The organism is Lentzea cavernae (assembly GCF_014653695.1).
Taxonomy (GTDB): Bacteria; Actinomycetota; Actinomycetes; order Mycobacteriales; family Pseudonocardiaceae; genus Lentzea; species Lentzea cavernae.
On record NZ_BNAR01000001.1, the window covers coordinates 1083476 to 1140630 of the forward strand.

The 57155-nt window shown below is 69.9% G+C and carries 54 protein-coding genes (2 of these 54 running past the window's edge); 29 read left to right on the forward strand and 25 right to left on the reverse strand.

Features of this window, described 5'->3' with window-relative positions:
* A protein-coding gene (locus tag IE307_RS04975; RefSeq protein ID WP_191296213.1) for a LysR family transcriptional regulator crosses the window boundary here: on the reverse strand, positions 1-607 show its 5' portion. It extends 308 nt beyond the left edge of the window; the window shows 607 of its 915 coding nt (coding positions 1-607); the start codon lies at positions 605-607; the stop codon falls past the left edge of the window.
* A gap of 71 nt (positions 608-678) precedes the next feature.
* Between IE307_RS04975 and IE307_RS04980 the strand changes: the two genes are divergently transcribed.
* Together IE307_RS04980 and IE307_RS04985 are read left to right on the forward strand one after the other, a co-directional pair.
* On the forward strand, positions 679-1347 hold the full coding sequence (locus tag IE307_RS04980; protein ID WP_229904389.1) for a nitroreductase family protein: 669 nt from the start codon (positions 679-681) through the stop codon (positions 1345-1347).
* A 29-nt stretch (positions 1348-1376) separates the two neighbouring features.
* A complete protein-coding gene (locus tag IE307_RS04985; protein WP_229904390.1) occupies positions 1377-2240 on the forward strand; it encodes an AraC family transcriptional regulator in 864 nt (287 codons plus the stop codon).
* Here the strand turns inward: IE307_RS04985 and IE307_RS04990 are convergent.
* From IE307_RS04990 to IE307_RS05000, 3 genes are read right to left on the reverse strand one after another with little or no spacing between them, the layout of a single operon-like run.
* Complete coding sequence (locus tag IE307_RS04990; protein ID WP_191296215.1) at positions 2218-3387, reverse strand: hypothetical protein; 1170 nt, start codon at positions 3385-3387, stop codon at positions 2218-2220. The genes IE307_RS04985 and IE307_RS04990 overlap by 23 nt on opposite strands.
* Positions 3388-3402: 15 nt before the next feature.
* On the reverse strand, positions 3403-4218 hold the full coding sequence (locus IE307_RS04995; protein ID WP_191296216.1) for an SDR family NAD(P)-dependent oxidoreductase: 816 nt from the start codon (positions 4216-4218) through the stop codon (positions 3403-3405).
* Positions 4219-4255: 37 nt separating this feature from the next.
* The gene (locus IE307_RS05000; protein WP_191296217.1) at positions 4256-5911 is read right to left on the reverse strand and encodes an AMP-binding protein; all 1656 of its coding nucleotides are present in this window, start codon (positions 5909-5911) and stop codon (positions 4256-4258) included.
* Between the two features lie 93 nt (positions 5912-6004).
* Between IE307_RS05000 and IE307_RS05005 the strand changes: the two genes are divergently transcribed.
* Both IE307_RS05005 and IE307_RS05010 read left to right on the forward strand, forming a co-directional pair.
* The gene (locus IE307_RS05005) at positions 6005-6766 is read left to right on the forward strand and encodes a LuxR C-terminal-related transcriptional regulator (RefSeq protein WP_191296218.1); all 762 of its coding nucleotides are present in this window, start codon (positions 6005-6007) and stop codon (positions 6764-6766) included.
* A 10-nt stretch (positions 6767-6776) separates the two neighbouring features.
* Complete coding sequence (locus IE307_RS05010) at positions 6777-7190, forward strand: nitroreductase family deazaflavin-dependent oxidoreductase (protein ID WP_229904391.1); 414 nt, start codon at positions 6777-6779, stop codon at positions 7188-7190.
* Here the strand turns inward: IE307_RS05010 and IE307_RS05015 are convergent.
* Positions 7146-7709 (reverse strand): hypothetical protein, encoded by a 564-nt coding sequence (locus IE307_RS05015; RefSeq protein ID WP_191296220.1) that lies wholly within the window; start codon positions 7707-7709, stop codon positions 7146-7148. The genes IE307_RS05010 and IE307_RS05015 overlap by 45 nt on opposite strands.
* Complete coding sequence (locus IE307_RS05020) at positions 7706-8269, reverse strand: TetR/AcrR family transcriptional regulator (protein WP_191296221.1); 564 nt, start codon at positions 8267-8269, stop codon at positions 7706-7708. The genes IE307_RS05015 and IE307_RS05020 overlap by 4 nt, the downstream gene beginning before the upstream one ends.
* A 132-nt stretch (positions 8270-8401) precedes the next feature.
* Between IE307_RS05020 and IE307_RS05025 the strand changes: the two genes are divergently transcribed.
* Positions 8402-9844, forward strand: a complete 1443-nt coding sequence (locus IE307_RS05025; RefSeq protein WP_229904392.1) for a trypsin-like serine protease — start codon at positions 8402-8404, stop codon at positions 9842-9844.
* A gap of 210 nt (positions 9845-10054) precedes the next feature.
* A complete protein-coding gene (locus IE307_RS05030; RefSeq protein WP_191296222.1) occupies positions 10055-11281 on the forward strand; it encodes a glycoside hydrolase family 16 protein in 1227 nt (408 codons plus the stop codon).
* A 94-nt stretch (positions 11282-11375) separates the two neighbouring features.
* Here IE307_RS05030 and IE307_RS05035 read toward each other — a convergent pair whose 3' ends face one another.
* Together IE307_RS05035 and IE307_RS05040 are read right to left on the reverse strand one after the other, a co-directional pair.
* A complete protein-coding gene (locus IE307_RS05035) occupies positions 11376-12233 on the reverse strand; it encodes an ornithine cyclodeaminase family protein (RefSeq protein WP_191296223.1) in 858 nt (285 codons plus the stop codon).
* A 66-nt stretch (positions 12234-12299) separates the two neighbouring features.
* Positions 12300-13130, reverse strand: coding sequence for a DUF5753 domain-containing protein (locus IE307_RS05040; RefSeq protein WP_191296224.1), 831 nt, complete (start codon positions 13128-13130; stop codon positions 12300-12302).
* A gap of 118 nt (positions 13131-13248) precedes the next feature.
* Here IE307_RS05040 and IE307_RS47580 point away from each other — a divergent pair, with 118 nt between their 5' ends.
* Together IE307_RS47580 and IE307_RS05050 are read left to right on the forward strand one after the other, a co-directional pair.
* A complete protein-coding gene (locus IE307_RS47580; protein ID WP_373305954.1) occupies positions 13249-13446 on the forward strand; it encodes an HC3 family zinc finger protein in 198 nt (65 codons plus the stop codon).
* Entirely contained in the window at positions 13428-13676 is a 249-nt protein-coding gene (locus IE307_RS05050; RefSeq protein ID WP_191296226.1) for a hypothetical protein, read from the forward strand. The genes IE307_RS47580 and IE307_RS05050 overlap by 19 nt, the downstream gene beginning before the upstream one ends.
* A gap of 48 nt (positions 13677-13724) precedes the next feature.
* Here the strand turns inward: IE307_RS05050 and IE307_RS05055 are convergent, their stop codons facing one another.
* On the reverse strand, positions 13725-14576 hold the full coding sequence (locus tag IE307_RS05055) for a DODA-type extradiol aromatic ring-opening family dioxygenase (protein ID WP_191296227.1): 852 nt from the start codon (positions 14574-14576) through the stop codon (positions 13725-13727).
* A 23-nt stretch (positions 14577-14599) separates the two neighbouring features.
* Between IE307_RS05055 and IE307_RS05060 the strand changes: the two genes are divergently transcribed.
* The gene (locus IE307_RS05060; protein WP_191296228.1) at positions 14600-17713 is read left to right on the forward strand and encodes a phosphodiester glycosidase family protein; all 3114 of its coding nucleotides are present in this window, start codon (positions 14600-14602) and stop codon (positions 17711-17713) included.
* A 48-nt stretch (positions 17714-17761) separates the two neighbouring features.
* Positions 17762-19438 carry a DEAD/DEAH box helicase gene (locus IE307_RS05065; RefSeq protein WP_191296229.1) on the forward strand — a complete coding sequence of 559 codons (1677 nt, stop codon included), beginning with the start codon at positions 17762-17764 and terminating at the stop codon, positions 19436-19438.
* A gap of 40 nt (positions 19439-19478) precedes the next feature.
* Here the strand turns inward: IE307_RS05065 and IE307_RS05070 are convergent, their stop codons facing one another.
* The 5 genes from IE307_RS05070 to IE307_RS05090 form a co-directional block, all read right to left on the reverse strand.
* Entirely contained in the window at positions 19479-20216 is a 738-nt protein-coding gene (locus tag IE307_RS05070; protein WP_191296230.1) for a methyltransferase domain-containing protein, read from the reverse strand.
* Between the two features lie 146 nt (positions 20217-20362).
* On the reverse strand, positions 20363-23737 hold the full coding sequence (locus IE307_RS05075) for a S8 family serine peptidase (protein WP_191296231.1): 3375 nt from the start codon (positions 23735-23737) through the stop codon (positions 20363-20365).
* Positions 23738-23822: 85 nt separating this feature from the next.
* Positions 23823-24221, reverse strand: a complete 399-nt coding sequence (locus tag IE307_RS05080) for a VOC family protein (RefSeq protein WP_191296232.1) — start codon at positions 24219-24221, stop codon at positions 23823-23825.
* Complete coding sequence (locus IE307_RS05085) at positions 24218-25018, reverse strand: helix-turn-helix domain-containing protein (RefSeq protein WP_229904393.1); 801 nt, start codon at positions 25016-25018, stop codon at positions 24218-24220. The genes IE307_RS05080 and IE307_RS05085 overlap by 4 nt, the downstream gene beginning before the upstream one ends.
* 10 nt (positions 25019-25028) lie before the next feature.
* A complete protein-coding gene (locus IE307_RS05090) occupies positions 25029-26003 on the reverse strand; it encodes an ROK family transcriptional regulator (protein WP_191296233.1) in 975 nt (324 codons plus the stop codon).
* Positions 26004-26041: 38 nt separating this feature from the next.
* Here IE307_RS05090 and IE307_RS05095 point away from each other — a divergent pair, with 38 nt between their 5' ends.
* From IE307_RS05095 to IE307_RS05130, 9 genes are all read left to right on the forward strand, one after another.
* Positions 26042-27049: a Gfo/Idh/MocA family oxidoreductase gene (locus IE307_RS05095; RefSeq protein ID WP_191296234.1), complete on the forward strand. Its 1008-nt coding sequence runs from the start codon at positions 26042-26044 to the stop codon at positions 27047-27049.
* A complete protein-coding gene (locus IE307_RS05100; RefSeq protein WP_191296235.1) occupies positions 27046-27519 on the forward strand; it encodes a heme-degrading domain-containing protein in 474 nt (157 codons plus the stop codon). Before IE307_RS05095 ends, IE307_RS05100 begins: the two co-directional genes overlap by 4 nt.
* 401 nt (positions 27520-27920) lie before the next feature.
* Entirely contained in the window at positions 27921-29327 is a 1407-nt protein-coding gene (locus IE307_RS05105; RefSeq protein ID WP_229904394.1) for a family 2B encapsulin nanocompartment shell protein, read from the forward strand.
* 3 nt (positions 29328-29330) lie between these two features.
* A complete protein-coding gene (locus IE307_RS46575) occupies positions 29331-30413 on the forward strand; it encodes a terpene synthase family protein (RefSeq protein WP_229904395.1) in 1083 nt (360 codons plus the stop codon).
* Complete coding sequence (locus IE307_RS46580) at positions 30406-31416, forward strand: terpene synthase family protein (protein WP_229904396.1); 1011 nt, start codon at positions 30406-30408, stop codon at positions 31414-31416. The genes IE307_RS46575 and IE307_RS46580 overlap by 8 nt, the downstream gene beginning before the upstream one ends.
* Positions 31417-31437: 21 nt before the next feature.
* Positions 31438-32838 carry a family 2B encapsulin nanocompartment shell protein gene (locus IE307_RS05115; RefSeq protein WP_229904397.1) on the forward strand — a complete coding sequence of 467 codons (1401 nt, stop codon included), beginning with the start codon at positions 31438-31440 and terminating at the stop codon, positions 32836-32838.
* Positions 32839-32853: 15 nt separating this feature from the next.
* On the forward strand, positions 32854-33888 hold the full coding sequence (locus IE307_RS05120; protein WP_191296237.1) for a family 2 encapsulin nanocompartment cargo protein polyprenyl transferase: 1035 nt from the start codon (positions 32854-32856) through the stop codon (positions 33886-33888).
* 10 nt (positions 33889-33898) lie between these two features.
* The gene (ispH, locus tag IE307_RS05125; protein WP_191296238.1) at positions 33899-34840 is read left to right on the forward strand and encodes a 4-hydroxy-3-methylbut-2-enyl diphosphate reductase; all 942 of its coding nucleotides are present in this window, start codon (positions 33899-33901) and stop codon (positions 34838-34840) included.
* Positions 34830-36536 carry a 1-deoxy-D-xylulose-5-phosphate synthase gene (locus IE307_RS05130; protein ID WP_191296239.1) on the forward strand — a complete coding sequence of 569 codons (1707 nt, stop codon included), beginning with the start codon at positions 34830-34832 and terminating at the stop codon, positions 36534-36536. Before ispH ends, IE307_RS05130 begins: the two co-directional genes overlap by 11 nt.
* On the opposite strand, the gene IE307_RS05135 is transcribed toward IE307_RS05130, so the two are convergent.
* Positions 36499-37596, reverse strand: coding sequence for an acyltransferase family protein (locus tag IE307_RS05135; protein WP_191296240.1), 1098 nt, complete (start codon positions 37594-37596; stop codon positions 36499-36501). The genes IE307_RS05130 and IE307_RS05135 overlap by 38 nt on opposite strands.
* Before the next feature lie 359 nt (positions 37597-37955).
* Entirely contained in the window at positions 37956-39077 is a 1122-nt protein-coding gene (locus IE307_RS05140) for a citrate synthase (RefSeq protein WP_191296241.1), read from the reverse strand.
* 42 nt (positions 39078-39119) lie between these two features.
* On the opposite strand from IE307_RS05140, the gene IE307_RS05145 reads away from it, so the two are divergent.
* Positions 39120-40244 carry a citrate/2-methylcitrate synthase gene (locus IE307_RS05145; RefSeq protein ID WP_191296242.1) on the forward strand — a complete coding sequence of 375 codons (1125 nt, stop codon included), beginning with the start codon at positions 39120-39122 and terminating at the stop codon, positions 40242-40244.
* On the opposite strand, the gene IE307_RS05150 is transcribed toward IE307_RS05145, so the two are convergent.
* Positions 40237-40386, reverse strand: a complete 150-nt coding sequence (locus IE307_RS05150) for a hypothetical protein (protein ID WP_191296243.1) — start codon at positions 40384-40386, stop codon at positions 40237-40239. The two genes, IE307_RS05145 and IE307_RS05150, sit on opposite strands and share 8 nt — an antisense overlap.
* A gap of 71 nt (positions 40387-40457) precedes the next feature.
* Here IE307_RS05150 and IE307_RS05155 point away from each other — a divergent pair, with 71 nt between their 5' ends.
* The gene (locus tag IE307_RS05155; RefSeq protein WP_191296244.1) at positions 40458-41402 is read left to right on the forward strand and encodes a helix-turn-helix domain-containing protein; all 945 of its coding nucleotides are present in this window, start codon (positions 40458-40460) and stop codon (positions 41400-41402) included.
* On the opposite strand, the gene IE307_RS05160 is transcribed toward IE307_RS05155, so the two are convergent.
* On the reverse strand, positions 41307-41840 hold the full coding sequence (locus tag IE307_RS05160) for a MarR family winged helix-turn-helix transcriptional regulator (protein WP_191296245.1): 534 nt from the start codon (positions 41838-41840) through the stop codon (positions 41307-41309). The genes IE307_RS05155 and IE307_RS05160 overlap by 96 nt on opposite strands.
* Positions 41841-41934: 94 nt before the next feature.
* On the opposite strand from IE307_RS05160, the gene IE307_RS05165 reads away from it, so the two are divergent.
* Positions 41935-42492 (forward strand): YceI family protein, encoded by a 558-nt coding sequence (locus IE307_RS05165; protein ID WP_191296246.1) that lies wholly within the window; start codon positions 41935-41937, stop codon positions 42490-42492.
* On the opposite strand, the gene IE307_RS05170 is transcribed toward IE307_RS05165, so the two are convergent.
* Positions 42479-43273, reverse strand: coding sequence for a universal stress protein (locus IE307_RS05170; protein ID WP_191296247.1), 795 nt, complete (start codon positions 43271-43273; stop codon positions 42479-42481). The genes IE307_RS05165 and IE307_RS05170 overlap by 14 nt on opposite strands.
* An 84-nt stretch (positions 43274-43357) precedes the next feature.
* Here IE307_RS05170 and IE307_RS05175 point away from each other — a divergent pair, with 84 nt between their 5' ends.
* Positions 43358-44008, forward strand: coding sequence for a response regulator (locus tag IE307_RS05175; RefSeq protein WP_089916511.1), 651 nt, complete (start codon positions 43358-43360; stop codon positions 44006-44008).
* A 7-nt stretch (positions 44009-44015) separates the two neighbouring features.
* Here IE307_RS05175 and IE307_RS05180 read toward each other — a convergent pair whose 3' ends face one another.
* Positions 44016-45578, reverse strand: a complete 1563-nt coding sequence (locus IE307_RS05180; protein ID WP_229904447.1) for a sensor histidine kinase — start codon at positions 45576-45578, stop codon at positions 44016-44018.
* Between the two features lie 157 nt (positions 45579-45735).
* On the opposite strand from IE307_RS05180, the gene IE307_RS05185 reads away from it, so the two are divergent.
* Positions 45736-46401, forward strand: a complete 666-nt coding sequence (locus tag IE307_RS05185; RefSeq protein ID WP_191296249.1) for a hypothetical protein — start codon at positions 45736-45738, stop codon at positions 46399-46401.
* Here IE307_RS05185 and IE307_RS05190 read toward each other — a convergent pair.
* Together IE307_RS05190 and IE307_RS05195 are read right to left on the reverse strand one after the other, a co-directional pair.
* Positions 46398-47555 carry a hypothetical protein gene (locus IE307_RS05190; RefSeq protein WP_191296250.1) on the reverse strand — a complete coding sequence of 386 codons (1158 nt, stop codon included), beginning with the start codon at positions 47553-47555 and terminating at the stop codon, positions 46398-46400. The genes IE307_RS05185 and IE307_RS05190 overlap by 4 nt on opposite strands.
* An 83-nt stretch (positions 47556-47638) precedes the next feature.
* Entirely contained in the window at positions 47639-48202 is a 564-nt protein-coding gene (locus IE307_RS05195) for a CGNR zinc finger domain-containing protein (protein WP_191296251.1), read from the reverse strand.
* 81 nt (positions 48203-48283) lie between these two features.
* On the opposite strand from IE307_RS05195, the gene IE307_RS05200 reads away from it, so the two are divergent.
* Both IE307_RS05200 and IE307_RS05205 read left to right on the forward strand, forming a co-directional pair.
* Complete coding sequence (locus IE307_RS05200) at positions 48284-48718, forward strand: nuclear transport factor 2 family protein (protein WP_229904398.1); 435 nt, start codon at positions 48284-48286, stop codon at positions 48716-48718.
* Positions 48715-49404 (forward strand): MOSC domain-containing protein, encoded by a 690-nt coding sequence (locus IE307_RS05205; protein WP_229904399.1) that lies wholly within the window; start codon positions 48715-48717, stop codon positions 49402-49404. Before IE307_RS05200 ends, IE307_RS05205 begins: the two co-directional genes overlap by 4 nt.
* Here IE307_RS05205 and icmF read toward each other — a convergent pair whose 3' ends face one another.
* Positions 49405-52623: a fused isobutyryl-CoA mutase/GTPase IcmF gene (icmF, locus tag IE307_RS05210; protein WP_191296252.1), complete on the reverse strand. Its 3219-nt coding sequence runs from the start codon at positions 52621-52623 to the stop codon at positions 49405-49407.
* A 136-nt stretch (positions 52624-52759) separates the two neighbouring features.
* On the opposite strand from icmF, the gene IE307_RS05215 reads away from it, so the two are divergent.
* The gene (locus IE307_RS05215; RefSeq protein ID WP_191296253.1) at positions 52760-53101 is read left to right on the forward strand and encodes an iron chaperone; all 342 of its coding nucleotides are present in this window, start codon (positions 52760-52762) and stop codon (positions 53099-53101) included.
* Here the strand turns inward: IE307_RS05215 and IE307_RS47410 are convergent.
* The gene (locus IE307_RS47410; protein WP_191296254.1) at positions 53098-54342 is read right to left on the reverse strand and encodes a helix-turn-helix transcriptional regulator; all 1245 of its coding nucleotides are present in this window, start codon (positions 54340-54342) and stop codon (positions 53098-53100) included. The two genes, IE307_RS05215 and IE307_RS47410, sit on opposite strands and share 4 nt — an antisense overlap.
* A 140-nt stretch (positions 54343-54482) precedes the next feature.
* On the opposite strand from IE307_RS47410, the gene IE307_RS05225 reads away from it, so the two are divergent.
* The gene (locus IE307_RS05225) at positions 54483-55391 is read left to right on the forward strand and encodes an NADP-dependent oxidoreductase (protein ID WP_191296255.1); all 909 of its coding nucleotides are present in this window, start codon (positions 54483-54485) and stop codon (positions 55389-55391) included.
* Here the strand turns inward: IE307_RS05225 and IE307_RS05230 are convergent.
* On the reverse strand, positions 55352-56221 hold the full coding sequence (locus IE307_RS05230; protein WP_191296256.1) for a polyprenyl synthetase family protein: 870 nt from the start codon (positions 56219-56221) through the stop codon (positions 55352-55354). The genes IE307_RS05225 and IE307_RS05230 overlap by 40 nt on opposite strands.
* Positions 56222-56399: 178 nt before the next feature.
* Between IE307_RS05230 and IE307_RS05235 the strand changes: the two genes are divergently transcribed.
* A protein-coding gene (locus IE307_RS05235; RefSeq protein WP_308436332.1) for an aldo/keto reductase crosses the window boundary here: on the forward strand, positions 56400-57155 show its 5' portion. Its footprint extends 210 nt past the window's final position; 756 of the gene's 966 nt are visible here — the first part of the coding sequence; its start codon is at positions 56400-56402; its stop codon lies off the right edge, out of view.

A 57155-nucleotide genomic window follows, 5' to 3' on the forward strand; every position in this document is an offset into this window, starting at 1 on the left:
GGACGTCCAGCAGCACGAACGGATCGCCGGTGAGCTCGCGCAGAGCCACCGCACGCCGGCGGCGCAACCGGTGGCCGGCGGGCAGCAGCACCTTCGGCCGTTGGTCGTACAACGTCCTGGTCGCGATGCCGGGCACCAGGTCCTGGTCGTAGAGGAACGCGATCTCGCACCGCCCGGCGACCAGGACCTCCCCGATCTCCGGCAGGCTCCCCTCCACGAACCGCACAGACACCTCCGGATGCGCGCTCTCGAACGTCGCGATCGCCGCGGGCAGGTGGAACGGGGCGATCGGCGCGTAGCACCCGACCGTGAGGACACCGCTGACCTGCCGGCTCAGCCCCCGCGCCTCGACGCCGAGATCGGCCATCGCCCCGACCACCCGGCGGGCGTCCGCGAGCACCCGCGTGCCCGCCGCCGTCACCGCGGCGCCCCTGCGCGGCGACCGGACGACCAGGTGCAGGTCCAGCACGCGTTCCAGTTCGCTCAACGCCAGTGAGATCGCGCCCTGCGAGACGTGGCAGCGCGCGGCGGCGGCCGTCAGCGAGCCGGTCTCCGCCACCGCGATCAGGTATTCGAGCTGCCGCAGCGTCACATTGGGCAGATTCATGAGCTGAGCTTATGACTGAACGGAGAAACGTGAACTGGCCAAAAGATTCGTTCAACGGCATCGTCCGGAAGGTGACACGACCGCACACCCACCCGTTCCTGCCGTACACGCCGCCCCGCCTGCCGATCGAGGAGGGACTCGACCGCGGCAGGGCGTTGCACCGGCTGCTCGACGCACGCCGGTCCGTGCGCTGGTTCTCGCCCGACCCCGTTCCGGCGGAGGCGATCGAACTGGCCGTGCGCGCCGCGAACACCGCGCCGAGCGGTGCGCACCAGCAGCCGTGGCGGTTCGCCGCCACCGGGGACGAGGTGCTCAAGCGCCGCATCCGGGCAGCGGCCGAGGAAGAGGAACGCCGCTTCTACCACGAACGCGAGCTGCCGGACTGGCACGCGGCCCTCGCACACCTGGAGACCAACGCCGACAAGGAGTTCCTGGAAGTCGCGCCCTGGCTCGTGGTCGCGTTCGCGCAGAAGCAGCAGAACGGCAAGAAGACCTACTACACCAACGAAAGCGTCGGCATCGCGTGCGGGTTCTTCATCGCCGCACTGCATTCGATGGGCCTGGCGACCCTGACGCACACGCCGAACCCGATGACGTTCCTGACCGAGCTGCTGGGACGGGACGGCGAACGGCCGTACATCCTCTTCCCGATCGGGTACCCGGCCGACGACTGCGAGGTGCCGGACCTGCGCCGCAAGCCCCTGGACGAGGCCCTCACCTTCACCGGCGGGCTTGCCTGATCGTCCCACCGCCGGGGACGATCGAGGACGTGGACGAACTACGCGCGCTGATCACCAAGCACGCCCGCCCGGACCTGACCACCACCATCGACGACGTCCTGGTCTCCAGGACCGCGGTGGGAGGCCCGCCGGCCCCGTCCATGACCGGCACGATCCTCGCTTTCATCGCCCAGGGCCGCAAACGCATCGCGCTGGGCGACCGCGTCTACGACTACCGCGCGGGCCAGTACCTGGTGACGTCGATCGACATGCCGATCACCGGCAACTACGTCGGCATCAGCCCGTCCGAGCCCGCGCTCGGCCTCGGCCTGGTCCTGCGGCCGGACAAGGTCGCGGAACTGCTCCTCGCCCACGACCTGCCGAAAGCCGCGGGCACGCCGGAGGGCCTGGCCGTCAGCGACGCCTCCCCCGAGCTCGTCGACGCCGTGACGAGGCTCGCGCGCCTCCTCGACCAGCCGAAGGACGCGCGGGCGCTGGCCCCGTTGATCAAGCAGGAGATCCTCTGGCGGGTCATGACCGGCGAGCAGGGCGCCGCCGTGCGGCAACTCGGCGCCCAGGACAGCGGTCTCAGCCACATCGCGAGGGCGGTGAGGTGGATCAGGGAGAACTACGCGGAGTCGTTCAAGGTCGAGAACGTCGCGCGCGTCGCGGGCATGAGCGAATCGGCGTTCTACCGCAACTTCCAGGCCGTCACGGCGATGAGCCCGATCCAGTTCCAGAAGCAGATCCGGTTGCAGGAGGCCAGGTTGCTGCTCGCGACGAGCTCCGACGTGACAAGCGTCAGCCACCGCGTCGGCTACGACAGCCCGTCGCAGTTCAGCCGCGAGTACCGCCGCCAGTTCGGCGCGCCGCCCAGCAGGGACGCGAAGCTCAGGCTCCAGCCCGTTCTCTGACGTCGAGGTACACCGCGCGGACCTCCAGCGTCCGCTCGACCTTCTCGATGACGGGCGCGAAGAACTGGCGCCGGTGCTCGGCGTCGCTCATCGAGATCACCGAGAAGTACATGCTGCCGAACGCCGCGAACAGCGTGGCGTTGCGCAGCATCGCCGACGGCACACCGGGGATCATCGACGGCGTCGCGGGCGCCCCGATCCACTGCTCGGCGATCTCGGGCGTGACCACGATCAGGCCCAGCACCACGAAGAACGCGAACAGCGACAGCCCGATCACCGCCGCCTGCACCAGCTGCCGGATCGCAAGCATCACCAGCAGGTTGCGCGACTGCCGGCCGTTCAACTTCTTGGGCGGCAACGGCTCCGCGATGTTCACTCCGGACAGCGGGGTGCCCTTGCAGGCGACCTTCAGGATCTCCGGCCGCAAGTCCTGTTCCACCCGGCCGATCTCGTCGCGCAGCCGGGCCGCCGCCGCGAGCACGGTGATCGCGGCGAACAGCAGCACGACGAGGCTGACCCGCGGCCACAGCAGCCGGTTCATCGCCTGCCACAGCTCACCGGTGAAGAACAGGAACAGCGTCACGAACAGCATCGGCGGCAACGCCCTGCCGATCAGGTGCACGCTGTTGCGCAGGTCCGCGATCACGTGCCGGATGGCCGCCTTGAGCAGCGCGCCCAGCCCGTAGGTCGTGGCCAGCATCGTCGCCACGAACGCGAACCCGAAGACCATCACGAACCACACCAGGGCGCCCCAGACCGACTCGGACTCCGCGTCCCCGTCCGGTGCGGTGAACTTGACGTCGATCGCGGACTGCACCAGCGGTGTGATCACCGGTATCGCCGCGTACACGACCAGCACCAGCACGGTCATCCGCGGGGAGAAGCTCGGCATCCGCCGCACGAACAGCGAGAGCAGGACCCACGCGGAGATCATCACCGCGACGATCAGCCCGAGCAGCAGCCACCGCGACAGGCCGGCGGACTGCTGCAGCACCAGCCACGCGAGGCTGCCGACGGCCACGAACGTGAGCGCCGGCAACATCCGCGGCAGCACGTGCGACCGGAAGCCGTAGCCCTCGATCATCGTCGGGGCGCCCTGCCGGACGAACCACTGCTCGGTCCGCCGCACGACCGTCTCCGAAGCCACGGCGAGGATCATGCCTCACCGCTCGAACAGCCGCGCCATGATGGAGTAGTAGTGGGACGGCGTGATGCGGGCGAGCGCGTCGAACACGTAGGCGTCCGGGCCGACGAGCACGCGCGACTTCCCGCGTTCGACGCCGCGGTGGATGATCTCGGCTGCCTTGTCCGGGGTGGTCAGCGCGATCCTGTCGAAGTCCGCCGCCATCTGCTCCACCGACCGGCCCTGCTCGTCGAGCTCGGTGTGGATGCGGCCGTTGCGGATGATGTTGGTCTTGATGCCGCCGGGGTGCACGGCGACCGCCGAGACACCGGTGCCGCGCAGCTCCTGGCGCAGCGAGTCCGTGAAGCCGCGGACGGCGAACTTCGCGGCGCAGTACGCGCTCTGCTTCGGCATCCCGCACAGCCCGAACACGCTGGAGGTGTTCACGACGACGCCGTAGTTCTGCTTGACCAGCTGCGGCAGGAACGCCCGCGTGCCGTTCACGACACCCCAGTAGTTGATGTCGAACAGCCAGGAGTCGTCCTCCACCACGGAGTTCAGCACGGTCGTGGAGGTGGCGACGCCCGCGTTGTTGAACACCGCCGCGAGCGGCAGGTCGAGCCACGCCCGCACCTCGCCCGCGAACTGCTGAACGTCCTCGGCGTCGCGCACGTCGAGGACCCTGGTGAGCACCGGGCCCTGCAGCGACGCGGCGGTCTTCTCCAGCTCGATCTCGTTGACGTCGGCGATGGCCACCGGGCACCCGTGCCGGGACAACCGCTGCGCGAGGCTGCGGCCGATCCCCGAGGCGGCCCCGGTGATCACCGCCGGGCGTCCTGAGAGCTTGCGGACCATGTCTGCTCCTGTCGTCGAGGACGGCGGAGCACTCACGTTAGCGGCGCAGTTCGGGGAACTGGTCGTCGCGCCACTCCCCCTTCTCCCCGGCGCCCTGCTCCTCCCGCGCGCGGAGGTCGACCCGGCGGATCTTGCCGGACACGGTCTTGGGCAGCTCGAAGAACTCCAGCCTCCGGATCCGCTGGAACGGCGCCAGGTTCTCGCGGGCGTGCCTGAGGATCTCCAGCGCCGTCTCGCGGTTGGGCTCCCAGCCCGCGCTCAGGGCCACGTACGCCTTGGGCACGGCGAGCCGCAGCGGATCGGGCGCCGGCACGACAGCGGCCTCGGTGACCGCCGGGTGCTCGATCAGCACGCTCTCCAGTTCGAACGGCGAGATCTTGTAGTCCGACGCCTTGAACACGTCGTCGGTGCGCCCGATGTAGAACAGGTAGCCGTCCTCGTCGCGGCTCGCGATGTCACCCGTGTGGTAGTAACCGCCGGCCATCGCCTCGGCGTTGCGCTCGTCGTCGCCGTGGTAGCCGACCATCAGCGACATCGGCCGCTCGCCCAGGTCGACGCAGATCTCGCCCTCGTCGGCCTGCTCGCCGGTGATCGGGTCGACGAGCACGATCGGGACGCCCCGCAGAGGCCGTCCCATCGAGCCGGGCTTCACCGGCGCGCCCGGCACGTTGCCGACCGACAGCGTGGTCTCCGTCTGGCCGAAGCCGTCGCGGATCGTGAGGCCCCACTGGTTCTGGACCTGCTCGACCACCTCGGGGTTGAGCGGCTCGCCGGCGGCCACGACCTCGCGCAGCCCGCCGGGCCCGCCGCTGAGGTCGGCCTTGATCAGCATCCGCCAGACGGTCGGCGGCGCGCAGAACGTGCTGACGCCCTTCTCGCGGATCTGGCCGAGCAACGCGGCCGCGTCGAACCGGGTGTAGTTGTAGACGAAGATCGTCGCCTCGGCGATCCACGGCGCGAAGAAGCAGCTCCACGCGTGCTTGGCCCAGCCGGGCGAGCTGATGTTGAGGTGCACGTCGCCGGGCCTGAGGCCGATCCAGTGCATGGTCGTGAGGTGGCCCACCGGGTAGGAGACCTGGGTGTGCTCGACGAGCTTGGGGCGGCTGGTCGTGCCGGAGGTGAAGTACAGCAGCAGCCGGTCGTCGGGCTTGGTCCGCGGATGTGGCAACGGGGTGTCCGGCGCCTGCGCGGTGTCCGCGTAGTCCACCCAGCCGGCCGCGGTGCCACCGACGCTGATCAGGACGGGCCCTTCCGCGAACTTGCCGGCGTCCTCGACGCGCGCGATGACGTGCCGCACCGAACCCCGCCGAAGGCGGTCCTCGAGATCGGCCGGTCCGAGCGCGGTGGTGGTCGGCATGATCACCGCGCCGAGCTTCATCACCGCGAGCATCGACTCCCACAGCTCGGCCTGGTTGCCCAGCATGATCATCACGCTGTCGCCCTTGCCGACGCCGTGCCCCGCGAGCCAGTGGGCGACGCTGTTGGACCGGCGGCGCACCTCGTCGAACGAGTACGCGCGCTCGGAACCGTCCTCCTCGACGATGTGCAACGCCGTCGCGGAGTTGCCCTCGGCGATGACGTCGAACCAGTCGTGCGCCCAGTTGAAGTCGTCGCCGAAGCTGGGCCAGCTGAACGCGCCGGGGTCGCTGAGCACGAGGTCGCGAGCCGCGCGGTAGGTGTCGTGACTGGACATGTCGGAGAGGGTGGTGAGCGCCGGGCCACCGGTATACCCCCGATCGGGGGTGCACCCCTTTTCGAGGGTGCGGTCGTCGGCGAAACTGCTGGCGTGCTGCCAGACCGTTTCCAGGCACTGCTGCCGCAACGCCTGGACATGCTCCGCCGTGCCACCGGGCTGCCCGTCGTGTTCGGCGGTGCGGTCACGCCCGCCCACGAGCTGTTGTTGAGCAGCTTCCTGGGCGTGCACGGCACGTCGCTGCACGGTCTGCGCGTCGGCACGGGCCGCGGCCTGGGCGGCACGGCGATCGCGTTGGGCAGCGCCGTGCGCGTCAACGACTACGCCTCGACCAGGGCGATCACCCACGAGTTCGACCAGATGGTGGTGGTGAACGAACGGCTGACCTCGGTGTTCGCCTACCCGGTGACGGTGCGCGGCACCGTGCACGGCGTGCTCTACGGGGCCGTGCGCGGGCAGACGCCCGTGGGAGACCGGGCGATCAGGATGGCCGGCGCCATCGCGCAGCACTTCGCACAGGACCTGGACATGCCTTCCCTCCACACGCAGGCCGCACTCCGCGAACTGGCCGAGGTCGCCAAGCTCGTCGGCGACCCGGTGCTGCGCGACCGACTCCGCAAGGTGCACCAGAGCCTCGGCGGGGAACCTCCCGTGAGCGTCCCCTCCGGCCTGACCCCGCGTGAACTCGATACGCTCCGGCTGGCCGCGGTCGGTGCGTCGAACCGGGAGATTGCCGCCGAGCTCGGGTTGAGCACCGAGACCGTCAAGGCCTACCTCCGGGGCGCGATGCGCAAGCTGGGGGTGCACAACAGAACCGCCGCGGTCCACGCGGCGAGGTCGACGGGAGCGCTGTGAGATGTCGTTGATGGAGAAGGCCGTGATCGGGACCGATCGCCTGCTCTACAAGCTGACCGGCGGCAAGTTCACACTCGTGTCGTTGTCCAAGCAGACCGGCCTGACGCTGATCACCGTCGGCGCCAAGTCCGGTGAGCGGCGCGAGAACCAGGTGCAGTACGTGGCCGACGGCGAGTCGATGCTGGTCGTCGGTTCCAACTGGGGCAAGCCCCACCACCCGGCGTGGACCGCGAACCTGGTGAAGAACCCGGACATCCAGGTGAACGTGCGCGGCGACGTCCGCGACGTGCGGGGCACGTTGCTGGAGGGGGCCGAGCGGGAGGCCGCCTGGACCCGGATGGTGGCGGCCTGGCCCGCGTTCCAGGACTACGTGGAGCGTTCAGGCGGCCGCGAACTGCGGGTCTTCCGCCTGACTGCGCGCTGAGTCCCACGCCAGCCACACGCAGCCCACGACCATCAGCACGCCGTGGGCGATCCGTACCGCCGGCGGCGTGAAGAACTGCGGCAGGAACAACGCGAACCCGGCCGCGAACACGATCGCCGCGGTGGTGCGGAGCTTCAGTGCGACCAGGACCGCCGCGACGCCCACGGTGACCAGCCCGAGGCCGAAAGTCGTGACGGCGAACGGGTTGTAGCGCACGGCCTCGGCCAGTTCGAGGACGTTCGGCTGCTGTGCGACGGCGTGCAGGCCGAAGTCCTCGGCGCCGTAGTACGGCAACGTGAGGCCTGCGCCGACCCAGAACGTGATCGCGGCCGTGCGGTGGACCTCCAGCAACGCGATCGGCACGAGGATGAAGCCGATCATCGCGAACAGGTGCGAGAGGACCCAGGCGGTCGAGCCCATCGAGGCCGCCGCGCCCGCGGCCGTCGTCTCGTCGTGCCACGGTCTCAGCGCCGGGTAGAGCAGGAACAGCAGGCCTGCCGCGGAAAGCGTCCACTTCACGATTGCCCCCTGAGGTCGTCGAGGTACATCCGGACGAGCTGGTCGTAGGTGTCGTCGAGGCCCTCTGGCAGGCCGAACCCGCCGCTGGACTCGATCGACGCGAACCCGTGCGCGATGACCCGCAGCCGCCGGGTGGCGTGGACGGCGTCCGAGCCCTCCAGGCCGTAGCTCCTCAGCGTCGCGAGCAGGACGTCCATGAGCTTCGCCCCGGCCGCCCGCTGAAGTTCGTCGTGCAGCGGGTCCATCGGCGCGGCCGCGTAGCGGTTCGGGTGCTCCGCCGCATACGCGCGGTGCGCGTGCATGAGCGCCTCGACGGCCTCGTCGCCCGACCGGCCCAGGACCGCCTCGGTGAACCGGGCGGTCATGTCCTCGATCACGCGCACGCCGATGTGGCCCCGGAGCTCGGCGAGGCTCGCGACGTGCTTGTACAGCGAGGGTGTGGCCACTCCGGTCCGTGCGGCGACGGCGGCGAGCGTCAGCGCGCCGGCCCCCTGCTCGTCGACCAGTTCCAGTGCGGCGTCCACGACCTTGGCGGTGGTGAGACGTGGGCGAACAGCCATAGCTTAAAAGCTAATATTGTTAGCCTTGCGTGTCAAGCGGGGAGGTTTGGTGAAGATCTCGTGGATCCCCGCGAACGCGGGCCCGCTCGCCGATAGGAAGAACAGGTCATTCGCATCGGCAAGGAGAAACCATTGCGATTAGCCAAGATCCTGGGGGCGGTCACCGCGGGCCTGCTGCTCGCGTCGACCGTCACGGCAGCACCGGCCACGGCCGGTCCGACGTTGCAGAACACGATCGACCCGAGCACCGTGCAGGAGTCGATCGACTACCTGGTGCAGACCTACCGCGTCAGCGAGCGGGAAGCGTTGCGGCGGCTGGAACTGCAGAACGACGCGGCGAAGCTCGAGGAGAGACTCCAGAAGGAGGCCGCCGGCGAGTACGGCGGCATGTGGCTCGACCAGCAGGCCGGTGAGCTCGTCGTGGCGATGACGAAGCCCGCCGCCGCCCAGCGCCAGATCGGTTCGATGGCGGACCGCGCGCACGTCAAGGTCCGCACGGTCAAGAACTCCCTGGCCTCACTGCGCGCCGCCCACGACCGCATCAGCGAGCAGGTCGGCGCGGGAGCGGACTCGGTGTACCTGCCGGCCGTCAGCACGACCGAGAACCGCGTCGTCGTGTGGGAACGCGCGTGGCTGCGGAAGAACGAGGTCGGAGCGGCCGCGCAGGCGGAGATCCGCACGTTCGACGCCGACCCGGGCATGGTCTCGGCCCGCGTCCTGCAGGAGCCGACGCCGTACTCGGCCGACCCGGTCGACTGGGGCTTCTGCCACCCGTTGTACTGCACGAACTACGGCCCCATGCGCGGCGGCCTGCGCCTGGACATGAGGCGTGACAACGGCACCACCGGCGGCTGCACCTCGGCCTTCAACCTGCGGACGACCGGAGGGGCGTTCCCCGGTGTGCCGTGGGTGCTGACCGCGGGCCACTGCATGGCCACCAAGACGAACAACGTGCCGACCGAGCACAACCGCCAGGTCGTCCTCAACCAGCACGGCATCGAGAAGAACTCCTACCCGTACGACTACGCCGCACTGCGGTACGTCGACGCGGCCACCGCGAACACGTGGCTGGAGAGCCAGACGAACCGCAACACCGTGCTGAAGTACTGCCGCAACGGCGGTCTCGACAGCAACGGCGACACCCCGTGCGGCCCGCAGGTGACCTCGCAGAACCAGGAGATCACCTCGGTCACCCCGCTGTCCGGGATCCTGGCCGGCGCGATCGTGTGCGCGTCCGGCTCGGGCTCCAGCGCGGTGAACTACCCGGACTCCTACGACAGCGGCGCTGGTGAGGGCTACCTCGTCGGCACCCGCTGCGGCCGTGTCCTCTCGACCGACGTCGGCATCAACACCGACATCTGCGCGCGGAACGGTGACAGCGGCAGCCCGTTGTTCAGCCAGGTCACCCAGGCCGGGCTCGGCATCCTCAACGGCAGCCAGCAGGCCCGCAGCGGTGCCTGCCAGCTCGGCGAGCTGAACAACTACTCGCCGCTCTCGACGATCCTCGAGGACCTGAGCGCCCGCCAGGCGAGCGGCGGGTCGGTCTTCACCGTCATCACCACCCCGCAAGGCTGAGCCGGCCGTCTCCGCAGGGTCCGTTTAGGCCCTGCGGAGACGCAGTTTTGAGTTAAGCAGCCTTAAATCCGCTGGTAGTGGTTCAGCCCGCCTGAGAGCGCTCTCATCTGACAAATTCGTGAAAACCTTTACACGTTGACCGAGGGTCACGGCGCGACAACACTTCCGAACCACTGGGCGCACAACTCAACACCCGGAAAGGTCGGTTCGATGCAGCGACGCATCGGGACGGCCCTTGCCGCTGCCTTGATGGTGGCCGCAGGGATCACCGTCGCCACCACCAGCCAAGCTCCCCCTGCCAACGCGGCGGTGACCTGGGCCGACGAGTTCAACGCTCCCGCCGGCTCAGGCGTCGACGGTGGCAAGTGGAACATGGAAGTGGGCAACAACAACGGCAACAACAGGGAAAACCAGTGGTACCAGTCGGGTACCTCCAACGCGGCGCACGACGGCCAGGGCAACCTGGTCATCACGGCCAAGAAGGAGAACCCCGGCAACTACAACTGCTGGTACGGACGGTGTGAGTACACGTCCGCGCGCATCAACACCGCGAACAAGTTCACCCAGACCTACGGCCGGTTCGAAGCGCGCATGAAGATGCCGCGCGGCAAGGGAATCTGGCCCGCGTTCTGGATGCTCGGCGCCGACATCAACACCGGCAACCCGTGGCCCGGTTCCGGCGAGATCGACATCATGGAGTTCCTGGGACACCAGACGAACACCGTGTACGGCACGATCCACGGCCCCGGTTACTCCGGTGCCGGCGGCAAGTCCCACGCCTACAACGGCCCGAACTTCTCCGACGGTTTCCACAACTTCGCGGTTGACTGGAAGCCCGGCGAGATCACGTGGTCGGTGGACGGCAACGTCTACGCCCGCAACACGCCGACCGACGTCAACGGCAACCCGTGGGTGTTCAACAAGCCCTTCTTCATCATCATCAACCTCGCGGTCGGTGGTGAGTGGCCGGGCTACCCCGACGCCAGCACGACGTTCCCGCAGCAGCTCGTGATCGACTGGGTCCGCGCCTCCTCCAGCGACACCACCCCGCCTCCCAGCGGTGGTTCGGAGATCCGCGGCATCGGCGGCAAGTGCCTCGACGTCCCGTGGGCCAACTCGGCCAACGGCACGCCCATCCAGATCGTCGGCTGCAACGGCAACGCCGCCCAGAAGTGGAGCCGTCCCGGTGACGGCACGATCCGCGCGCTGGGCAAGTGCCTCGACGTCAACGGTGGCGGAACCGGGAACGGCACAGTGGTCCAGCTCTGGGACTGCAACGGGTCCGGTGCCCAGCAATGGGCCGTCAGCGGGGCGCAGGACATCGTGAACCCGCAGGCCAACAAGTGCCTGGACGCCGTGGGAGGTTCCTCGGCCGACGGCACGAGAACCCACATCTGGGACTGCCTCGGCGTCGCCAGCCAGAAGTGGGCTGTCTGAGGTCTCTCCTCGTCAGGTCATCCGTGACCTGACAGGGAGAATCAAGCGCTGGACGTGAACCCCCGCGGCGGATGGGTTCACGTCCAGCGCTTTCTCACGCCTTGAGCCGCGCGACGGCCCAGTCCTGCACCGCGACGCCCACCGACTTGAACACCGTCCTGCCCTCGCGCAGCGGCGGATTCCCCAGCGCCGCACCGAGTTCGACCAGCGACTCCAGCCGGAGCACACCCGACTGCACCGCCCGGATGATCTCGCCGGCCTCGCTCAGCGCCGCCTCGACCTGGTCCACCACCACGACCCCGGCGGTCGCCAGCAGCTCCTGCGGCAACTCGCGCATGACGGGCCGGTACGACCCGATCGCGTTGACGTGCACCCGTTCCTTGAGGGACTCGCACCGGAACAACGGCATCGTCGACGCCGTCGCACAGCACACGACGTCCGCGTCCTCCACGGCCTCGTCCGCGTTCGCCGCCGTGTCCATCACCGTGCCGGGCAGCTCGTCCCGCAGGCTCTCCAGCAACGCCTCGGCCTTCTTGGCGTTGCGGTTGAACACGACCAGCTTCTTCAACGGCCGCACCGCGTGCACCGCGCGGACCTGGTCCGCCGCCTGCGCCCCCGCCCCCAGCAACGCCAGGTGCGACGCGTGCTCGTCGGCCAGCAGATCCGTCGCCACACCGACGACGGCACCGGTCCGCAGCGTCGTGAGCGGCACCGCGTCCGCGACGAACTGACCGTCCGGGTGCGAGTACACGACCGTGCCCGTGATCACCGGATCCCGCTCGACCTCGACGCTGATCACCTTGACGGCGGTGGACTTCGTCGGCCGGTGGTGCACCGCCATGACGAGCGACCGACTGTCGCTGAACGCCTGCCGCGGCGGGAGGTCGAACTCCTCCGCCGCCAGCCCGACGAACGCTTGACGCACGGCATCGATCGCTTCGGGCATGGTCATGCCCGAAGCGTAACGACTCGGCCCGAACGCCCGAGCGCGCCCGGGAACGAGGCCGTCGAGGTCTCCTCACACCAGCGACTTCCTGATCAGCTCCCTCGACCGTTCCGCGTCCAGGGCGACGGCATCGAGGCCCTCGACGACCCGCCGGTACGACCTGAGCGCCTCCGGCGCCTCGATGATCAGACTGGAGTTCTCGCTCTCCAGGAACACGACGTCGTCGTACCTGTCGAACGACAGCAGGTCGAACGACCCGGCCATGCCCGCGTGCGCACCGGCCCCCACCGGCACGACCCGGACGTCGATCCTCGGCTTCGCGGCCAGGTCGTCCAGGTGGAGCAACTGCTCCCGCATCACCTCGCCCCCGCCGACCCGGCCCAGCAGCACCGCCTCGGGCATGAAGAAGCAGGCCCTCACCCCACCGCGGAGCGTCTCCTGCCGCAGACCCCGCGCCTCGACCCGTTCCTCCCGCTCGCCCTGCGGCACGTTCGCGCAGGCGTCGAGCACGGCACGCGTGTAGTCCGGCGTCTGCACCATGCCGTGCAGCAGCATCGTCTGCCAGCTCACCAGGCCCTTCGCCAGCCGCTCGTGCTCGACCAGCGTGCGGGGACTGATCGGGGCACAGCTGCCGTGCTCCTGCCACCACCCCTTGACGCCGGTGCCCGTGAAGAGCGAGAGCAGGTGGTCCCGTTCCCGGGGCGGCGTCCGGCAGGCGCCCAGCAGCAGCGCCAGCTCGAGCTCGGTGGCGCCGCCCTTCCCGTTGACGAGGTCGGAGAGCTTGGCCTCCTGCCAGCCGACGAGCTCGGCGACCTTGCGCGACGTCATGCCCGTGGCGGCGACGGCCGCACGGAGGCCGTCCCCGAACTCACGGCCCCTCGCAGTGGAGAATCTTTTCGGCATGGCGAGGACCGTAGACCCATTCATCACCACGCCAGAACATTTGACACCAACACAACCCAAAAGGGCGTTAGCTTGGAGCATCTCCAAGTTGGAGAATAATTCCGTGAAGTTCCGATGGATGCCCCACGACGGGCTGCGACACGCCATTCACGACGAGCCGGTCAGGGGGCAGCTCCTCGAGACCCTCTGCGGCGATCCCTTCGTACCGCAGGAGCTTGACCTCTGGACCAACAAGAACGTGTGGCCGACGTGCTGGGACTGCGACGGCGTCTGGCGAGAGAACGAGGGGATCCTGCCATGGCCGCGGAAATCCTGACCGAAGACCTTCTGCGCGTATCTCTTCAACGCCTCTCGCGTGAGGTGGTGAAGACTTATCCACAGTTCGGCGAGTTGCTCGCGCAGAACATGTTGCGCACGTGCGGGCTCATTCCTGACGTTGAGCGTGCGGAGCACTACCGCGAACTCGGCACGCTTCTCATCGATCTCGGGAGGTTGTATTTGGCGGAGGCCGAAGTGCTTTCCACCGTCGACGTCCCGCAGGACTGAACGGGCGGCCCGGCTCCGCCGCGTCCGGCACCCGGATCCTGATCATCCTCACGCCGACTGCGTGATCGCAACGGCGCGCCCACTCGTGTCGAACTCGTGGGCCAGCGTCGTCAGTCCCCTTCCACCGGCGGCCCACGCGGCCGTCCAGGTCAGGCACTCGGCAGCCCCGTTGCCGCCGCGCTCCACCAGGTCGGTGCCGATCGAGTCGAGCCACTCCCACGACGTGCCGCCGATCCCCGCAAGGAAGGACTCGTCCCACGCGCGCACCAGCTCGCGGACGGTCCCCTCACGTCGTGCGCGCTCGTTGACGTCCTTGATCCACGCCTGGCGTTCCGGTTCGGAGAGCACCACACCGGTCTCGGGCTCGCGGAACCCGGGCAGGTCGTGCGCCAGCCCGCCGGACCCGACGTACAGCACGCGCCGGTCGGCGAAGAACTCCCCGACGCGGCGGCCGAGGGATGCGGCGCGGCGGAAGGTGGCGTGCGGTGGTGAGGCGCAGTTGATGAAGATCGGCAGCACCGGCTTCGCGGAGATCGAGCCCAGCAGGTCGCGGGCCGTGTGGCCGAAGGCGTGGTCCAGGGCGGCCTCGTAGGCGGTGGCGATGTCGAACTCGTGAGCCACGAGGTCCGCGACCAGGGAACGGCCCAGTGCGGCGGGCACGTCGTAGGAGCCGACCGGGCCCGCGACGTCGCCCTGGGCCGTGGCGGACAGCACCACGGCGAAGGTCGGGACGACCGTGCGGAAGGCGCGGCGGTGGTCGGTGCCGAAGAAGACGACGAGCTCCGGATCGAACTCGCGCACGGTCTCCCGCGCGTCCGCGATCGCCTCGCGGACGGGGCCGAAGGGCGCGCTGGGCAGCGTGATCAGGTGCGAGGCGCAGACCGTTAGGCGGTTCTTCACCGGGCCAGTCTAGGTTTCGGGGCGTGACGAGTCGTGCACTTGCGGTGATCATCACCGCCGTCCTCCTCGTGCCCGTTCCGCCGGCTCACGCCGACACCGCCCGGCGCATCGAGACCGACCGCAGCGAGAGACCCGTCGCTCCCGGCGTCACGCTCAGTTCGTTCGACTGGTACGAGCCCGGCGGGTGGGTTCGCGGGGACGCGCTGGCCGTGGACCTCACGAAGGTGCGGGCCGGGTACGTCGACCCCGGCACCGTGACGCAGGCGGCGCCGCTGTCGCACCAAGCCGGGCGGGCGGTCGCGGCGGTCAACGGCGACTTCTTCGACATCGACAACTCCAACGCGCCGGAAGGCGTCGGGGTCAAGGACGGCGAGCTCGTCAAATCCGGCGGCAGGAGGGCGATCGGCATCGACGCGGCCGGCATCGGCAGCGTGATGGAGACCTTCTTCGAGGGCACGCTCAACGGGACGCACGCGCTGACGCAGCTCAACAGCGCCAAGATCGACGTGGACGGCATCGGCGTCTTCAACCCGTTGTGGGGCAGCTACAGCAGAGCGCGCGCGACACAGGGTGCGGCCAACACGGCCGAGGTGATCGTCAAGGACGGCGTCGTCCACAAAGTACGAAGTCCGAGCGACGAGCCCGTCCAGGGGTACGCGCTGGTCGGCCGGGACAAGGGTGCGGACGTGCTCCGGACCCTCAAGCCCGGCGACAGGGCCGAGGTCAGCTACCGGAGCCGCACCAGCGACGGCAGCGAGCCGAGGACGGCCATCGGCGGGCGGCAGTTGCTGGTCGAGAACGGGAGGAACGTCGCTCCGGACGACGCCCTGCACCCGCGCACCGCGGTCGGGTTCTCGCGGGACGGCAAGCAGATGCACGTGCTGACCGTCGACGGACGGCAGAGCGCCTACCTGCAGGGCCTGAACCTGAGGGACCTCGCGGACGCCATGATCGGACTCGGCGCGCACAACGCCCTCAACCTCGACGGCGGCGGGTCGTCGACCATGCTCGCCCGTGAACCCGGCACCACCGCGTTGAAGGTCGTCAACACCCCCTCCGACGGCGCCGAACGACCGGTCCCCAACGGTCTCGCGCTCTACGCGCCCACCGGCTCCGGCCGTCTCACCGGCTTCGACGTCCAGACCTCGAGCACCCGCGTCTTCCCCGGCCTGACCCGCAGGATGACCGTGCGCGGCCACGACGAGACGTTCGGGCCGGCCACCGGCGCCGGACACGTCACGCGCGCGACGGGAGGCTGGGCGATCGGCGACACCTTCCACGCGGCGTCCCGCCCCGGACCGGCGTCGTTCACCGCCTCCCGAGGCCTCACGACGAAGTCCATGCGGCTCACCGTGCTGGGCGAGCTCGCCAGGCTCGCGCCGGAGAACCCGAGGACGAGCCTGGACGAGGGCGAACGCAAGCCTTTGCGCATCAACGGTTTCGACGCCGAGGGGTACGGCGCGCCGATCGAACGGGCGGACCTCGACCTCAGCTACGACCGGAAGGTCGTCGAGATCACCCCGGACCTGCAGATCAAGGCCTTGAAGACCGGCGCCACCACGATCAGGGCGCGCGCTCAGGGCAAGGAGACCCGGCTGGCCGTCACGGTCGGTGCGGACGACCAGCTGCTCGCCGGGTTCGACGACGCTCCACAGTGGACCTTCGGGTCCGCCCGCGCGACCGGCGGGGTGGCACCGGAACCCCACGGCCACACGGGTCAGGGCCTCGAGCTGAGCTACGACTTCACCCAGTCGACCGGCACGCGCACCGCCCACGCCGTCCCGCCGGAACCGCTCCAGGTGCACGGACAGCCCCTGTCGCTCACCGCCCAGGTGCTCGGCAGCGGCAGAGGTGAGTGGACCGCCTTCACCGTCACCGACTCGACAGGACGGTCGCGGGCGCTCTACGGCCCCCACATCACCTGGACCGGCTGGCAGCGGATCGAGGTCGCGGTGCCCCCGGAACTCGAGTTCCCCCTCCAGGTCACGAGGTTCACCACGATCGAGACCAGGGCGGACCGGTCCTACACCGGCGAGGTGGTCGTCGACGACATCGTCGCGAGGGTGCCGCCGCGCATCGCCCTGCCGCCGGCACCGGACCTGCGTGAGAGCGTGATCGGCCAGGCGACCGGCTGGACGTTCGCGGTCATGTCCGACGCGCAGTTCGTGGCGCGGAACCCGGACAGCGACCTGGTCAGGTCGGCCCGCCGCACGCTCGGGGAGATCAGGGCGTCCGGCGCCGAGTTCGTCGTGGTCAACGGCGACTTCGTGGACGAGGCCTCGCCCGCGGACCTCGCGTTCGCCCGCCGGGTCCTCACCGAGGAGCTCGGCGACTTCCCCTGGTACTACGTGCCGGGCAACCACGAGGTCATGGGTCCGGGCACGATCGACAACTTCCGCCGCGAGTTCGGCGCCACCCACCGAATGTTCGACCACAGGGGCACCAGGTTCGTGCTGCTCGACTCGTCGACCGGCACGATCAGAGGCGGCGGTTTCGAACAGATGGAGATGCTGAAGAACGCGCTCCACACCGCCGAAGGCCAAGTCGTCGTGATGATGCACCACCCACCGCGTGATCCCACGCCCGCGCGCACGAGCCAGCTCGCCGACCGAATGGAGGCGGACTACTTCGAGAGGCTGCTGTCCGAACGGGACGGACCGACCGCGTTCATCGGCGGGCACGTCGGCGGATTCTTCGCGTCCACTGTGGACGGCGTGCCGCACGTGGTCAACGGCAACTCCGGCAAGGCACCCGCCGAACCGGGAGGGTTCACCGGCTGGACGCTGGCCGGCGTCACCGGGGACGGCGTCAGGGCCGAGATCCGACCGCACGTGGACTCGCTCCAGCTCCACGCGCCAGCCGTCCTCGAGCCCGGCGCGACGGAAACGGTTGCGGCCACGGTGAAACAGGGATCGCGGTCGCTGCCGGTGCGGTATCCGATGGGCGCGGTGTGGGAAGGGTCACGTGGTCTGCACGTGGGCGCGAAGTCCGGGATCCGGCCCTGGCACGTCGCCTGGCTCGAACCGGACAACGGCGTCCTCACCGGGATAAGGCCTGGTCAGGTCAAGATCTCCGTCACGGTGAACGGCGCGAAGACCAGTGCGGACGTGGGTGTCGGCCCGCGGGGAGCGTCTTGACCTGGTCTGGGTGAGTGCGGCGTGAGGCGGTGGGGGAAGATACTCGCCATGACCACCGCCGACAACGGTTCCGCCGACAACGGTTTCGCCGACCTGGGCCTGCGCCCCGACCTCCTCAACGCCCTCAACGCTCTGGGCTACGAGGAGCCGACGCCGATCCAGAGCGAAGCGATCCCGCCGTTGCTCGCGGGTAACGACCTGCTGGGCCAGGCGGCCACGGGCACGGGCAAGACGGCGGCGTTCGCGCTGCCGCTGCTCGAGCGCATCGCCGACAGGATCGGCAAGGGCGAGAAGCCGCTGGCTCTCGTCCTCGCGCCGACCCGTGAACTGGCCGTGCAGGTGTCGGAGGCGGTCCACCGCTACGGCCGCCACCTGGGCACGCGCGTCCTCCCGATCTACGGCGGCCAGCCCATCGGCCGCCAGCTGCGCGAGCTGTCCCGCGGCGTCGACGTCGTCGTCGCGACCCCGGGCCGCGCGATCGACCACCTCCAGCGCGGCACGTTGCAGCTGGGCGACCTGCAGGTCGTCGTGCTCGACGAGGCCGACGAGATGCTCGACATGGGCTTCGCGGAGGACATCGACGCGATCCTCACCGAGACGCCCGCCGAACGGCAGACCGTGCTGTTCTCGGCCACGATGCCGCCGCGCATCGACCGCATGGCCAAGAGCCACCTGCGCAACCCCGTGCTGATCCAGATCGAGCGCGAGAAGACCGAGCCGGGCGAGGCCCCGCGCGTCCGGCAGACCGCGTACCTGGTGCGCCGCGAGCACAAGCCCGCCGCCCTCGGCCGCGTGCTGGACGTCGAGTCGCCGACCGCCGCCGTCGTCTTCTGCCGCACCCGCGACGAGGTCGACCAGCTCACCGAGACGCTCAACGGCCGCGGCTACCGCGCCGAGTCGCTGCACGGCGGCATCAGCCAGGAGCAGCGCGACCGCGTCATGTCGCGCCTGCGCTCCGGCACCGCCGACCTGCTGGTGGCCACCGACGTCGCCGCCCGCGGCCTCGACATCGAGCAGCTCACGCACGTCGTGAACTACAACGTGCCGTCCGCCCCCGAGGCGTACACGCACCGCATCGGCCGCGTCGGCCGCGCCGGCCGCGAGGGCGTCGCGATCACCCTGGTCGAGCCGCGCGAGAACTCGATGCTCAAGACGATCGAGCGCGTCACCAAGACCAAGATCCCGGTCGAGAAGGTCCCGACCGTCGCCGACCTGCGCGCCCGCCAGCTCGAGCTGACCCGCTCGTCGCTGCACGAGTCGCTGCTCGAGGACGACCTGTCGCGCTTCCGGGTAGTCGTCGAGACCCTGGCCGACGAGTTCGACGTCATGGAGATCGCGCTCGCCGCGGTCAAGCTCGCGCACGAGGCCTCCGGTGCCGCCGCCGACGAGGAGGAGATCCCGGAGGTGCGCCCGCGCGAGGACCGCCCGCGCCGCGACGGCGCCCCCGCCGGCCCCCGCCGCGAACGCCGCGGCCCGTCCGAGGGCATGACCCGCCTGTTCCTGGGTGCCGGCCGCTCCTCGGGCATCCGGCCGCAGGACATCGTCGGCGCCATCACCGGCGAGACGAACCTGAAGGGCCGCGAGATCGGCGCGATCGAGATCGCCGACAGGTTCTCGCTGGTCGAGGTGCCGGGCGACTCCGCGAACGACGTGATCGACCAGCTGCGCGACGCCACGATCAAGGGCAAGCGCGTGACGATCCGCCGCGAGCGCCAGCCCCGCTAGTGCGTGACCACTAACCCGGCAAGGGTTGGTGGTCACCGCACTAGTACTTGCGGGCCTCGACCAGGAACCGGGTCGAGGTGCACGCGAACCGGCCGTGCTCCTGGATGTGCGAGTGCACGTCCAGGAGCCGGTCGCGGTATCCCTCCACGGTGAACCCCGGCACGGTCCACAGCACCTTCCGCAGGAAGTGCACGACCGCGCCGACGTCGAAGAACTCGACGCGCAGCGACACCGGCTCCAGCTTCAGCACCTCGAGCCCCGCGGCCTCGGCGCCGGCACGGGCGGCCGGCGTGCCGCGGGCCTCGCCCACCGGCTGCGGCCCCATCATGAAATCGGTGAGCTCCCGGTTCGTCCCGGCCCCGATCTGCTGCGAGAAGTAGGTCCCACCGGGCTTCAGCACCCGCGCGACCTCCTCCCACGGCGTCACCACGGGATGCCGGCTGATCACGAGGTCGAACACCCCGGAACGGAACGGCAGCGGACCGTCGTCGGGCACCCGCACGACCAGCGGCAGGCGCCGGGAGGCCACGACGGCGTTCGGCGGCCACGACTCGGTGGCGACCATCCGCGGTGGCAGGACGGGCGCCGACGCGGTGACCTCTCCCCCGCCGGTCTGCAGGTCCAGGGCCGACGAGACGACGGCCAGCCGCGCGGCGATCAGTCCGGCGTACCCCCACGGCGGCCGTTCCTCGGTGGCCCTGCCCTCGAACCAGGAGAAGTCCCAGCCCTCCAGCGGCACGGCCGCGCCCTCGGCCACCAGTTCCTCGAAAGTCCCCATGAGCCGACATGCCACCACAGGCGCACCGGGCCGGCCACCGAAAATGGCGGCACCTGCCCTGGGCGCGGAGACGCCGCGTCCTTCATCGTCTCGCGCTCGGCGGGGCAGGTGCCGCAGGTGAGTACAACGACCGAACGGCCGTGCGGTTACGCCCGGAGGCGGTACGCGCGCAGGACCGTTTGGTCTACCGAGTTCCCTTCGGTGTCACGGGCCACCACTCGCAGCGACACGTAGCCGCCGGCCTTCCCGCCAGGGGGAACGACCGACTTCACGGGCACCCAGTTGAGGCCGTCGTCGAACGACGCGTACGCCTGGAGCTCACGCACGGTGCCCGACGGGCGCGACGCGGTGAACCTCACCGGCATCGCCAGCCCCGCCTTCCAGCTGTTGCGCAGGTCGACCGGTACCGAGTAGTCCACCTCCAGCAACGGCAACCGGCCGTCGGCGGCGCCGGAGAACCCCCACTCGGTGCGGACCGACGTCGACAACGCCAGCGCGTCACGGGAGGCGTCCAGCAGCAGCTCGTACCGGCCGTTCCTGGCCGGGGCGTGGAACGACCCCTGCCGGACGTCGGAGTAGCCCTGCGTGACGCCGTCGTGCCGCAGTTCGAGCGTGCCCCAGCCACCGCGGTGCCAGTTCTCCACCCAGCCGGAGCCGCCGAACGGCGAGACGCGCGCGTTGATCGAGTCGCCCACGCGCTCGACACCGCCACCGTCGGCCCACGTGACCACCGACGAACCGCCGAGACGGGGTGAGGTGATCGCGCGGAGGTGCGTCCGCTCGTACTTCCTGCCCGCCTGGAACGTGACGGGCTCGAGGTCCGCCCACGAGGTGGCGCTGCCGTCGTCGCCCGCGCCGGAGCTGCGGCCGTCGAAACCCTCCTGGTACCAGGAGATGCCGGGCGTGAAGTACTCGGTGCGCTGCGCGGGAGCGGACAGGCGTTCGTCCAGCACCCTGCCGAGCACACCGCCCACGACCGGCGAGTTCCGCTGCAGGACCGAGCCGTCCGGACCGGACGTGTGGTAGCGCGCCTTGATCTCGGCGAGCTCCGAGTGCCGGACCTTCTTCAGCCCGACCGGCAACGCGCCCTTGTCCCGCAGGAACAGGGTGTACGAGACCGGCGAACCCGCGATGGCACGCAGCTTCAGCTTCGGCGGCGTGGTGGTGACGTGGTGTTCCGCCACCGCGATCACCGGAATCGCGGTCTGCTCGCCGTACCCGAACGGCACCGGCCCCGCCCACAGCACGGCGACCGCTCCGACGTCCTGCATCGCCCGCGCGACCTCGTAGGGGTCCTCCCCCGCCTGGCGGACGAGGGCCAGCTTGCCGCGCACGTCGGCGCCGCGCTCGGCCACGCCGAGGTCGTGGTCACCGGGCGAGAGGTACTTGCTGCTCTCGAAGTAGCGCACCGGGAACCCGCCGACGACCGAGACCAGCGGCTGCCCGCCCTTGAGCCCGGAGTCGTAGGTGAGCTCAGGTAGCGGCGGACCGAAGGACAGGCCGTACAGCGGGACCCGACCGTCGACGATGCTGGCCACACCGTTGATCTTGCCGGGCTTGAACGGCACGCTCAGCTGCGCGTCCCGGTACCAGACCTCGGAGTCGCGTTCCGGGAGCTGGACGCGGATCTCCTCGCCCTGCCTCGCGTCCAGCGCCACGGAGGTGTCGGCGCGCAACGAGAACCGGCCGGCCACCTCGGTCGCGGAGACCGGCGTGAACCAGGCGTAGTTCGGCGTGAGCTCGTCGATGCGGCCGATCAGCGCGTAGTCCGCGACCGGCAGCCGTGCCGAGCCCGTGCCGTTCTCGATGGTGACCACCGAGGCCTCCTGCGTGGCCATGTCGACCACGACGACGAACTCGCTCGCGACGGGCTTGCCGTCGCGGCCGGTCATCGACAACGTCAGCGTGGCGCGCTCCTCCTGCACGTACGCGCCGGCGGCGGTCGTCACCGAGACGCCGGGAGCGGATGCCCTGACGTGCCCGAAGAACGTGCCGACGCCCTTGCGCGGGTCGAGCACCACGTCGACGGACGCACTGCCCCGAGCCGGCACGGTCACCGACGACGGCACCGCGAAGTGCGCGCCCAGGTCGTGCTGCAGCGTCAGCGACACCGGCTCGGCGCCGGCGTTCGAGTAGGTGATCGTCTTCGTGGACGTCCCGGTGTGCGGCCACTCCAGCAGCCCGAACGACAGGCTGCCCACCGAAGCCCGCACCTGCTGCGTCACCGCGCGCTGCACGTCGAGCAGGCCCGTGCCGACGTTGACCGGCTTGTCCTCGACGGGTTTCACCGTCGCCATGAGGTGGGCCTTGAGCTCGGCGGCCTTCCAGTCCGGGTTGCGCTGCGCGAGCACCGCGGCGGCACCGGCCACGTGCGGCGTGGCCATCGAGGTGCCGGTCAGCCGCGCGTGCAGGTCGTCGACGGCGTGGTCCCACAACGTGTTCTCGGCGCGCGCGGCCACGATGTCGGTGCCCGGTGCCGCGATGTCCGGCTTGACCGCGTGGTCGTTCAGCCGCGGTCCGCGCGACGACCACTCCTCCAGCGCGCCCTGCTTGGTCATGTTCGCCACGGCCAGGGCCGCGTCGGCCGCGGCCGGTCCGGAGACCTGCCGCCGGGTGCCGGCGTTGCCCGCCGCCACCACGAACAGCGCGCCGGTCTCGGCCGTGAGCTCGTTGACCTTCACCGACAACGGGTCCGTGCCGTCGGACTGGTCACCGCCCAGCGAGAGGTTGACGACCTTGGCCCTCACCTCGCGCGCGGCCCACTCCATGCCGGCGATCACCGCGCTGTCGAGGCACCACTCGGCCTCGCAGACCCGGCCCACCGCCAGTGAAGCGCCCTTGGCGACGCCGACGTGCTGGCTGCCCCGTCCCGCCACGATGGCCGCGACGTGCGTGCCGTGGCCGATGTCGTCCTGGATGCCGGAGGGGGTGAAGTCCTTGGACACGGACACGACGCCCGCGAGTTCCGGGTGCTTCTGGTCGTAACCGGTGTCGAGGACCGCCACCGTGACGCCGGTGCCGTCGAACCCGGCCTCCCACGCGCCGGGCGCGCCGACCATCGGCACGCTCTCGGTCAGCGAGATCTTCGACTTGCCGTCGAGCCACAGCTTCTCGGCGCCCAACGCGCTGGTGCGCCGTGCCGTCCACTGCTGCGCGGCGTCCTTCTTCCGCACTGCGGAGGCCGCGCGGAAACCGTTGGTCAGCAACGGGATCCGGTCGGTCTTGTCGTCGGTGTAGCCGTAGCCGTGCAACGAGGTGACGTCGAAGAACCGCTGGTCGACGCGGTCCTGCCTCAGCGCGTCGACCGCGTCCGCCGGAACCACGTACTGGTGGTCGTCGCGCACGTACTGCGCGAACGACATGCCGGGCCGCCCCTCGACCCGGACGAGCCCACCGCGTTCGTCGACGACGACCTCGTCCCCGCTGATCAACGTGATGGTCGAGGTCTTCTGACCTCGCAACGGTTCCGCCTGTGCCGTCGCCGCCGGGCTGAGCAGCCCGGCGGCGAGAGCGGTGATCACAAAACATCGTGCTAAGCGCACGTGTCCTCCCCTAGGTGTGAACCTCTCCAACGGGGAAGACTCCGAACGCGGCGTGCAGGTTGCCTCACGCTCCGCGATAGGTGCCGAAACTCCAGCGGTTGCCCTCGGGGTCGGCGACGGTGAACCCGCGCGAGCCGTAGTCCTCGTCGCGCAGGCCGCGGATCTCGGTGGCCCCGTGCGCCAGCGACCGCGCGTGGATCTCGTCCGGCCGGTCGGTCACCACGTAGATGGACCCGGCGCCGGCCTTGGTCGCCTCGACCTCGCCGACCGAGCGCACGGCGGAGCCCAGCATGACCCCACCGCCCTCGGGCCAGACCATCTCGCAGTGCACGACCTCGCCGTCGGCCTCCCCCGGCACGACGAGGTGCTCCTCGAAGCCGAACGCCTCCACCAGGAAGCGGACGGCGGCAGGAGCGTCCTGATAGGACAGACAGGGCCAGCAGGTGGGTGCGGGTGTGCTCATGGGAGCAACTCTGCGCCCTGCCCGTGCTCGCCGCCTTGTACGAATGGAAGCTCGGCCGCGATCCACTCGGTCGGGGTCGCCCCGACGAGCGCCCGCCAGTCCCGGTTGAAGTGCGCCTGGTCGGTGTAGCCGCAGGCGGCGGCCACCTCGGTGAACGTCGGCCGCCGTTGCCCGCGCAGCATCCGGTTCGCCCGCTCGAACCGCATCACGCGGCCCATGACCTTGGGCGTGAGCCCGTACTCGGCCGCGAACCGGGCGCTCAGGTGCTGGCGGCTCCACCCGACCTCGGTGGCGATCTCGCTCACCGGCGCCCCGGCCGCGAGCCGGTGCCACGCCCACGCGACCTCGACCTGCTGGCGCACGGGTTTCACCAACCTGCCGAGCAGCAGGTCCAGCAGCGCGAACCGGTCCGTCCACGTCGGCGCGTGCCGCAACCGTTCGCGCAGCTCGGCGGCCGGGGCGTCGAGCGAGTCGAGCCCGACCGTCACGCCGGCGAGCTCCCCGGCGGGCATGCCGAAGAACGCCCGCATCCCCAGCGGCGTGAGGTCGCACTGGACGCCGTGCTGGAACCCGTCGTGGGTGATGATCACGGCCTCGTCGTGCAGCCCGCCGCACAGCGTGGCGAACCGGCCGCCGGACAGGTCGACGGTGCCGTCCAGGGTGACGACGAGCGTGAGCGAGCGCGAGGGCAGGCCGCGGTGGATGCCGGGCTCGGTGCGCATCCGATACCCGGAGTACCGCGTGACGAACGGCCGCAGCCGCGGGTGCGGCAGGCCGACGACGTGCTCGACGTCCACGTCCCCGATGCTAGAACAGTTCGCCGAGGACCAGCAGTCCCGCTCCGACGGGCACGAGGTCGGGTCCGTACGACGTGACGCTCACGTCCACATCGGGCATCGCCCGCAGGTACAGCTCCGGCGACTCCAGCACCTTGCGTCCACTCAGGACGATCTGGTCGAGGTCCAGCAGCTGCACCAGGTTCGTGACGGCCGCGGCGAGGACCCGTGCCGCCTCGACGCCGGTCGTGGTCGCGTGCACCGCCTCGACGCACCCGCGCCGTCCGCACACGCACAACGGCCCGTCGAGCTGGATCGTCGTGTGGCCGAACTCGCCCGCACCCGACCGCGCGCCCCGGTGCACTTCTCCTCCGAGGAGCAGGCCCACGCCCAGACCGGTGCCCACGAACACGAGTGCCGCGTCCCGCAGCGGTCGTCGCCACGCCTCGGCGAGCACCGCCGCGTTGGTGTCCTTGTCGACGACGACCGGCAGCCCGAGGCGTTCCTCGGCCAGCGCCCGCAACGGCACCGAGGACCAGCCCGGCAGCCCGTTCGGAGACACGACACCGCTGCGGAAGTCCAGCGGACCGGCGATGCCGATGCCGAGCCCGAGCACCTTCTCGTCCACCTCGACCAGCGGTTCGAGGGCGTCCAGCACGTCCGAGGGCGTGAACATGGGAGCCAGCGGCGCGGACGACGTCGAGACGACCTCGCCGGTCAGGTCGAGCTTCACCACGCGCAGTTCGTCGCGGTCGACGTAGGCGCCGTACGCGTACGCCCCGCCGGCGGCGAGCTGCAGCGACGTGCGGGGCTTGCCCCGGCCCCCGTCGCGCACGGTCCCGGTCTCCTCCAGCAGGCCCGCTTCGATGAGCCTCGCCACGATCTTCGAGACCGCCTGCGGGGTCAGGCCCGCCTCCGCGGCGATGGAAGCCCTGCTCAGAGCCCCTGAGCGGACGAGCCTGAGCACTGTCCTGTCGTTGTGCGAACGCAGCGAGGTGAGGTCCACGGTCGCAATTATTCAACAGCGTTGCTTTAATCGGAAGCATGACTCGAGTCGGACTTCTGGGCTACGGCATAGCGGGGCGGGTCTTCCACGCCCCGTTGATCTCCTCCACCGAGGGCATGGACCTCGTCGCGATCGTCACCGCGAACCCGGAGCGGCAGGCGCAGGCCCGCGCCGCGCACCCGGACGCGAAGATCGTGACCGCCGACGAGCTGTTCGAGCTGGACCTCGACCTGATCGTCGTGGCCACCCCGAACAAGACCCACGTCGAGCACGCGAAGCGCGCCATCGGCAAGGGCGTCGCGGTCGTGGTCGACAAGCCGTTCGCACCGACGTCCGCGGAGGCGGCCGAGCTCGTGGCCGCGGCGCAGGCCGCGCAGGTGCCGCTCACGGTGTTCCAGAACCGCCGCTGGGACAGCGACTTCCTCACCGTCGGCAAGATCGCCGACCGGCTGGGCGAGGTCCGGCGGTTCGAGTCCCGCTTCGAGCGCTGGATCCCGGAGGTCTGGGACAACTGGCGCGAGTCCGGTGCCCCCGAGGAGGCGGGCGGCCTGCTCTACGACCTCGGCGCGCACCTCGTCGACCAGGCGCTGCACCTGTTCGGTCCGGTGAGGACCGTCTACGCGGAACTCGACCTGCGACGTCCCGGCGTGCTGGTGGACGACGACGTGTTCGTGGCGCTGACGCACGAGAACGGCGTCCGCTCCCACCTGTGGGCCAACGCGCACGCGGCGAACCACGGGCCGCGCTTCCGGCTGCTCGGCAGCGAGGGCGCGTTCGAGATCAGCGGCCTCGACGAGCAGGAGGACGCGCTCGCCGCCGGCCGCCGCCCGACCGATCCCGGCTGGGGCCGCGAAGAGCGCACCGGCCGGCTCGGCGTGCTCGACGAGATCACCGAGGTCGCCGTCGAACCCGGCGCGTACCAGTCCTTCTACGCCGAGATCCAAGCCGGCCGAGTGCCCGTCGACCCCGCTGGCGCCGTGGCGGCGTTGAAGGTCATCGAGGCCGCTTTCCTGTCCGCACGCGAGAACCGGGTGGTGACCCTGTGAGCCCCACGACCGAAGAACTCCTGACCCAGGAACGACAGCTCCAGTTCAGTCGTTTCGGCAACGACGTCGCGATCGACCTCGGCCTGCACCTGCTCGACGCCGCACGCGAACAGGGCCTGCCGATCGCGATCTCGGTGACGCGCAACGGGCACCGGCTCTTCCACGCCTCGCTGCCCGGCACCGCGCCGAACAACGACAGGTGGCTGGAGCGCAAGGCCCGCGTCGTCGACCTGTTCGGCCACAGCTCGTTCTACGTCGGAACGGAGTTCCGCGAGAAGGGCACGACGTTCGAGGCGGAGTCGCGCCTCGACCCGGACCTGTACGCGGCGCACGGCGGCGTCTTCCCCGTCATCGTGCGCGGCACCGGCCCTGTCGGCACCGTCGGCGTCTCCGGACTGCCCCAGGCCGAGGACCACGCGTTCGTCGTGACCGCGCTGGAATCGTTCCTGAACTCCCGCGAAGCGCAATAGCACGAATAGCCGTCGACACAAAATCCGAACGCCTGCGCAGTCCGCACCGAGAGACACAGCGCGATTTTGATACACACCACTTCGAGTGGATTTCAAACCCACTCGGGGTGGTGTGTTATAGCAGTGGATCATGCGCATCAATGTGCACGAAAGGGTGATCCTACTGGTCCAAACGAGTGTGCTATTCCATAGTTGAGCGAATAGTCCGTGGTCACTCGCCTGCCGATACAAGGTCACTTGCCCAGAGCAGCAGTTGTACGCTCTGTAGCGCCATCACGTTCGCGCCACCCACCCGAATGACGCCTTTTTGGCCTCTTCACAGCCCTCAATTGCGCGAACTAACGTCCGTTCCGGCTCGTCGGATTGGTCCATTAGCGCTGTGAGATAGGTGGGTACCGGTTGTGACTGTGACGGATTCTGACCTCAATGAGGGCCGTCAGCAGCTGAGTTTGGGCACGGCCGCCGCACGAAATCTGGCCACTACCACCAAGTCCGTCCCCCAGATGCAGGGAATCACCTCCCGCTGGCTGCTCAAGGTGCTGCCCTGGGTGCAGGCCGCGGGTGGTGCGTACCGCGTCAACCGCCGTCTCACCTACACGCTGGGCGATGGCCGCGTCTCGTTCACGAACATCGGCGCGGAGATCCGCGTCGTGCCCCAGGAGCTCACCGAGCTCGCGCTGCTGAAGGGCTTCGACGACGAGGAGGTGCTCGCCGCGCTCGCCGGCCGCTTCCGGCAGCAGGAGTTCGGCATCGGCGACGTCATCGTCGAGAAGGGGCGCCCGAAGGACACCGTCGTGCTGATCGCGCACGGCAAGGTCGACAAGGTCGGCACCGGCGAGTACGGCGGCGAGACCGTGCTCGGCAACCTGGCCGACGGCCAGTACTTCGGCGAGACGGTGCTGGCGGGGCCGCAGGGCGAGTGGGAGTACACGGCCAAGGCCGTCACCCCGGTCACCGTGCTCACGCTGTCGTGGACCGACTTCCAGGCGCTCAACGGGGAAGCGGGCGGCCTGCGCGCGCACATCCAGCACACGTTCAACAGCCGCAACAAGCCCCAGGACGAGCACGGCGAGGCCGAGATCGGCATGGCGTCCGGTCACGACGGCGAGCCCGTGCTGCCCGGCACGTACGTCGACTACGAGCTCTCGCCGCGCGAGTACGAGCTGAGCGTCGCCCAGACCGTGCTGCAGGTCCACAGCCGCGTCGCGGACCTCTACAACCACCCGATGGACCAGGTCGAGCAGCAGTTGCGGCTCACGATCGAGGCCCTGCGCGAGCGCCAGGAGCACGAGATCGTCAACAACAGGTCGTTCGGCCTGCTGCACAACGCCGATCTCAAGCAGCGCATCCACACCCGGTCCGGCCCGCCCACCCCGGACGACTTCGACGAGCTGCTGTCGATCGTGTGGAAGGACCCCGGCTACTTCCTCGCGCACCCGCGCACGATCGCCGCGTTCGGCCGCGAGCTCAACAAGCGCGGCCTGTACCCGCAGCACATCGACTTCAACGGCCAGCAGGTCCCGGCCTGGCGCGGCATCCCCGTGCTGCCGTGCAACAAGATCCCGGTCTCCGACACCCGCACGTCGTCGGTGATGCTGATCCGCACCGGCGAGCAGAACCAGGGCGTCATCGGCCTGCACCAGACCGGCATCCCCGACGAGTACCAGCCGGGCCTGTCGGTGCGGTTCATGGGCATCAACGACCAGGCGATCATCAACTACCTGGTCAGCGCCTACTACTCGGCCGCCATCATGGTGCCGGACGCGATCGGTGTGCTGGAGCACGTCGAGCTCGGCCGCGAGGGATAGGTCTTGGCCTCCTTCACCATGCCGGAGTTCTACGTGCCGCACCCGGCGCGGATGAACCCGCACCTCGAACGCGCCCGCGCCCACTCGACTCAGTGGGCGCGGGACATGGGGATGCTCGACACCGGGGTGTGGACCGACGAGATCCTCGCGGGTGACGACTACGGGCACATGTGCGCGTGGACCCACCCGGACGCGCCCGCGGAGATCCTCGACCTCATCACGGACTGGTACGTCTGGGTCTTCTACTTCGACGACGAGTTCTTCGCGGAGTTCAAGCAGAGCAAGGACGTGGCGGGGGCCAAGGCCTACCTCGACCGGCTCCCGGCGTTCATGCCGCTCAACGGCACGGACCCGTGGCCGGAGCCGCAGAACCCGACCGAACGCGGCCTCGTCGACCTGTGGCAGCGGACGATTCCGCTGATGTCGCAGGACTGGCGGCGCCGGTTCACCACGAGCACCCACAACCTGCTGCTCGAGTGCATGTGGGAGATCAAGAACATCGAGAGCGGCACGGTCGCCAACCCGATCGAGTACATCGAGATGCGCCGCAAGGTCGGCGGCGCGCCGTGGTCGGCGAACCTGGTGGAGGTCTCCGAGGCGGCCGAGGTGCCCGCGTCCGTCGCGGGCACCCGGCCCCTGCGGGTCCTGTCCGACACGTTCTCCGACGCGATCCACCTGCGCAACGACATCTTCTCGTACGAGCGGGAAGTGCTGCGGGAGGGCGAGAACTCCAACGGGGTGCTCGTCTTCGAGAAGTTCTTCGGCCACGACACGCAGACCGCCGTCGAGGCCGTGAACTCCCTGCTGACCTCGCGGCTGCACCAGTTCGAGAACACCGTGTTCACCGAGCTCCCGCAGTTGTTCTCCGAGAACGCCCTGGGCCCGGAGGAGCAGGCGCGCGTGCTCAAGTACGTGAAGGGACTGCAGGACTGGCAGTCCGGTGGCCACGAGTGGCACCTGCACGCCGGCCGGTACACCAAGGTCGAGGGTGGTGGCGCCGGGAACTCGGCGTTCTTCCGCACGATCCTGCGCGGGCCGACCGGCCTGGGCACGTCCGCGGCCCGGCTGGGGGCGCCCCGTGGTTGAGATCCCCTCGTTCGACATGCCCTACTCCGCACGGCTCTCCCCGCACGTCGACCGCGTCCGGCAGCACACCAGGACGTGGGTGCGGGACATGGGCATGCTCGGCGGCGCGCCGTGGACCGAGGCGTTCTACGACGCCGCCGACTACGGCGGTTTCGCACCGCTGGCGTACCCGACGGCCTCGCTGGACGAGCTGAAGGACATCAGCCTCTGGGGCACCTGGGGCTTCTACGTCGACGACGCGTTCCTCGACGGCTTCCTGCGTCCCCGCAACGTGGCCGGCGGCAAGGCGTTCGTGGCGCGGCTCAAGGAGGTCCTCGCCGGATCCCCGCCGTCGAACCCGGCCGAGAAGGGGCTCGCGGACCTGCTCGCCCAGTCCACTGTGGACGAGGAGGACCGCGCCGACCTCACCGAGTACTTCGACGCGTTGCTGTGGGAGCTGCACAACACCGCCCAGGGCCGGGTGCCCGACCCGATCGACCTGGTCGAGATGCGCCGCAGGTCCGCGATGGCCGACATCTCCGCCAAGCAGGTGCGCAGGATCGCGCGCGCCGAGCTGCCGGAGGAGCTGTTGCGCAACTCCACCATGAGGGCGCTGGCCGACTCGTTCGGCGACGTCCCGGCGCTGCGCCAGGACCTGCACAACTTCGAGCGCGTGCACGCCACCGGCGGCAGCACGGTCAGCGCGGTGCACGCGGTGCAGCAGTTCTTCCAGTGCGACACGCAGAAGGCCGCGGACGTGGTCGGCGACCTGATCGCGGCCCGGTTGCGGCAGATCGGCACGATCTTCGCCGAACTCCCCTCGCTCGCCACCGAGTACGGCCTCGACGCGGACGCGAAGGCCGGGCTGTCCCGGTACGCGGAAGCCCTGAAGTCGTGGCTGGCCGGTGAGCTGCTGTGGACGCAGCGCACCGGCAGGTACAGCTTCTCCCCGGTCCCCGCCCGGAAGTCGTTCCACGCCCCATCCGGACTCGGTACCGCCGCAGTTCTGGTTTCCCCCCGCTAGAAAAGATTGGCAGGACCCGTAGTGACTGTTACCGATCCGGGCCTTGGGATCGAGGACAAGCAGCTGAGCCTTTCCAGGGCAGCCGCGCGCAACCTCGCCACGACGACCAAGTCCGCGCCGCAGATGCAGGGCATCTCGCCCCGCTGGCTGCTGCGCATGCTGCCGTGGGTCGAGGCGAAGGGTGGCGCGTACCGGGTCAACCGCCGGCTCACCTTCGCGATCGGCGACGGCCGCGTCACGTTCACCGCCGTGGGTTCCGAGGTGCGGATCGTGCCGCAGGAGCTCGCGGAGTTCAAGCTGCTGCGGGGGTTCGAGGACGAGGCGGCGATGACCGCCGTCGCGAACCGCTTCGAGCAGCGCGAGTACCTGCCCGGTGAGGTGATCGCGCACCGCGGCGAGTCCGTCGACGAGATCATCGTCATCGCGCACGGCAAGGTCACCAAGACCGGTCGCGGCGAGTACGGCGACGACGTGGCGCTGGGCACGATCGCGGACGGCGAGTACATCGGTGACGAGCCCGTGCTGTCCGGTTCCGACAAGAGCTGGAGCTTCACGGCGCGCGCGTTGACGCCGACGACGGCCGTGGTGCTCTCGCGGGCCGCCTTCGCGCAGCTCAGCGGGCAGATCGAGCCCATGCGCGACCACATCGCGCAGCAGCTCGCGAACCCGACGAACGCGTCGAACAAGCACGGCGAGGCCGAGATCGACATCTCGTCCGGGCACGACGGCGAGCCGACGCTGCCGGGCACGTTCGTCGACTACGAGCTGCGGCCCCGCGAGTACGAGCTCTCGGTGGCGCAGACGATCGTGCGCGTCCACACGCGTGTGGCGGATCTCTACAGCCAGCCGATGGACCAGGTCGAGCACCAGTTGCGGCTCACGATCGAGGCCCTGCGCGAACGCCAGGAGCACGAGCTCATCAACAACAAGGAGTTCGGTCTCCTCGCCAACGCCGACCTCAAGCAGCGGGTCAGCACCAACTCCGGCCCGGTGACGCCGGACGACATGGACGAGCTGATCTCGCGGCGCCGCAACACCAAGCTCATCCTGGCCCACCCCAAGGCGATCGCGGCGTTCGGCCGGCAGCTCAACAACCGCGGCCTGTACGTGCCGACCGTGGACGTCGAGGGTCAGCAGCTCCAGTCGTGGCGCGGCGTCCCGATCGCGCCGTGCGACAAGATCCCGGTCAACAAGAACGGCACCACGTCGATCATCGCGATGCGGCTCGGCGAGGAGAAGCAGGGCGTCATCGGCCTGCGCCAGACCGGCATCCCCGACGAGTACGAGCCCGGCCTGAACGTGCGGTTCATGGGCATCGACGAGCACGCGATGCTCAAGTACCTGGTGTCGACGTACTACTCGGCCGCCGTGCTGGTGCCGGACGCACTGGGTGTGCTCGAGAACGTGGAGATCGGTCTCTAAGCCATGACAGCGGAGATGACTGAACCGCTCGCCGCCGGACGGCCGTCCGGCGAGGTGCTCGCGTGGAGCCGGGGCCTCGTGCTCCCGGCTCTGCGCAAGGCCGTCGACCAGCTGCCGCCGTCCATGCGCACGATCGCGGAGTACCACCACGGGTGGCGCGACGAGTACGGCAACCCGGTGCTGGAGAACGGCGGCAAGGCGATCCGCCCCGCGCTGGTGCTGCTGGCGGCCGAGGCCGTCGGCGGCACCGCCGAGTCCGCGGTCCCGGCGGCGGTCGCGGTGGAGCTGATCCACAACTTCTCGTTGCTGCACGACGACGTGATGGACCGCGACACGACCCGGCGCCACCGGGCCACGGCGTGGACCGTGTTCGGCGTCAACGCGGCGATCCTGGCCGGTGACGCGTTGCAGGCGGTGGCGCTGGACGTCCTCGCGGGATCGGGCCATCCGCGTGCGCTGGAAGCGATCCGGACGCTCAACGACGCCACCGTGGCGTTGCTCGACGGGCAGGCGTACGACCTGGACTTCGAGACGCGGTCCGACGTGCGGGTGTCCGAGGTCGAGCGGATGGCGCGCGGCAAGACGGGCGCGCTCCTGGGCGCCTCGACCGCCCTGGGCGCGCTGTACGGCGGCGGGTCCGACTTCCAGGTCGAGGCGATGCGCGGCTACGGCACCGAGCTGGGCCTCGCGTTCCAGCACGTGGACGACCTGCTCGGCATCTGGGGTGATCCCGCGGTGACCGGCAAGCCCGTGCACTCGGACCTGGTGAACCGCAAGAAGTCGCTGCCCGTCGTCCGCGCCCTGAACGCCGGGCTTCCCGCCTCCGCCGAGCTGGGGGCGTTGTACTCCGGTTCGCAGGAGATGAACGCGGAAACGCTTGCGCGGGCGGCGTCACTGGTCGATCTGGCCGGTGGCCGCGCGTGGAGCCAGACGCAGGCCGACGAGCTCCACACGCAGGCACTGGTCCACCTCGGCGAGGCCTCACCGACCGCGCGTGCGGCGGTGGAGCTCGGCACGCTCGCCCAACTGGTCACCCACCGAGACCACTGAAAGGCACTCGATGACGGAGAACCCGCCGCGTTCGGTGCTGCTCGCCTCACCCCGGTCGTTCTGCGCCGGGGTGGAGCGCGCCATCGAGATCGTGGAACGACTGCTCGACCAGCGCGGCGGCCCCGTCTACGTGCGCAAGCAGATCGTGCACAACGTCCACGTCGTGAAGTCGCTGGAAGCTCGTGGCGCCGTGTTCGTGGAAGAGCTGTCCGAGGTGCCTTTCGGTGCCACGGCGGTCTTCTCCGCGCACGGCGTCGCTCCCGCGGTGCGCGCCGAGGCGCGGTTGCGCGACCTGGACGTGCTGGACGCGACCTGTCCCCTGGTGACGAAGGTGCACGCCGAGGCGCGGCGCTTCGCCGAACGCGGCGACACCATCGTGCTGATCGGGCACGCCGGGCACGAGGAGGTCGAGGGCACGCTGGGCGAGGCCCCCGACCAGATGGTGCTGGTGGAGACCGTGGAGGACGTGCTCGCGCTGGACATCACCGGTCCCGTGTCGTACCTGACGCAGACGACGCTGGCCGTGGACGAGACGGCCGAGGTGATCGAGGCACTGGAACGGAAGTTCCCGCAGGTGCGGGGGCCCGGTTCCGACGACATCTGTTACGCCACCACGAATCGGCAGGTCGCGATCCGCGAGGTGGCCGCGCGGTCGGACCTGGTCCTGGTGGTGGGCTCCAGGAACTCGTCCAACTCGGTGCGGATGGTCGAGCTCGCCGCTCGGACCGGCACACCGGCCTACCTGATCGACGACGCGTCGGAGATCGACCCGTCCTGGCTCGTCGGCGTGACGTCGGTGGGCCTGTCCGCGGGCGCGTCCGCGCCGCCCGAGCTGGTGGACGAGGTCGTGGCGGCGCTGGAGGCCTTGGGATCGGTCTCGGTGTCGACGCACACGACCGCGACGGAGACGATCTCGTTCACGTTGCCGCCGGCGGTGCGCCGTGCTCGCTGACATCACCTCGCCCGCGGACGTCCGGGCGCTCTCGTCCTCCGAGCTTTCCTCGCTGGCCGCGGAGATCCGGTCGTTCCTGATCTCCAAGGTGCACCGGACCGGTGGTCACCTCGGGCCGAACCTCGGCGCCGTCGAGCTGACCATCGGGGTGCACCGGGTCTTCAGCTCGCCGGTCGACGTGGTGCTGTTCGACACCGGGCACCAGTCGTACGTGCACAAGATGCTGACCGGCCGTTGCTCGGACTTCGACTCGTTGCGGCAGGCCGGGGGCATGTCCGGCTACCCGTCCGCCGCCGAGTCCGCGCACGACGTGATCGAGAACTCGCACGCCTCGACCGCACTGTCCTATGCGGACGGTCTGGCCAAGGCGTTCGAGCTGGGCGGCGCCGACCGCCGTGTCGTCGCCATCGTCGGCGACGGCGCGCTGACCGGCGGGATGTGCTGGGAGGCGCTCAACAACATCGGCGGCTCCTCGCGCCCGGTCGTGGTGCTGCTCAACGACAACGGCCGCTCGTACGACCCGACCACCGGTGGTTTCGCGGCGTCGTTGCTCGACGGGTCGGCCCGCGGGCTGTTCGAGGCCCTGGGTCTCGCCTACATCGGCGAGGTCGACGGACACGACGTGCACGCCGTCGAGAACGCCTTGTGGGAGGCCAAGTCGCTCGGCCGTCCGGTCGTCGTGCACTGCAAGACCGTGAAGGGCAAGGGGTACGAGGCAGCGGAGACCGACGAGGCCGACCGCATGCACGCGGTCGGTGCGCTCGGCGCCACCGGCGGGCGGACCTGGACCGACGCGTTCTCCGACGAGATCGTGGCCATCGGTGCCGAGCGCCAGGACGTCGTCTGCCTGACCGCGGCGATGCTGGAACCCGTGGGACTGCGGCCTTTCGCCGAGCGCTTCCCCACCCGCGTGTTCGACGTCGGCATCGCCGAGCAGCACGCCGTGACGTCCGCCGCCGGCATGGCCATGGGCGGCCTGCACCCGGTCGTCGCCGTCTACGCGACGTTCCTGTCCCGCGCCTTCGACCAGTTGCTCATGGACGTGGCGCTGCACCGGCTCCCGGTGACGTTCGTGCTGGACCGGGCCGGCGTGACCGGTCCGGACGGCGCGTCGCACCACGGCATGTGGGACGCCTCCGTGCTGCCCGTGGTCCCGGGCCTGCGCCTTGCCGCCCCACGCGATCCCGCGTCGCTGGCCGCACTGCTGCGCGAGGCCGTCGACGTGTCGGACGGCCCCACGGTGGTGCGTTACCCGAAGGCGGCGGTCGGACCCGACGTGCCCGCAGTCCGCCGCGTGGGCCACTTCGACGTGCTGCACGAGACCCCGGACGCCGAGGTGCTGCTGATCGCCGTCGGCCCGCTGGCCGGCCCCTGCCTCGCCGCCGCGGAGGAACTGGCGTCGCACGACGTCCGGGTCACCGTCGTCGACCCGCGCTGGACCGCTCCCCTGGACCCGCACCTCGTGAAGTACAGCGGCCGGCACCGCCTGGTCCTCGCCGTGGAGGACACGACGTCCACCGGAGCCCTGGGCGCACGCCTGGGCCAGGCCCTCACCGGTTCCGCGACGTGCGTGGCGACCTTCGCCCTGCCACCGCGCTTCCTGCCCCACGACTCCCGCGCCCGAATCCTGCGCGCCCACGGCCTCGACGCCGCCGGCATCACGACGAGCGTGCTGAAGCGCCTCGGCGTGAAGTGACGAACCACCCGATGGCGAACGACAAAGCGATAGCCCCCACACCCACCAGCGGCGCTTTCACCTCGGCAGGAACATCGAGAGGCCGCAACCCGGTCGCGAGAGCCAGCAGGATCGGCCCCTGCACCACGAACGCGACATAGGCCGACCGCGCCATGCCTTCGGCGAACGCCCCCTGCCGCGACAACCTGCGCTGCGCCAGCCCGATGAGCCACAAACTCCCCGCCACCACCAGAATCCCCTCGACCAGCGCGAGCACGGCCGCCTGCCACCGCAGTCCGCCGAGGAACGGCTCCGCGCTCTTCGCCAGGTCGAGCACCCCCATCATCGCCGCCGCCACCGGCAGCACCGCGATGGTGCCGATGACGACACCGCGCGTCATCCGGTAGATCTCGTCCGGCACCCGCTCCGCGAGCTTGCGCCCCCCGATCGCCCCGAGCAGCAGCATGCCGAGACACTGCGGCCACCACCACAGGTGCAGGTCCCCGACCTGCCCGCTCCGAGCCGGGAACACCAGCCGCGTCAGGAACGTCGTCCCCGCCACCGCCACCGTCATCCCGACGACGGCCCGCGGCGTGATGACGCGCTCCCTGATGGGCGGCGCCAGCGCGATCCCGACGCTGAAGACCAGCAACACCCCCACGAACCACAACGACCCGCTGTCCAGGAACGGATCCCGGTCCGTGAACGCCTGCCACCACGACACGTCCCGCCCGGCCCCGTTGTAGGCGATCCACACGAACGTCGGCCACACCACCAGCGCACTCACGACCCACGGCACACCCAGCCGGACAAGCCGCTCCGCGATGAACCGCCGCCGCCCTTTGCGCTCGATCGAGCCGGGCGTGAAGATGCCGGCCATGAAGTAGAAGGTGCCCATGAAGAACAACCCGGACGGCCCGACCACCGCCGCCAGCACCGTCTCCGCGCCGGGGTGGAACGTGACCTCGTTGACCTCGTCGTACGGCCAGCCACCGATCGCGGAGTAACCGAGCAGCGCGTGGCCGCCGATGACCCACGCGACCAGGATCACCTTCAGGTTGTCCACAGCGGACAATCTCATGGTTTCGATGGTCCGCTTCCGGGCGGCGAATTGCCACCGCCGAGTGGGGCGGAGACGGCCGGTACCGCAGACGAGACGGCCGATGTGACCGCTGCATGCGTCCGAAGCGGCCTGAACGTCGAGGCGCAAGCACGCGGCACGCGGCCGAAGAGGCCAAGGTGCGCCAAAGAGATCCGCAAGGCCGCGGACCAGTTCGGTGGCCATGCACCGAAGCGCCGCCGCTGGGCACGGGTGTTGAGGCCTCTTGATCGCGCCGCCAACCCTCACCGGCCGCCGTGTCTCTGGCCGCAACCGCGTTCCCGGCCAACGGGTTCCAGCAAGAGCGGATTCCAGTCGGCAGGCCGTGGGCCGCGGTTCGGCTACGGGCGGTCGCCCGTGTACACGCCCATCGTGCGGAAACGCAGCCCCGGCTCCCGGTACTCCTCCATCGCGTGCGCGACCCACCCCACGATCCGCGCGATCGCGAAGATCGCCTCGCCCGCGTCCGCCGGCATCTTGAACAGCAGGGCGAACTGGGCGAGAGCCAGGTCGATGTTGGGGAACGTCTGGGACTGGGTGCCGATCACCTTGTCCGCCACCAGGTCGCCGTGGCCGCGGAGCAGGGCGAGCAGGTGGTCTGCGCGGGGGTCGCGGGCGCGGTAGACGGCGTGGCCGAAGCCCGGGATCGGGTGGCCGGAGCGCAGGTGTTCGGCGACGGTGCCCATCGGGTCGGACTGGGCCTGCAGCAGGAAGCGGTAGGCGATGGTGGTGGCCGCGCCGTGCTTCTGGCCCTCCATGGCGCCCATGCCCGCGGACACGACGGCGTACGGGTTGGCGTGGGCCGAGGCGGCGACTCTGGCGGCCATGGTCGAGATGGCCAGGTCGTGGTCGGCCAGGAGGATCAGGGCGGCGTTGAGCAGGTCTGGTCGCGCGGGCTCCGGGGAGAGGCGGGCCCAGAGGCGCTCGGCTATGTCGGTGCCCTGGGGGCGGCCCACCAGCGGCAGGGACTCGACCACGTCGGCGATGAGGGACTTGGCCGTGGTGACGGCCCTGTCGAGGTCGTAGCGGAGCGGGTCGCCGACGCTCGCGAGGGCGATGGCCACACGGACGCGGTCGGTGAGGGTGGCGCTCTCCGGGAGGGCCATCCAGATCTCCTGGCCCTCGGGGAACTGGATGCCCTCGGAGTCGATTTCCGTCCACAGCCAGTGCGCCACGTCCTCGAAGCGCTTGGTGCCGGCGAGCGCGGGGACCGAGCGGCCGCGATAGTGGAGCTGGTCGTTCTCCAGGAGAGAGATGCGGGTGCGGATGCGATCGGTCACAGCGGCCACTGCTCCGCGCGCACCGGTGCGCTGGGCGAGAGCTTCCACCTGGGCCACCCCGAACATGCTGGCGCGGTTCACCTTGGTGCTGGTCAGGAGGCCGCGGCTGACGTACGAGTAGACCGTCGCCGGTTTTACGCCAAGGCGACGGGCTGCTTGATTCGTCGTCAACATTGATTCCATCAACGTTGACTGTACAAGACGTGTTGACGGAGCCTGTTGTCCATGTTGATTGATGCACCCAAAGGGCTTAAAGACGTTGTCGTCACCACGACCCTGATCGGGGACGTGAACGGGGCCGCGGGCTACTACCACTACCGCGAGCACGACGCGATCGAACTCGCCAGGACCCGGTCGTTCGAGGACGTGTGGTTCCTGTTCGCACAGGGGCGGCTGCCGGAACCGGACGAGGCCGCGGAGTTCACCCGTCAGACCGCCGGGCTGCGTGAGCTGCCCGTGGCGATCCGCGAGGTGCTGCCCGCGATCGCGCGATCGGGGTGCACGGCGCTGGCCGGGTTGAGGACCGCGCTGTCGATGGTGCCGAGCCGGCCGATGTGGGACGCGCCGATGAGCGCCCGCAAGGCGGACGCGCTGCAGGTCAGTGCGATTACGCCGACGATCCTGGCCGCACTGCACCGGCTCAAGCAGGGACTTGATCCCGTCGATCCCAGGGTTGATTTGTCCACGTCGGCGAACTGGTTGTACATGTTGACTGGACAGGAGCCGTCGACGTGGACGAGCCGTGCGGTCGAGCAGTACTTGATCGCCACGATCGACCACGGGTTCAACGCGTCCACCTTCACCGCACGCGTGGTCGCGAGCGCGGGAGCGGACGTCGTGTCGGCGGTGACGGCGGCGATCGGGACGTTCTCCGGGCCGCTGCACGGCGGCGCGCCGGACAGGGCTCTGGAAGCACTGGACCTCATCGGGACGCCCAGCAACATCGACGCGTGGGTGCGGGAGCGCATCGAGCAGGGCGATCGGATCATGGGTTTCGGTCACGCCGTCTACAAGACCGAGGACCCTCGAGCGCGCCTGCTCAAGGAGATCGCGCTCGAGAGGCCGACCGAGCTCACGACGTTCGCGGTCACGGTCGAGCGCAGGGTCACGGAGCTGCTGGCCGAGCTGAAGCCCGGCCGGCAGCTGTACGCGAACGTCGAGTTCTACGCCGGTGTGGTGATGGAGCAGTGCGGCATCCCGCGCGAGATGTTCACGCCGACGTTCGCGTGCAGCCGGGTGATCGGGTGGTGTGCCAACGCCCTCGAGCAGTCCGAGGACACGAAGATCATCCGCCCGGTCGCCCGCTACACGGGACCCGCGCCCCGCGTCCACCCGGCACCGGTCAGGTGAGGTACCGCAGGTCGTTGCGCACGCGGCTGCGGTCGCGGTCGTTGACGTCGGAGGAGCCCGCCAGGCCCGCGGTGCGGTCGCGGTGCCGGTCGAGCCAGACGGAGAGGGCGGCTACTGCGAGGACGATCACTGCAAGAGTCATGTCAGTAAGTTTGCGGCCAGCAATATCCCGCCAACAGTGGCAGATCTGACGCTGCGCGCTAAAATCCTGCCATGCTGCGATCGGTTGCGGTCCCCCTCATCGACGGTGTCGCGCCGTTCGAGTTCGGCCTGCTCTGCGAGGTGTTCGGCGTCGACCGGACCGAGGAGGGCGTGCCGCTGGTCGACTTCCGGGTGTGCGGGGAGGTTCCCGGCCAGCCGGTACGGGCGAACATCCGCGGCGTGAGCATCACGCCGGAACACGGGTTCGACGCGCTGCAGAGCGTCGACCTCGTCGCTCTGCCCGCCGCGAACGTCCGCGACGAGTACCCGGAGAAGCTCGTCAAGGCGCTGAGGGAGACCGATGCGACGCTGCTCAGCGTGTGCAGCGGGGCGTTCATCCTCGGCGCGGCCGGACTGCTGGACGACCGGCACTGCACGACGCACTGGCGTGAGGCGCGGACGTTCAGGGAGCGCTTCCCCCAGGCCCGGCTCGACGCGGACGTGCTGTTCGTGGACGACGGCAACATCATCACCAGCGCCGGCACGGCCGCGGGCATCGACGCCTGCCTGCACCTGGTGCGGCGCGAGCTCGGCACCAAGATCGCGAACACGATCGCGCGGCGGATGGTCGTGGCGCCGCAGCGCGACGGCGGTCAGCGGCAGTTCGTGGAGCTCCCCATCCCGGAGTGCAGCTCGGACAGCCTGGAGCCGGTGCTGGAACAGGTGCTCGACACGATCGCGGACAACCACACGGTGGCGACGATGGCGAAGCTCGCCGTCATGTCCGAACGGACTTTCGCGCGCAGGTTCGCCGCGGAGACCGGCACCACCCCGAACAAGTGGCTGTCACTCCAACGGGTGCTTCACGCGCGCAGGCTCCTCGAGGAGACCGAACTGGACGTCGACGCGGTCGCGACCAGGTCAGGCTTCGGGACAGCCGCTCTCCTGCGGCACCACTTCCACCGCGTCGTCGGCATCGCTCCGAGCGACTACCGCCGCACATTCTCCTGTCGTTAGGCGCGTGAAGATCTTCTCCGAGATCTCCCGCAGCGCCGTCACCTCCGAGTCCGTGAGCAGGTCGAACACCAGCTTGTGCACCATCTCGGCGTGCGCCGGCGCGGCCTCCTCGATCGCGGAGCGGCCCTCATCGGTCAGCACGACGAACGACCCGCGCCCGTCACTGCCGCAACTCTCCCGCCGCACCAAGCCGCGCTTCTCCATCCGTACGACGTGATGTGAGATGCGGCTCTTCTCCCAGTGCAACGACCGTGCGAGCTCCAACACGCGCACGCGCTCATCACGCGTGTCGGTGAGCTGCACCAGCACGGCGAAGTCGGCCATCGAGATGTCCGAATCGACCGACATCTGCCTGCTCAGATGCGCATTGAGCTCCCCCTGCATGCGGACGTAGGCACGCCACGCCTGCTGCTGCTCAGGTTCCAACCATCGTGTCACTGGTTCAGCATACGGGAATAGTTGACACATCACCCACGTTCCGGCAGGGTGGATGACACTTCAACCAAATCGAGCAACCGAAGGACTTGACACCATGACCACCGCCACCAACCTCTCCGAACTGACCGGCGACTACGTCATCGACGGCTCGCACTCCCGCATCGGCTTCGTCGCCCGCCACGCGATGGTCACCAAGGTTCGCGGTGCGTTCAACGAGTTCGACGGCAAGATCACGGTCGACGGTGACAAGCCGGAGAACACCACCGCCGAGGTGACGATCAAGTCCGCGAGCATCGACACCCGCAACGCCCAGCGCGACGGCCACCTGACCACGAACGAGTTCCTCGACGTCGAGACCTACCCGGAGATCAAGTTCGTCTCGACCTCCGCGAAGCAGATCGACGACGACAACTTCGAGATCTCCGGTGACCTCACCATCAAGGACGTCACCAAGAACATCACGATCCCCTTCGCCTTCGAGGGCGTGGCCGTCGACCCGTTCGGCAACACCCGCGTGGGCTTCGAGGGCTCGCACACCATCAACCGCAAGGACTACGGCGTCAGCTGGAACGCGGCGCTCGAGGCCGGCGGCGTGCTGGTGAGCGAGAAGGTCGTCCTCGAGTTCGAGATCTCGGCGATCAAGCAGGCCTGACCACGGCCACCGGGCACGGGGCGTGGTAGATCAGGGCCTGCGAGGTGGATCCGAGCAGCATCCCGGCGAAGCCACCACGCCCCCGTGACCCGACGACGAGCAGTCCGGCCCGTTGCCCCAGCTCCAGCAGCAACGGGATCGGCCGCTCCCCCACCACCTGCTCCACCGCGACGTCCGGGTACTTCTCCAGCCACCCGGACATCCGAGTTTTCAAGGAACCCTCGCCGGCGTGCGCCATCGCCGCCACCAGCGGCACCTGGGACGCCGCCGCCTCCTCGAACGCGAAGCCGATGGCCGGGTCCGACTCGGGCGAGAGGTCGACGCCCACCACCACGGGCCCGTCGTGCTCGTTCCCCCGCACCACCACCACGGGACACTCACCGTGAATCGACAGCGCCACGGCCGTTGAGCCGACCAGCGCTCCGGTGAACCCGCCCAACCCGTGCGACCCCACCACCACCTCTCGTGCGCGTGCAGACTCCGCGAGCAACACGGGCGTGGGATGTTCCATGCGCAGGTCGTGTTCCAAGGGCACGTGAGGCGCTTCCGCCAGTGCGACGGCGACAGCCTGAGAAAGCCACATCCGACCTTGGTCGTACATGGCCGAACGCAGGTCACGAGCCGATGAGATGACCTCCGGATAACCGCGCGTGGGCAACGTGTACGCGTGCACCAACCGCAACGGCGCACCGTGCAGCACGCACGTCCGTGCAGCCCACGCCACCGCGGCGAGCGCGGACGAGGAGCCGTCGACGCCGACGACAACGGGAAGACCTCTCATTATCCCAAAATAAGCCCGATCGTCGCAGTGGGCCGCGTGCCTTTGGTCCCCTCATGCCAGGGACTTTGGGCTACCGTGACCCCCATGGCGACGCGTGTGTTCCTCGTCGACGACCACGAGATCGTCCGCCGCGGCATAGCGGACCTGCTCGGCGAGGAGTCCGATCTCGAGGTGGTCGGTGACGCGGCATCGGTCGCGGAGGCCCTGGCCAAGGCTCCGGGTGCCCAGGCCGACGTGGCGGTGCTCGACATCAGGCTGCCCGACGGCAACGGAATCGAGCTGTGCCGCGAGCTCCGCAGCCGTCTCCCGGGCCTGCAGTGCCTGATGCTCACGAGCTTCGCGGACGACGAGGCCCTGTTCGACGCGATCATGGCGGGCGCCTCCGGGTTCGTGCTCAAGCAGATCCTCGGAGCCGACCTGGTCAACGCCGTGCGCACCGTCGCGGCAGGACAGTCCCTTTTGGACGCACGCACGACTTCCGCACTGCTCAACCGGATCCGCCGCGAACGCGAGGAGGGCGACCCGCTGCGCATGCTCAGCGAGCAGGAGCGCACGGTGCTCGACCTGATCGGCGAGGGCCTCACGAACAGGCAGATCGCCGAGCGCATGTTCCTCGCCGAGAAGACGGTCAAGAACTACGTCTCGCACCTGCTGGCGAAGCTCGGCATGCAACGCCGCACGCAGGCTGCCGTGTTCGCCTCGCAGTTCCGCAAGGACGGCGACAAGCCCCGCTAGGCCTCCGTCAGTTCAGCGGCACGCGCCACACCAGGCACGCGCCGCCGCCTTCCACGGCCCGCACCTCCAGCGACCCGCCGAACTGCGCAGCCCGGTGGGCCAGGTTGCGCAGGCCGCTGCGCGCGGCGTCGGCGGGGACGCCGATCCCGTTGTCCTGCACGGTGATCACGACGTCCTCGCCGGCGTCGATCAACACCGTCAGCTCGGTGGCGGAGGCGTGCCGGACGCAGTTCGTGACGGCCTCGCGGACGACGGCCTCCACGTGTTCGGCCAGTTCGGGCGGCACCGAGTTGTCGACGGTGCCGGACATCCGCACCGAGGGCTTGAGGTGCGTCGACTCGGTGAGCCCCGCCACGAGGTCCAGGAGCCTGCGCCGCAACGAGGTGTTGTCGTTCGAGTGCAGGTCGAAGATGGACGTGCGGATCTCGCGCACGGTCTCGTCGAGCTGTTCGACGGCGGTCTGCAGGCGGGCGGTCACCTCGGGTTCGGTGATGCGGCGCATGGTGGACTGCAACGTCAGGCCGGTGACGAACAGGCGCTGGATGACGTGGTCGTGCAGGTCGCGGGCGATGCGGTCGCGGTCCTCCAGCACGTCCAGCAGGCGCTGGGAGCGTTGTTGCTCGGCGAACTCCAGGGCCACGGCCGCCTGGTCGGCGAACGACGCCAGCATCGGCACCTGGTCCGGCAGGAACGGCGTCTCGCCGCCCCGGCGCAGCACGGCCAGGGCTCCGGTGACGCCCATCTCCGAGCGCAGCGGCACGGCGAGGACGGGGCCGGTCGCCGAGCCCAGGTCCGCCAGCAGGGGGACGCCGGAGCGGATCACCTCCTCGACCGCCTGCTCGGCGGCGGTCATGTCGTCGATCCTGCGGCCCGCGCTCGCGGCCACGGACAGCGGTGCGTGCCGGCCGTCGCCGAGCACGACCAGCGCGGAGTCTGCGCCGGCCAGTTCCACGGTGCGCTGGGTGATCAGGCGCAGCGCGTACTCGCCGGAGGCGCCGCCGAGCAGTTCGGAGTTGACCTCGCCGATGGCCTCCAGCCAGCGTTCGCGCATGCGGGAGCGTTCGAACAGGCGGGCGTTCTCGATCGCTATGCCGGCGGCCGCGGCCAGGGCCTGCAGCACCGCCTCGTCGTCGGCGGTGAACTCCGCCGCGTCGATCTTCTCGGTCATGTAGAGGTTGCCGAACACCTCGTCGCGCACGCGCACCGGCACGCCGAGGAAGCTGTGCATCGGCGGGTGGTTGGCCGGGAAGCCGACGGACATCTCGTGCTGCGAGAGGTCGCGCAGGCGCAGCGGCGCCGGGTCCTTGATGAACAGCCCGAGCAGGCCCTTGCCCTCGGGCAGCCGGCCCATGGACGCGCGCGTCACCTCGTCCACGCCGACGTGGAGGAACTCCGACAGGTCGTCACGGGTGCCCAGCACGCCCAGAGCGCCGTAGCGGGCGCCCACCAGGTCGACGGCGGCCTGGACGATGCGCAGCAACGTCGGCTCGAGTTCCAGACCCGACGCGACGGCGAGCACGGCGCCGAGCAGCTCCTGCATGTGGTCACGAGTGGTGACGATCTCGTCCATGCGGTCACGCACCTCGTCGAGGAGCTCGTCGAGGTCTCGGCGACCGGGCACGTCAGGCACGCCGACCAGACTCGCACACTTTCCGCCACCGCACGGCCCTGGCAAGTGAGGACCTTCGACCGTGGTCGATCTACGTCCCCGCCCGGACAGTGGGCACATGACGATCGCTGTCTCCAGCTCACTCGGCCTCGCGGGTGAGGACGTGCGCGGCGTCCTCGCGCTCGCGACGGCCTCCGTCTCCGGTGTGCGCTTCGAGGTGCGCCCGGAGCAGATCGAGCTGCACACCGCCACCCCTCACAGCCGCGAGACGCGTCTGGCCTGCGGGGTCGCGCTGCTCAACGTCCGGCTGGCGCTGCAGGGTCACGGCATCCGTCCACTGGTGACGCTGCTGCCGGGGCCGAGCGCGAACGACGCGGCCGCCGCCATCCGGCTCGGCGGGTACCAGGAGCCGAGCCCGGACGTGGCCGCGTTGCTGCACGCCCTGCGCACCAACCGTCGCACGTGGACGACGTTCCCCGAACCGGCCGCGTGGCGCGGGCTGCTGTCGCGGGCGGCCGAGGTCGAACGGGCGTGGCTGCACGTCAAGAACAACGCCGAGATGGTGCTGTGCACGTTCAACCAGGGCGCGGCGGCGGACATCCGCGCGGGACAGGCGATGCAGCGCGTCATCCTCACCGCGGGGACGGTGGGGTTCTGCGTCTCCCCCGCGCTCGACCCGGCGAGCCCGTCGGCGTTGCGCGCCGACCTGCGCCCGCTCCTCGGCAACACGCTGGTACCCCAGATGGTCCTGCACCTGGGTGTGCCGTCCACAACGGACTGCTAGCGCACCACCACCGCCTTCCACAGCAGCCGTGCCAGTTCCGGGTGGCAGATGTCGTTGTGCGCGCCCGCCATCCCGTCGATGCGGCGGATCACCGACGTGCAGTCGACGTTGTGCACCTGCCCGCGCGACAGCTCACCGGGCGAGCCGATCTGGTGGCCGTGCGCGTAGGTGCCCTGCACGCCGTGGGAACCGAGGCCGCCGTACTTCGGGTACTCGTCCAGGTCGACCTGACGGCCCGACCGCGCGGCCAGCGGGTAGAACCTGCCTATGGCGTAGTCGTTCGACGACGTGGTGACGATGATCGGGCCCGGCACGCGCCCGAGCACGCCGCGGAAGTAGCCGGAGCCGGGTTCGCCGGGCAGCCGTTCCGCGAACGACCACAGCGACATCGCGCCCTGCACCAGGGTCAGGGTCGCGGCGGGCACCACGTTCGCCATGGCGGTCGCGGTGATGCAGCCGAAGCTGTGGCCCATCAGGTGGATGCGCGCGTTCGGCGCGGCCTGGGCCACCTCGCGGGCGATCCGCGCGGCACCGCTCTCGCCGAACACCTTGGCGCGCCGTTTCATCTTCCAGAACGTGAGGATCCGCAACGGCGACAGGATCCCGCCCAGCGCCGGGTCCTCCAGGCACGCCCGGTAGAGCTGCTCGGGGTCGAACGCCATCCCGTCCTCGCCCGGCAGGTCCGGGACCGAGCCCTCCAGGTAGTCGTAGGCCTGCTTGACCGCGGCCGACATCCGGCACGGGTGCTGCCGCGCGGCCTCGACGATCGTGCGCACGGCGGCCGTGCGCCCGGCACCTCCGCCGAGGCGCTGGGCCTGGGCCTTGATGAACTCGTCGGACCGCACGTCCTCGTCGCCCCAGGCCTTCGACGGCCAGTGCAGGCCGACGAGCAGGGCCTTGAAACCGCCCGGAAGCGCATGTGCCGCTTCACGTTCGGCGCGGCAGTCGGCCATCGTCGCGACCCACCGCCCGTACTGCTCGCGGGCGGCCGGCACGTCGCCGTTCCACCCGTGGATGAAGAAGAAGACATCGGTGACACCGCGGCGGGCGTCGTACAGGACGTCCGCGCTCTCGCGCCCCCGCTCGTTTCCGGTCTCGTCGAAGCAGACGAGGTGATAGCCGATGTCGTGCCCTGGCACGGATTCTCGGGACATCGTGGATCACCACCACACACAGAACGCGCCCAACTGTTGTCCGTTCAATCGGAACCGGAGCGGCTCATGTTTACCCCTGCCGATCAGGAAAACCCGTTCGGACCAGGGGATTCACCCCGGTTGCGCCGGTAGTGGCGGGCGGCGCGGACCCGGTTGCCGCACGACGGCGAGCACCATTCACGGCGCGGGTGGTCCTTCACGAAGTACAGCACGCAGCCGGGCGCGTGACAGGCGCGCAACAGGACCGCGTCCTCACCGGTGAACAGCTCCACGGCCTCGGCGGCGATCGCGGCGCGTTCACGATCGGCGAGCGAGCCCTCGCTCTCGTTGTGCCGCAGCAGTTCCCCGTCCCGCACGGCCAGCTGCGGCCACCGCCGCGCACTGCGCGCCGCACGGTTGACCTCGGCCACGGCCCGTTCCAGGTCGCGGTCCCGCGCGACCGGACGCGTGTCCTCGGTGAGCACGCCCGCGAGGTCCCGCAGCGCCTGCCGCAACGCGACGAACGCCGCGAGGTCGGCCTGATCCGCCGGCACGCCCAGGAAGTCGCGAAGCCCACCCACAGTCGTCAGGTCGTCGTGGAGCCGCGACCGGTTGGCCCAGATGGTGTTCATCAGCAGGACCGGCCGGGGTTCGTCGGGCGTCAGCACGTCTAACGGTAACACAGGCTTGCATCCGTTAGACTCTCGTTCTAACGTTTGCAGCGTCGTCCAACCGTTGGAAGGATCGCCGTGAAGCTCGTGCCCCCGTTCGACGCCGAGACCGCCCGGCTCAAGGTGCAGGCGGCCCAGGACGCCTGGAACACCAGGGAACCGGTGCGCGTCGCCGGTGCGTACACACCGGATTCGTTGTGGCGCAACAGGTCCGAGTTCGTCACCGGCACCGACGAGATCGTCGCGTTCCTGACGAAGAAGTGGGAGCGCGAGCACGAGTACGTGCTCCGCAAGTCGCTGTGGGCGTTCGGGGACGACCGCATCGCCGTCCGCTTCCAGTACGAGTGGCACGACGACGAGGGCCAGTGGTGGCGCAGCTACGGCAACGAGAACTGGGAGTTCGCCGAGTCCGGCCTGATGCGCAGGCGTGAGGCGAGCATCAACGACGTGAAGATCACCGAGTCGGAGCGCCGCATCGACCCGAACTCCACCTACGAGATCCCGGCGGTGTGACGAACGTGCACGTCAAGGCGTTGTGGCGGTACCCGGTCAAGTCACTGGGCGGCGAGGAGCTCCAGCAGGCCGCGTTCACCCCGGACGGTGTCGAGGGCGACCGGCTGGTGCACGTGCAGGGCCCGCGGGGCGTGCTGACCGGCCGCACCCGCTACCGCCTGCTCACCATTCCGGCTTCCACCGGTCCCGACGGCCCGTTGGTCGACGGACACCCGTGGGACAGTTGGCAGGCGCACGAGAAGGTGCTCCCGTTCGGCGGCAGGCTGACCCGCTACACCGGCCCCGAGCGGTTCGACGTGCTCAACGTCCTGGTGGCAACGGACGGCCAGGTCGAGGCGGCGGGCGTCGACGTGCGGCGGCTGCGGCCCAACATCCTCATCGGCGGCGTCGAGGCCGGCGAGGAGGACGGCTGGCCGGGGCACGCGCTGGTGGTCGGCGACGTGGTCATCGGGATGTACCAGAAGCGCGCCCGGTGCGTGGTCACGACGATCGACCCGGACACCGGCGCGCAGGACCTGGACGTGCACCGCCGGATCCGGCACGAGTTCGGCGGCGTGCTGTGCCTGGACAGCTGGGTGGTGCGGCCCGGTGTCGTGAACGTCGGCGACAGCGTCGAGCTGGTGCCGACCGACGAACTGCCCGACCACGTCGGTGGGTGGATCGTCGGCCGGCCCTACGCGGTCTGACTAGATGTTGCGGCGGTACTGCCCGCCCACCTCGAAGAACGCCTCGGTGATCTGGCCGAGCGTGCAGACGCGGGCCGCGTCCATCAGCACGGCGAACACGTTCTCGTTCGTCTGCGCCACCTCACGCAATCGCGCGAGCGCCTTCTGGGCCTCGTCGCGGTGCGCGGCCTGGTAGGCGCGGGTGCGGTCGACCTGCGACTCCTTCTCCTCCTCGGTGGCGCGGGCGAGCTCGATCTTCACGACCTCGCGCGTGCCGTCCTCGGGCAGGAAGGTGTTCACGCCGACCAGCGGCAGCGAGCCGTCGTGCTTGCGCTGTTCGTAGAGCATCGACTCGTCCTGGATGCGGCCGCGCTGGTAGCCGGTCTCCATGGCGCCGAGCACGCCGCCGCGTTCGGAGATGCGGTCGAACTCCATCAGCACGGCCTCTTCGACGAGGTCGGTCAGCTCGTCGATGACGAACGAACCCTGCAACGGGTTCTCGTTCGCCGAGAGGCCCCACTCCTTGTTGATGATCATCTGGATGGCCATCGCGCGGCGGACGGACGACTCCGTGGGAGTGGTGATCGCCTCGTCGTAGGCGTTGGTGTGCAAGGAGTTGCAGTTGTCGTACAGCGCGCAGAGCGCCTGCAGCGTCGTGCGGATGTCGTTGAAGTCCATCTCCTGCGCGTGCAGCGAACGGCCTGACGTCTGCACGTGGTACTTGAACTTCTGCGAACGCTCCGAGGCGCCGTAGCGGTCGCGCATGGCCACGGCCCAGATCCGGCGTGCCACGCGGCCGATGACGCTGTACTCGGCGTCCATGCCGTTGGAGAAGAAGAAGCTCAGGTTCGGCGCGAAGTCGTCGATGTTCATGCCGCGCGCCAGGTACGACTCGACGTAGGTGAAGCCGTTGGCCAACGTGAAGGCGAGCTGGCTGATGGGGTTCGCCCCGGCCTCGGCGATGTGGTAGCCCGAGATCGACACCGAGTAGAAGTTCCGCACCTGCTGCCCGATGAACCACTCCTGGATGTCCGCCATCATGCGCAGCGAGAACTCCGTGGAGAAGATGCAGGTGTTCTGGCCCTGGTCCTCCTTGAGGATGTCGGCCTGCACGGTGCCGCGAACGTTGGCCAGCGCGAACGCCCGCAGCTTCGCGTGCTCCTCGGCGGAGGGCTCGCGGCCCTCGTCGGCCGTGAACTTCGCGACCTGCTGGTCGATCACGGTGTTGAGGAAGTACGCGAGGATCGTCGGCGCCGGGCCGTTGATCGTCATCGACACGGACGTCGTCGGCGCCACGAGGTCGAAGCCGTCGTAGAGCGCCTTCATGTCGTCGAGCGACGCGATGGAGACGCCGGAAGTTCCGATCTTGCCGTAAACGTCCGGAGGGGTGTCGGGGTCGCGGCCGTAGAGCGTCACCGAGTCGAACGCCGTCGACAGGCGCGTGGCCGGGTTGCCCTTCGACAGGTACTTGAAGCGGCGGTTGGTGCGGAACGCGTCGCCCTCGCCCGCGAACATGCGGGCCGGGTCCTCGCCCTCGCGCTTGAACGGGAAGACGCCCGCGGTGTAGGGGAAGAAGCCCGGCAGGTTCTCCTTGCGCAGGAACCGCAGCAGCGAGCCCTCGTCGTCGTAGCGCGGCAGGCTGACGCGGCGGACCTTGTTGCCGGACAACGTCTCCCGCGTCAACGACGTGTGGATCTCCTTGTCCCGCACCTTGAAGACGAGCTCGTCGCCGGAGTACTGCTCGACGGTCGCGGGCCAGGCCTGGAGCAGGTCCGCCGTGTCGCGGTCGAGCTTGCGCTCGGCGTCGGAGACCAGCTCGGCGATGTCGGTAACGCCCTTGCCCGCGGCCTCCAACGCCTTCTGCGCGCCGGCGAGCTGCGTGTGCGTGCGGAGGGCGGCGACCTGCTCGTCGGTCCTGCGGTGGTAGCCGCGCACGGTGTCCGAGATGTCGGACAGGTAGCGGGCACGGGCGGCGGGCACGACCGTGGACGCGGAGGTCGACGTCTTGCCGGTGACGGCGGCCAGCGCGCCCTCCTCCACCGCCAGACCGTGGCCGACCAGGCCGTCGCGCAGGAACTGGTACAGCGCCGTCACACCGTCGTCGTTGAACGTCGCGGCGGACGTGCCGTAGACCGGCATGTCCTCCCACTTCACGCCGAACGCCTCGCGGTTGCGCACCATCTGCCGTGCGACGTCGCGGCGCGCGTCCTCGGCACCGCGGCGCTCGAACTTGTTGATGGCCACGGCGTCCGCGTAGTCGAGCATGTCGATCTTCTCGAGCTGGGACGCGGCACCGAACTCCGGCGTCATCACGTACAGCGAGAAGTCGACGAACGGCACGATGGCCGCGTCACCCTGACCGATACCGGGCGTTTCGACGATGACCAGGTCCGCACCGGACGCCTTGCACGCCACGATCGCCTGCTCCAGGCCGTCCGGGATCTCACTGCCCGCACGGCGCGTGGCCAGCGAACGGAAGAACACTCGGTCGCCGTCGAGGCAGTTCATCCGGATGCGGTCGCCGAGGAGCGCGCCACCACCGCGGCGGCGCGTCGGGTCGACGGCGAGCACGGCGATGCGGAGCTTGTCCTGCTGGTCGAGCCGGAAGCGGCGCACCAGCTCGTCGGTGAGCGACGACTTGCCCGAACCACCGGTGCCGGTGATGCCGAGCACGGGCACCTTGCGGGTGCTCTCCAGCGCTTCGGCGGTGCCGGCCTCGATGTGCGTGATCGCGCGCGCCAGGGCCTCGTCCGCACCCGTGAGCAGCGCGTCCTGGCTGAACGGCTCGGTGAGCGGGTGGTCGCACTCCTCGATCATCAGGTTGATCATGCGGGCGAGGCCGAGCGTCTGCCCGTCCTGCGGCGAGAAGATCCGCGCGACTCCGCGCGAGTGCAGCAGCTCGATCTCCTCGGGGACGATGACGCCACCACCGCCGCCGTAGACCCGGATGTGCCCGGCGCCGCGTTCGTTCAGCAGCTCGACCAGGTAGGAGAAGTACTCGACGTGCCCGCCCTGGTACGCGCTGATGGCGATGCCCTGGGCGTCCTCCTGGATCGCCGCGTCGACGACCTCCGACACCGACCGGTTGTGACCGAGGTGGATGACCTCCGCACCCTGCGACTGCAGGATGCGCCGCATGATGTTGATGGCCGCGTCGTGGCCGTCGAAGAGGCTGGACGCGGTCACGAAGCGCACCGGGTTCACCGGCTTGTGCAACGCGGGCGCTGGGGACGTCGTCATGAGATTAGTTTGACTTCCTACTATTGGACGTGCAACTGAGGGTGGTCCAGGTCTCTGGATCGAGCAGGAAGAACACATCTTCACGCCGCTCGCGCAGGTGCGCTCGCGGAGCACTTCGCCCCGGTAGCGTGCCCGCATGGCCGACGTGGACGACTACTTCGAGAGCCTCGACGCCCCGGCGCGGGCCGCGTTCGAACGGATCCGCGCGCTGGCCGAGGAGTGGGCACCGGATGCCGAGCAGGGCACGAGCTACGGCATGGCCGCACTGCGCCTGAAGGGCAAGCCCCTGCTGGGGTTCAAGGCGGCGAAGGACCACCTGGCCGTGTTCCCGTTCAGCCCGGCCGCCGTCGACGTCGTGCGCGACCGGCTGGCGGGCTTCTCCCTCTCCAAGGGCACCATCCGGTTCACACCGGACCGGCCGCTGCCCGACGACGTGGTCCGCGACCTGGTCCGGCAGCGGATGGGCGAGATCGGCTAACGGGCCGCGCCCCACTCGTGCGCCATCGCGGCCGCTTCACCGCGTGAGCCGACGCCGAGCTTGTCCAGGATCTTCGCCACGTGGAACTTCACCGTGGACTCGCTGATGTGCAGCTCACCGGCGATGTCGCGGTTGCGGCGGCCGCGGGCGAGCTGCCCCAGGACCTCCAGCTCGCGCGAGCCCAGCACCGTCAGCGGGTCCTCGCGCGGGGTCTCCCTCGGCCCGAGCGGCACCTCGATCGTCACGGTCGAGCCCCAGCCCGGCACCGCGTCGACCTGCACCACCCCGCCGAGCGGACCGAGGCGTTCCGGGACGCGGCGGAGGTCCAGGCTGCCGCACGACAGGGTGCCGGGGCCGTCGTCGCGCACGGTCGCCCGCAGCACCGTCCCAACGATCTTCCAGCCGATGTGGACGCGGCCGACCCCGCCCTGGTCGTCCAGCATCGCGTGCACGGCCGACCTGACGACCGCGGCGGCCGTGGACGAGAGCTCCGTGGGCAGGACGCGGTCCGCGCCCTCCTCCGCGCCGGGTGTGCCCAGGTCCAGGCGCACGTCGCGGCCGCGCAGCACCCGGCGCAGCGACTCGGCGAGCCGTTCGAAGGCGTCCCCGGTCCGCTCCTCGGTCTGCGCCCGGTCCAGGTCGGCACGGGACCGCAGTTCGACCAGCGCGGTGACGGCCAGGTCGACGGACCGCGAGCGGGCGGCCGCGTCGTCCACCCCGTGGTCCCGCAGCACCCCGAGCAGTGCCGTCAACGAAGCCCCGTAGGCGTCACCGAGGTCGGAGATGGCCACGGCACGCGCTGCCGCAGCCGCACGGGACACGGCGAGTGTCGCGGGCACGGCCTCGTTGCGCATGCCTTCGGCGTGGGCGGTCACCACGTCCCACAACGCGACGGCGGGCGCCAGGACCTCGTCGGGGACCGGGGTGTCCTCGGTCCGCAGGAGCACCAGCATCGCGCCCGGCACGGACACGTCGCTCACCAGGACGACCACCGGCACGTCCGCCCCCGCCAGGACCGCCCGCCCCTGCCAGGCTCCCCTGCCCGACACCAGGGGGCGCAGCGCGGAGACGTCGGTGATCGTCACCGGCTGCTCGCCGCGGAACTTGAACGGCGCGAACGTGCAGTTGGACAGCTCGGCCACGGACTGGTGCGGGATGGCTCCGGCGAGCGCGGCCGACAGCCGCGGCAGCGTCTCGCTCAGCGGTGCCTGGATCACGTCGACGGCGGCCAGCAGGTCCATGCCCATCAGCGTAGACCGCTCGGACCAGCACCCGGCTGGCCTTTCGACCAGGTGGGACTAGCCGAAGTGCCGGGGCAGAGGAGCACACCCCGCCGCTAGTGTTGACATGTCAACCAAATGACGAGCACCAGGAGCTGGAAATGAAGGCGATCACCTACACCACGTTCGGCGGCCCGGAGGTCCTGAACCTGGAAGAGGTCGCGGAGCCGCACGCCGGTCCGGGACAGGTGCGGTTGAAAGTCGTCGCCGCGGCGGTCAACCCGCTGGACCACAAGATCCGCAACGGGTGGATGCCGCAGATGGCGCCTCCGTTCCCGGTGACCCCTGGCTCCGAGGCGGCGGGCATCGTCGACGAGGTCGGCGAGGGCGTCACCGGCGTCGCGGTGGGCGACGCGGTCCTGGGCTGGACCGTCACCGGTGCCCACGCCGAGTACGCGCTGGCCACCGACTTCGCCCTCAAGCCCGCCGACCTCGACTGGGACACGGCCGCCGCGCTGCCCGTGGCCGTCGAGACGTCGGTCAGGGTGCTCGACGAGCTCAAGATCGGCGAAGGCGACACCGTGCTCGTGCACGGGGCCGCGGGAGTCGTCGGAGCGGTCGGCGTGCAGCTCGCGGTGGCCCGCGGCGCCACGGTCATCGGCACCGCGTCTCCCCGCAACCACGACTACCTGCGGTCGCTCGGCGCCACCCCGGTCGCCTACGGCGAGGGTCTCGCCGACCGGGTCCGCGCCGCCGCACCGCAGGGCGTCGACGCCGTCTACGACGCGGCCGGGCAGGGCGACCTGCCGCTGTCGATCGAACTGCGCGGCGGCACCGACCGGATCGTCACCATCGCCGACGCGCAGGCCTTCGAGCTGGGTGTCGTGTTCTCCGGCGGCGGCAGCGGCCCGTTCGGCTCACGGCTCGCCGAGTACGCCCGGCTCGTGGTCGAGGGCAAGCTCGGCGTGCGGATCGCCCAGAGCCTGCCGCTGGCCGACGCCGCCAAGGCGCAGGAGCTGGTCGAGACCGGTCACGCGACGGGCAAGGTGCTGCTGCGCCCCGTCGGCTGAGAGGGCAGGACGGGCTCGCACCGGGCGGTCGTGACCTCCCGGGCGAGCCCGCCCAGCTCCGCCGCCGCCTGAGCCCGCGCACCGCACTGGCGCAGGTGGTTCTGCGCGCGGGCGAGCAGCAGCGCGGCCTGCTGCTCGCACCACCTGCGCCCGCCGTCGACCGTGATGTTCGCACTGCTCGCCGCCACCACCGCAAGGGTGCGGCGGTCGTCGTGCGGTGCCAGCACGTCGTCCACGTGCTTGCGCGCCAGGCCGATGTCGTCGCCGAACTGCCTGAGGTGGCCCGCCTGGCTCGCGCTCGCACCGGCGGCCAGCGCGCCGAGCTCGCACGCCGCCGCGGTCAGCGAGCTGTGCTTCGCCGCCGCCACACCCAGGTGCTGGGACATGTCGGCGGTCTCGTCGTCCATCCCGATCTCCTGAACGTAACCGTCCACAACGGACATCAGTGCGACGTTGAGGATCATCACCCCGGGCTTGGTGAGCCGTGCGAAGGCGAGCGAGAGCAGCGCGTCGGCCGCCGAGACGACCCGGTCGGCGCCGAACTCCGCCCACACGCCGGCGCGCGCCATCAGGTCCGCGTGCAGCTGTTCGTGCAGGTGCGCGAACTCCATCGCGACGGCCACGGGTGCCACGTCCGCGTCGCCGAACGCCTCGGCGGCGAGCAGCACGAGCGCGGCCGTCGAGAAGTCCTGCCGCGCAAGGCCTCTCTCGACCACTTCGCGCGTTTCGTCCGGAAGCTCCGCCAGCGCGGCCCGCAGCACCGGCTCGACCGCGGCACGGGTGCGCTCCAGCACGTGCCGCGGCGGTGCGACCACGTCGATGCTCGTCATGGGCTTTCCTCTCAGACCCCGGGAAAGCGACGCTAAACCCGCTGGTCAGGCAACCCGGTCCGATAGCCACGGACGTGTTCAACACAGGCACGATCCGGCGAGGCGGACTACGTTGATGTTGAACGGGTTGTCGCCACCATCACCCGACCGTGATGGTCTTTTCCCTGAGAGGCTGACAGTGCGCTACACCAAGCTCGCCGGCATGGACGTCTCCGAACTCTGCCTCGGCATGATGAGCTACGGCGATCCATCGCGGGGCAACCACTCGTGGTCCCTGCCCGAAGAGGACTCCCGGCCGTTCATCAAGGCCGCCCTCGACGCCGGCATCAACTTCTTCGACACCGCGAACGTCTACTCCGACGGCTCCTCCGAGGAGATCACCGGCCGGGCGTTGAAGGACTTCGCGCGGCGCGACGAGATCGTCCTCGCGACGAAGGTGAACGGCCGCATGCACAGCGGCACCAACGGCGCCGGGCTGTCGCGCAAGGCGATCCTCTCCGAGATCGACAACTCGCTGCGCCGGCTGGGCACCGACTACGTGGACCTGTACCAGATCCACCGCTTCGACAGCACCGTCCCGCTGGAGGAGACCCTCGAAGCGCTGCACGACGTCGTCAAGTCCGGCAAGGCTCGCTACATCGGTGCGTCCTCCATGTACGCGTGGCAGTTCGCCAAGGCGTTGTTCACACAACGGGCGAACGGCTGGACGCGGTTCGTGTCCATGCAGAACCACTACAACCTCCTCTACCGCGAGGAGGAGCGCGAGATGCTGCCGTTCTGCGCGGACCAGGGCATCGCCGTGATCCCGTGGAGCCCGCTGGCGCGCGGCCGCCTGGTCCGCGACTGGGACTCGACGACCGCCCGCACCGAGACCGACGAGTTCGGGTCCACCCTGTACCTGGAGACGGACCGCGCGATCGTCGAGCAGGTGGCC

Excerpts from the sequence above, each read along its gene's own strand:
- IE307_RS05040 (WP_191296224.1), bottom strand. The coding sequence starts at position 13,130 with ATGCCGAAAAGATTCTCCACTGCGAGGGGCCGTGAGTTCGGGGACGGC.
- IE307_RS05185 (WP_191296249.1), top strand. The coding sequence starts at position 45,736 with ATGACGATCGCTGTCTCCAGCTCACTCGGCCTCGCGGGTGAGGACGTG.
- IE307_RS05140 (WP_191296241.1), bottom strand. The coding sequence starts at position 39,077 with ATGGAATCAATGTTGACGACGAATCAAGCAGCCCGTCGCCTTGGCGTA.
- IE307_RS05035 (WP_191296223.1), bottom strand. The coding sequence starts at position 12,233 with ATGACCATGCCCGAAGCGATCGATGCCGTGCGTCAAGCGTTCGTCGGG.
- IE307_RS05170 (WP_191296247.1), bottom strand. The coding sequence starts at position 43,273 with ATGAGAGGTCTTCCCGTTGTCGTCGGCGTCGACGGCTCCTCGTCCGCG.
- IE307_RS05050 (WP_191296226.1), top strand. The coding sequence starts at position 13,428 with ATGGCCGCGGAAATCCTGACCGAAGACCTTCTGCGCGTATCTCTTCAA.
- IE307_RS05190 (WP_191296250.1), bottom strand. The coding sequence starts at position 47,555 with ATGTCCCGAGAATCCGTGCCAGGGCACGACATCGGCTATCACCTCGTC.
- ispH (WP_191296238.1), top strand. The coding sequence starts at position 33,899 with ATGACGGAGAACCCGCCGCGTTCGGTGCTGCTCGCCTCACCCCGGTCG.
- IE307_RS05155 (WP_191296244.1), top strand. The coding sequence starts at position 40,458 with ATGCTGCGATCGGTTGCGGTCCCCCTCATCGACGGTGTCGCGCCGTTC.
- IE307_RS05135 (WP_191296240.1), bottom strand. The coding sequence starts at position 37,596 with ATGAGATTGTCCGCTGTGGACAACCTGAAGGTGATCCTGGTCGCGTGG.
- IE307_RS05070 (WP_191296230.1), bottom strand. The coding sequence starts at position 20,216 with ATGGGGACTTTCGAGGAACTGGTGGCCGAGGGCGCGGCCGTGCCGCTG.
- IE307_RS05145 (WP_191296242.1), top strand. The coding sequence starts at position 39,120 with ATGTTGATTGATGCACCCAAAGGGCTTAAAGACGTTGTCGTCACCACG.
- IE307_RS47580 (WP_373305954.1), top strand. The coding sequence starts at position 13,249 with ATGCCCCACGACGGGCTGCGACACGCCATTCACGACGAGCCGGTCAGG.
- IE307_RS05225 (WP_191296255.1), top strand. The coding sequence starts at position 54,483 with ATGAAGGCGATCACCTACACCACGTTCGGCGGCCCGGAGGTCCTGAAC.
- IE307_RS05150 (WP_191296243.1), bottom strand. The coding sequence starts at position 40,386 with ATGACTCTTGCAGTGATCGTCCTCGCAGTAGCCGCCCTCTCCGTCTGG.
- IE307_RS05000 (WP_191296217.1), bottom strand. The coding sequence starts at position 5,911 with ATGTCCAGTCACGACACCTACCGCGCGGCTCGCGACCTCGTGCTCAGC.
- IE307_RS05175 (WP_089916511.1), top strand. The coding sequence starts at position 43,358 with ATGGCGACGCGTGTGTTCCTCGTCGACGACCACGAGATCGTCCGCCGC.
- IE307_RS05120 (WP_191296237.1), top strand. The coding sequence starts at position 32,854 with ATGACTGAACCGCTCGCCGCCGGACGGCCGTCCGGCGAGGTGCTCGCG.
- IE307_RS05030 (WP_191296222.1), top strand. The coding sequence starts at position 10,055 with ATGCAGCGACGCATCGGGACGGCCCTTGCCGCTGCCTTGATGGTGGCC.
- IE307_RS05065 (WP_191296229.1), top strand. The coding sequence starts at position 17,762 with ATGACCACCGCCGACAACGGTTCCGCCGACAACGGTTTCGCCGACCTG.
- IE307_RS05180 (WP_229904447.1), bottom strand. The coding sequence starts at position 45,578 with ATGGACGAGATCGTCACCACTCGTGACCACATGCAGGAGCTGCTCGGC.
- IE307_RS05165 (WP_191296246.1), top strand. The coding sequence starts at position 41,935 with ATGACCACCGCCACCAACCTCTCCGAACTGACCGGCGACTACGTCATC.
- IE307_RS05230 (WP_191296256.1), bottom strand. The coding sequence starts at position 56,221 with ATGACGAGCATCGACGTGGTCGCACCGCCGCGGCACGTGCTGGAGCGC.
- IE307_RS47410 (WP_191296254.1), bottom strand. The coding sequence starts at position 54,342 with ATGGACCTGCTGGCCGCCGTCGACGTGATCCAGGCACCGCTGAGCGAG.
- IE307_RS05215 (WP_191296253.1), top strand. The coding sequence starts at position 52,760 with ATGGCCGACGTGGACGACTACTTCGAGAGCCTCGACGCCCCGGCGCGG.
- IE307_RS05020 (WP_191296221.1), bottom strand. The coding sequence starts at position 8,269 with ATGGCTGTTCGCCCACGTCTCACCACCGCCAAGGTCGTGGACGCCGCA.
- IE307_RS04995 (WP_191296216.1), bottom strand. The coding sequence starts at position 4,218 with ATGGTCCGCAAGCTCTCAGGACGCCCGGCGGTGATCACCGGGGCCGCC.
- icmF (WP_191296252.1), bottom strand. The coding sequence starts at position 52,623 with ATGACGACGTCCCCAGCGCCCGCGTTGCACAAGCCGGTGAACCCGGTG.
- IE307_RS05080 (WP_191296232.1), bottom strand. The coding sequence starts at position 24,221 with ATGAGCACACCCGCACCCACCTGCTGGCCCTGTCTGTCCTATCAGGAC.
- IE307_RS05010 (WP_229904391.1), top strand. The coding sequence starts at position 6,777 with ATGGAGAAGGCCGTGATCGGGACCGATCGCCTGCTCTACAAGCTGACC.
- IE307_RS05095 (WP_191296234.1), top strand. The coding sequence starts at position 26,042 with ATGACTCGAGTCGGACTTCTGGGCTACGGCATAGCGGGGCGGGTCTTC.